This is a genomic window from Terrabacter sp. 05T424 (assembly GCF_056396225.1).
In genome coordinates this window covers 113,669-170,788 of the sequence record NZ_JBFTLB010000006.1, presented here as the reverse complement: position 1 = coordinate 170,788, position 57,120 = coordinate 113,669, and the positions used below count along the sequence as shown (strand labels likewise).

At 71.7% G+C, this 57,120-nt stretch carries 54 protein-coding genes, 1 tRNA gene and 1 riboswitch (2 of these 56 only partly in view); of the genes, 48 read left to right on the top strand and 7 right to left on the bottom strand.

The features are described from left to right. From pyrF to AC1DE0_RS14265, 13 genes are all read left to right on the top strand, one after another. Positions 1-426, top strand: the 3' portion of a protein-coding gene (pyrF, locus tag AC1DE0_RS14325) for an orotidine-5'-phosphate decarboxylase (RefSeq protein ID WP_478101642.1). 417 nt of this gene lie to the left of the window's left edge; only the last 426 of its 843 coding nucleotides appear in the window; its start codon lies off the left edge, out of view; the stop codon is at positions 424-426. Between the two features lie 66 nt (positions 427-492). Beyond that, positions 493-945, top strand: coding sequence for a hypothetical protein (locus tag AC1DE0_RS14320; RefSeq protein ID WP_478101640.1), 453 nt, complete (start codon positions 493-495; stop codon positions 943-945). Positions 946-999: 54 nt separating this feature from the next. Beyond that, positions 1,000-1,386, top strand: coding sequence for a hypothetical protein (locus tag AC1DE0_RS14315; RefSeq protein WP_478101638.1), 387 nt, complete (start codon positions 1,000-1,002; stop codon positions 1,384-1,386). 135 nt (positions 1,387-1,521) lie between these two features. Further along, a complete protein-coding gene (mihF, locus tag AC1DE0_RS14310) occupies positions 1,522-1,839 on the top strand; it encodes an integration host factor, actinobacterial type (RefSeq protein WP_386052696.1) in 318 nt (105 codons plus the stop codon). Continuing rightward, a complete protein-coding gene (gene gmk, locus AC1DE0_RS14305) occupies positions 1,839-2,483 on the top strand; it encodes a guanylate kinase (RefSeq protein WP_478101635.1) in 645 nt (214 codons plus the stop codon). The genes mihF and gmk overlap by 1 nt, the downstream gene beginning before the upstream one ends. Before the next feature lie 100 nt (positions 2,484-2,583). Further along, positions 2,584-2,847 (top strand): DNA-directed RNA polymerase subunit omega, encoded by a 264-nt coding sequence (rpoZ, locus tag AC1DE0_RS14300; protein ID WP_478101633.1) that lies wholly within the window; start codon positions 2,584-2,586, stop codon positions 2,845-2,847. Positions 2,848-2,873: 26 nt separating this feature from the next. After that, positions 2,874-4,142 (top strand): bifunctional phosphopantothenoylcysteine decarboxylase/phosphopantothenate--cysteine ligase CoaBC, encoded by a 1,269-nt coding sequence (gene coaBC / locus AC1DE0_RS14295; protein ID WP_478101767.1) that lies wholly within the window; start codon positions 2,874-2,876, stop codon positions 4,140-4,142. Between the two features lie 81 nt (positions 4,143-4,223). After that, positions 4,224-5,447 (top strand): methionine adenosyltransferase, encoded by a 1,224-nt coding sequence (gene metK / locus AC1DE0_RS14290; RefSeq protein ID WP_478101631.1) that lies wholly within the window; start codon positions 4,224-4,226, stop codon positions 5,445-5,447. Positions 5,448-5,463: 16 nt separating this feature from the next. Beyond that, positions 5,464-7,497: a primosomal protein N' gene (locus AC1DE0_RS14285; protein WP_478101629.1), complete on the top strand. Its 2,034-nt coding sequence runs from the start codon at positions 5,464-5,466 to the stop codon at positions 7,495-7,497. A 63-nt stretch (positions 7,498-7,560) separates the two neighbouring features. Continuing rightward, entirely contained in the window at positions 7,561-8,868 is a 1,308-nt protein-coding gene (locus AC1DE0_RS14280) for a saccharopine dehydrogenase family protein (RefSeq protein ID WP_478101627.1), read from the top strand. Between the two features lie 239 nt (positions 8,869-9,107). After that, positions 9,108-9,413: a dihydrofolate reductase family protein gene (locus tag AC1DE0_RS14275; RefSeq protein WP_478101625.1), complete on the top strand. Its 306-nt coding sequence runs from the start codon at positions 9,108-9,110 to the stop codon at positions 9,411-9,413. A gap of 61 nt (positions 9,414-9,474) precedes the next feature. Next, a complete protein-coding gene (locus tag AC1DE0_RS14270; RefSeq protein ID WP_478101623.1) occupies positions 9,475-10,032 on the top strand; it encodes an ArsR/SmtB family transcription factor in 558 nt (185 codons plus the stop codon). Further along, positions 10,029-11,375 (top strand): MFS transporter, encoded by a 1,347-nt coding sequence (locus tag AC1DE0_RS14265; RefSeq protein ID WP_478101621.1) that lies wholly within the window; start codon positions 10,029-10,031, stop codon positions 11,373-11,375. The genes AC1DE0_RS14270 and AC1DE0_RS14265 overlap by 4 nt, the downstream gene beginning before the upstream one ends. Before the next feature lie 12 nt (positions 11,376-11,387). On the opposite strand, the gene AC1DE0_RS14260 is transcribed toward AC1DE0_RS14265, so the two are convergent. Further along, entirely contained in the window at positions 11,388-12,257 is an 870-nt protein-coding gene (locus AC1DE0_RS14260) for a hypothetical protein (protein ID WP_478101619.1), read from the bottom strand. A 255-nt stretch (positions 12,258-12,512) separates the two neighbouring features. Between AC1DE0_RS14260 and def the strand changes: the two genes are divergently transcribed. From def to rpe, 6 genes are all read left to right on the top strand, one after another. Further along, entirely contained in the window at positions 12,513-13,058 is a 546-nt protein-coding gene (def, locus tag AC1DE0_RS14255; protein ID WP_478101617.1) for a peptide deformylase, read from the top strand. 1 nt (position 13,059) lies between these two features. Continuing rightward, the gene (gene fmt, locus AC1DE0_RS14250; protein WP_478101615.1) at positions 13,060-14,007 is read left to right on the top strand and encodes a methionyl-tRNA formyltransferase; all 948 of its coding nucleotides are present in this window, start codon (positions 13,060-13,062) and stop codon (positions 14,005-14,007) included. Then, positions 14,000-15,580 carry an RsmB/NOP family class I SAM-dependent RNA methyltransferase gene (locus AC1DE0_RS14245; RefSeq protein WP_478101613.1) on the top strand — a complete coding sequence of 527 codons (1,581 nt, stop codon included), beginning with the start codon at positions 14,000-14,002 and terminating at the stop codon, positions 15,578-15,580. The genes fmt and AC1DE0_RS14245 overlap by 8 nt, the downstream gene beginning before the upstream one ends. A gap of 233 nt (positions 15,581-15,813) precedes the next feature. Then, the gene (locus tag AC1DE0_RS14240; protein ID WP_478101765.1) at positions 15,814-16,575 is read left to right on the top strand and encodes a class I SAM-dependent DNA methyltransferase; all 762 of its coding nucleotides are present in this window, start codon (positions 15,814-15,816) and stop codon (positions 16,573-16,575) included. A 161-nt stretch (positions 16,576-16,736) separates the two neighbouring features. Continuing rightward, entirely contained in the window at positions 16,737-17,324 is a 588-nt protein-coding gene (locus tag AC1DE0_RS14235) for a DoxX family membrane protein (protein WP_478101611.1), read from the top strand. Positions 17,325-17,359: 35 nt separating this feature from the next. After that, positions 17,360-18,016, top strand: coding sequence for a ribulose-phosphate 3-epimerase (gene rpe / locus AC1DE0_RS14230; protein WP_478101609.1), 657 nt, complete (start codon positions 17,360-17,362; stop codon positions 18,014-18,016). Positions 18,017-18,036: 20 nt separating this feature from the next. Here the strand turns inward: rpe and AC1DE0_RS14225 are convergent, their stop codons facing one another. After that, positions 18,037-18,729: a hypothetical protein gene (locus AC1DE0_RS14225; protein ID WP_478101607.1), complete on the bottom strand. Its 693-nt coding sequence runs from the start codon at positions 18,727-18,729 to the stop codon at positions 18,037-18,039. A gap of 88 nt (positions 18,730-18,817) precedes the next feature. Then, a riboswitch (FMN riboswitch) is annotated at positions 18,818-18,946 on the top strand. A 117-nt stretch (positions 18,947-19,063) separates the two neighbouring features. Here AC1DE0_RS14225 and pnuC point away from each other — a divergent pair. From pnuC to AC1DE0_RS14175, 10 genes are all read left to right on the top strand, one after another. After that, positions 19,064-19,819, top strand: coding sequence for a nicotinamide riboside transporter PnuC (pnuC, locus tag AC1DE0_RS14220; RefSeq protein ID WP_478101605.1), 756 nt, complete (start codon positions 19,064-19,066; stop codon positions 19,817-19,819). Positions 19,820-19,821: 2 nt separating this feature from the next. Then, positions 19,822-20,922: a bifunctional diaminohydroxyphosphoribosylaminopyrimidine deaminase/5-amino-6-(5-phosphoribosylamino)uracil reductase RibD gene (gene ribD, locus AC1DE0_RS14215; RefSeq protein ID WP_478101603.1), complete on the top strand. Its 1,101-nt coding sequence runs from the start codon at positions 19,822-19,824 to the stop codon at positions 20,920-20,922. A 32-nt stretch (positions 20,923-20,954) separates the two neighbouring features. Then, a complete protein-coding gene (locus AC1DE0_RS14210; protein ID WP_478101601.1) occupies positions 20,955-21,560 on the top strand; it encodes a riboflavin synthase in 606 nt (201 codons plus the stop codon). After that, positions 21,557-22,798 carry a 3,4-dihydroxy-2-butanone-4-phosphate synthase gene (ribB, locus tag AC1DE0_RS14205; RefSeq protein WP_478101599.1) on the top strand — a complete coding sequence of 414 codons (1,242 nt, stop codon included), beginning with the start codon at positions 21,557-21,559 and terminating at the stop codon, positions 22,796-22,798. Before AC1DE0_RS14210 ends, ribB begins: the two co-directional genes overlap by 4 nt. Continuing rightward, positions 22,795-23,280: a 6,7-dimethyl-8-ribityllumazine synthase gene (gene ribH / locus AC1DE0_RS14200; protein ID WP_478101597.1), complete on the top strand. Its 486-nt coding sequence runs from the start codon at positions 22,795-22,797 to the stop codon at positions 23,278-23,280. The genes ribB and ribH overlap by 4 nt, the downstream gene beginning before the upstream one ends. Before the next feature lie 44 nt (positions 23,281-23,324). Continuing rightward, positions 23,325-23,588 (top strand): phosphoribosyl-ATP diphosphatase, encoded by a 264-nt coding sequence (locus AC1DE0_RS14195; protein WP_478101595.1) that lies wholly within the window; start codon positions 23,325-23,327, stop codon positions 23,586-23,588. 14 nt (positions 23,589-23,602) lie between these two features. Then, a complete protein-coding gene (gene hisG, locus AC1DE0_RS14190) occupies positions 23,603-24,448 on the top strand; it encodes an ATP phosphoribosyltransferase (protein WP_478101593.1) in 846 nt (281 codons plus the stop codon). Between the two features lie 23 nt (positions 24,449-24,471). After that, positions 24,472-24,972, top strand: a complete 501-nt coding sequence (locus AC1DE0_RS14185) for a PH domain-containing protein (RefSeq protein ID WP_478101591.1) — start codon at positions 24,472-24,474, stop codon at positions 24,970-24,972. After that, positions 24,969-25,508, top strand: a complete 540-nt coding sequence (locus AC1DE0_RS14180) for a flavin reductase family protein (protein ID WP_478101589.1) — start codon at positions 24,969-24,971, stop codon at positions 25,506-25,508. The genes AC1DE0_RS14185 and AC1DE0_RS14180 overlap by 4 nt, the downstream gene beginning before the upstream one ends. Positions 25,509-25,650: 142 nt before the next feature. Beyond that, positions 25,651-26,289, top strand: a complete 639-nt coding sequence (locus AC1DE0_RS14175) for an NAD(P)-dependent oxidoreductase (protein WP_478101587.1) — start codon at positions 25,651-25,653, stop codon at positions 26,287-26,289. A 75-nt stretch (positions 26,290-26,364) separates the two neighbouring features. Here the strand turns inward: AC1DE0_RS14175 and AC1DE0_RS14170 are convergent, their stop codons facing one another. The 4 genes from AC1DE0_RS14170 to AC1DE0_RS14155 form a co-directional block, all read right to left on the bottom strand. After that, positions 26,365-26,847, bottom strand: a complete 483-nt coding sequence (locus tag AC1DE0_RS14170) for a group II truncated hemoglobin (RefSeq protein ID WP_478101584.1) — start codon at positions 26,845-26,847, stop codon at positions 26,365-26,367. A 77-nt stretch (positions 26,848-26,924) separates the two neighbouring features. After that, on the bottom strand, positions 26,925-30,725 hold the full coding sequence (locus tag AC1DE0_RS14165; protein ID WP_478101581.1) for an IPT/TIG domain-containing protein: 3,801 nt from the start codon (positions 30,723-30,725) through the stop codon (positions 26,925-26,927). Between the two features lie 234 nt (positions 30,726-30,959). Then, positions 30,960-32,156 carry an MFS transporter gene (locus tag AC1DE0_RS14160; protein ID WP_478101577.1) on the bottom strand — a complete coding sequence of 399 codons (1,197 nt, stop codon included), beginning with the start codon at positions 32,154-32,156 and terminating at the stop codon, positions 30,960-30,962. A gap of 2 nt (positions 32,157-32,158) precedes the next feature. After that, positions 32,159-32,746, bottom strand: a complete 588-nt coding sequence (locus AC1DE0_RS14155; protein ID WP_478101575.1) for a nucleoside/nucleotide kinase family protein — start codon at positions 32,744-32,746, stop codon at positions 32,159-32,161. A 44-nt stretch (positions 32,747-32,790) separates the two neighbouring features. Here AC1DE0_RS14155 and hisF point away from each other — a divergent pair, with 44 nt between their 5' ends. Further along, a complete protein-coding gene (gene hisF / locus AC1DE0_RS14150) occupies positions 32,791-33,564 on the top strand; it encodes an imidazole glycerol phosphate synthase subunit HisF (RefSeq protein ID WP_478101573.1) in 774 nt (257 codons plus the stop codon). A gap of 27 nt (positions 33,565-33,591) precedes the next feature. Here the strand turns inward: hisF and AC1DE0_RS14145 are convergent, their stop codons facing one another. Beyond that, positions 33,592-34,233, bottom strand: a complete 642-nt coding sequence (locus AC1DE0_RS14145; protein ID WP_478101570.1) for a TIGR03085 family metal-binding protein — start codon at positions 34,231-34,233, stop codon at positions 33,592-33,594. A gap of 82 nt (positions 34,234-34,315) precedes the next feature. Here AC1DE0_RS14145 and AC1DE0_RS14140 point away from each other — a divergent pair, with 82 nt between their 5' ends. From AC1DE0_RS14140 to AC1DE0_RS14055, 18 genes are all read left to right on the top strand, one after another. Further along, positions 34,316-35,326: a GNAT family N-acetyltransferase gene (locus tag AC1DE0_RS14140; RefSeq protein ID WP_478101568.1), complete on the top strand. Its 1,011-nt coding sequence runs from the start codon at positions 34,316-34,318 to the stop codon at positions 35,324-35,326. Positions 35,327-35,403: 77 nt separating this feature from the next. Next, positions 35,404-37,284: an ABC transporter ATP-binding protein gene (locus tag AC1DE0_RS14135; RefSeq protein ID WP_478101566.1), complete on the top strand. Its 1,881-nt coding sequence runs from the start codon at positions 35,404-35,406 to the stop codon at positions 37,282-37,284. Then, positions 37,281-39,092 (top strand): ABC transporter ATP-binding protein, encoded by a 1,812-nt coding sequence (locus AC1DE0_RS14130; protein WP_478101564.1) that lies wholly within the window; start codon positions 37,281-37,283, stop codon positions 39,090-39,092. The genes AC1DE0_RS14135 and AC1DE0_RS14130 overlap by 4 nt, the downstream gene beginning before the upstream one ends. 225 nt (positions 39,093-39,317) lie before the next feature. Further along, on the top strand, positions 39,318-39,695 hold the full coding sequence (gene hisI / locus AC1DE0_RS14125) for a phosphoribosyl-AMP cyclohydrolase (RefSeq protein ID WP_478101763.1): 378 nt from the start codon (positions 39,318-39,320) through the stop codon (positions 39,693-39,695). Positions 39,696-39,952: 257 nt separating this feature from the next. Next, on the top strand, positions 39,953-41,530 hold the full coding sequence (locus AC1DE0_RS14120; RefSeq protein WP_478101562.1) for an anthranilate synthase component I: 1,578 nt from the start codon (positions 39,953-39,955) through the stop codon (positions 41,528-41,530). Then, entirely contained in the window at positions 41,527-42,120 is a 594-nt protein-coding gene (locus tag AC1DE0_RS14115) for a Trp biosynthesis-associated membrane protein (protein ID WP_478101560.1), read from the top strand. Before AC1DE0_RS14120 ends, AC1DE0_RS14115 begins: the two co-directional genes overlap by 4 nt. A 58-nt stretch (positions 42,121-42,178) precedes the next feature. Then, entirely contained in the window at positions 42,179-42,448 is a 270-nt protein-coding gene (locus tag AC1DE0_RS14110; RefSeq protein WP_478101558.1) for an HGxxPAAW family protein, read from the top strand. A 5-nt stretch (positions 42,449-42,453) separates the two neighbouring features. Continuing rightward, complete coding sequence (gene trpC / locus AC1DE0_RS14105) at positions 42,454-43,269, top strand: indole-3-glycerol phosphate synthase TrpC (RefSeq protein ID WP_478101556.1); 816 nt, start codon at positions 42,454-42,456, stop codon at positions 43,267-43,269. A 2-nt stretch (positions 43,270-43,271) separates the two neighbouring features. Next, a complete protein-coding gene (gene trpB / locus AC1DE0_RS14100) occupies positions 43,272-44,528 on the top strand; it encodes a tryptophan synthase subunit beta (RefSeq protein ID WP_478101554.1) in 1,257 nt (418 codons plus the stop codon). Further along, entirely contained in the window at positions 44,525-45,325 is an 801-nt protein-coding gene (trpA, locus tag AC1DE0_RS14095; protein ID WP_478101552.1) for a tryptophan synthase subunit alpha, read from the top strand. The genes trpB and trpA overlap by 4 nt, the downstream gene beginning before the upstream one ends. Beyond that, positions 45,322-46,365 (top strand): prolipoprotein diacylglyceryl transferase, encoded by a 1,044-nt coding sequence (gene lgt, locus AC1DE0_RS14090; protein WP_478101550.1) that lies wholly within the window; start codon positions 45,322-45,324, stop codon positions 46,363-46,365. The genes trpA and lgt overlap by 4 nt, the downstream gene beginning before the upstream one ends. A gap of 198 nt (positions 46,366-46,563) precedes the next feature. After that, positions 46,564-51,129, top strand: a complete 4,566-nt coding sequence (gltB, locus tag AC1DE0_RS14085) for a glutamate synthase large subunit (RefSeq protein ID WP_478101548.1) — start codon at positions 46,564-46,566, stop codon at positions 51,127-51,129. Beyond that, on the top strand, positions 51,122-52,579 hold the full coding sequence (locus tag AC1DE0_RS14080; RefSeq protein ID WP_478101546.1) for a glutamate synthase subunit beta: 1,458 nt from the start codon (positions 51,122-51,124) through the stop codon (positions 52,577-52,579). Before gltB ends, AC1DE0_RS14080 begins: the two co-directional genes overlap by 8 nt. A 165-nt stretch (positions 52,580-52,744) precedes the next feature. After that, entirely contained in the window at positions 52,745-54,202 is a 1,458-nt protein-coding gene (gene pyk / locus AC1DE0_RS14075; protein ID WP_478101544.1) for a pyruvate kinase, read from the top strand. Positions 54,203-54,331: 129 nt separating this feature from the next. Beyond that, a tRNA-Leu gene (locus AC1DE0_RS14070) sits at positions 54,332-54,417 on the top strand. Between the two features lie 92 nt (positions 54,418-54,509). Continuing rightward, complete coding sequence (locus AC1DE0_RS14065; protein ID WP_478101542.1) at positions 54,510-55,190, top strand: ANTAR domain-containing response regulator; 681 nt, start codon at positions 54,510-54,512, stop codon at positions 55,188-55,190. 151 nt (positions 55,191-55,341) lie between these two features. Next, positions 55,342-56,484 carry a branched-chain amino acid ABC transporter substrate-binding protein gene (locus AC1DE0_RS14060; protein WP_478101540.1) on the top strand — a complete coding sequence of 381 codons (1,143 nt, stop codon included), beginning with the start codon at positions 55,342-55,344 and terminating at the stop codon, positions 56,482-56,484. Positions 56,485-56,592: 108 nt separating this feature from the next. After that, positions 56,593-57,120: the 5' portion of a branched-chain amino acid ABC transporter permease gene (locus tag AC1DE0_RS14055; protein WP_478101538.1), read on the top strand. 462 nt of this gene lie beyond the right edge of the window; the window shows 528 of its 990 coding nt (coding positions 1-528); it begins with the start codon at positions 56,593-56,595; its stop codon lies beyond the right edge, outside the window.

Sequence of the window (57,120 nt, the reverse complement as noted above, 5' to 3'; positions counted from 1 at the left end):
GACCTCGCCGACCGGACCGGCCGCGGGCTCTTCGTGCTCGCACTCACCTCGAACCCGGAGGGGGCGAGCGTGCAGCACGCCGTTCGGGACGGCGAGTCCGTCGCGGCGTCGATCGTGCACGGAGCGGGCCGTGACAACGCCCCCGMCCGCGCCCGTGGTGAGCTCGGGAGCGTCGGCCTCGTCATCGGGGCCACGGTGGGCACCGCGGTGCAGGACCTCGACCTCGACCTCGTCGGTGCGGCCACGCCCGTGCTGGCCCCGGGTTTCGGTGCCCAGGGTGGCACCGTCGCGTCGCTCGGCTCGACCTTCGGTGCTGCCCGCGGTCAGGTGCTCGCGGCCTCGAGCCGAGAGATCCTCGGCGCCGGCCCCGAGCCTCGCCACCTCGTGGCGCAGACCGAGCGGGTGGCCGACACGTTGCGGGGCTGACCCAGCCGGCTCAGGGCAGGACTCCGCCTCGGTCTGCTCGGGTATGAATCCAGTGTGACTCACACGATGTCCCTTCGCCGAACCCTCGCCGTCTCTGCCGTCGCGGCGGTGGTCCCGCTCGCCGGCGCCTGCGCCTCCGGCAGCGCTCCGCCGGCGACCACCGGCGGTGGGTCGTCGTCCAGCGCGACGGCGGCCACGTCGGTCACAGCAGCTACGTCGGCCTCGGGGGAGGCGGCGGCCTACTGCGACGCCCTCAGGAGCGGTCAGAAGGACCTCGAGTCGATGTCGGCGAAGATCACCGACAAGGCGGCCCTCGAGCAGGGGCTCGGTGTCCTGGAGAAGATCCGGGCCGCAGCGCCCGCCGAGGTGAAGTCGTCCTGGGGTGACTTCGTCGACTTCGTGAAGACGGCAGCCGCCGGCAACACGAGCGCCATGGCCGGAGCGCTGGAGAAGATGCAGGCCGCCAGCACGAAGATCGCGACGCACGCCAAGTCGACCTGCAACATCGACCTGTCCTGACCCGGCAGCCCTGACACCCCTTCGCCAGAAGCCGACAACCCCTACGGTGTGCCCATGCGAACGACCGGCAACAGGACCGCACGGCCGGTCGTGGCTGCCCTGCTCCTGGCGTCAACCGTCCTCGGGGCGTGCTCGTCGTCGTCCACCTGGCGCTACTGCGACGCCCTGGCCTCGGCCCAGACGGAGTGGAAGGACGCCGGCGCCTCGCTCGCCGACCCGGCTGCCGCCACCAGGTTCCTGCGCACCGTCACGAGCATCGAGCAGGAGGCACCCGACGAGGTTCGGCAGGACTGGCAGGCACTGCACACCCTCTTCGCGAAGTTCACGGTGGCGCACCCCGACCTCGGTGCGCTGACCAAGCAGCTGGAGGGGTTCGAGAGCTCCGCCAAACGCATCGAGACGCACGCTCGCGAGACGTGCGGCGTCGATCTCGGGAGCTAGCCCGCCCGGTCGCCCCGCCCCCGCGTTGCGGCACGCACCGGCAGATCGCTAGGTTCGGGCGGAGACAACACGCGAGACGTGATGAACGGCGGGGGCGCAAGGGCATCCCCGCAGGCAGCGAGGAGACCGAAGACCGTGGCGCTACCACCGCTCACCCCCGAGCAAAGGGCCGCAGCACTCGAGAAGGCTGCCGCCGCACGACGGGAGCGGGCCGCGGTCAAGAACCGGCTCAAGTACTCCAGCGGCTCGCTCGCCGAGGTGCTCGAGGACGGCAAGGCCGACGCGGTCATCGGCAAGATGAAGGTCACCGAGCTGCTCGAGTCCATGCCCGGCGTCGGCCGCGTGCGCGCGAGAGCGATCATGGCCGAGGTGGGCATCGCCGAGTCGCGCCGGGTGCGTGGCCTCGGGGCCAACCAGGTCGCTGCGCTGCTGCGCCGCTTCGAGAAGCCGTGATGTCGACTGAGCCGACCCCGGGGCCCACACGTCACGACGCGGCCGAACGCACCGAGCGGCCGGAGCAGACCGAGCGCCCGCGCGGCCGTCTGACCGTGCTGGCCGGCCCGACCGCCGTCGGCAAGGGCACCATCGCCGAGTACGTGCGCACGCACTTCCCCGGCGTCGCCTTCTCGGTGTCGATGACGACCCGCCGTCCGCGCCCCGGCGAGGTCGACGGCGTCCACTACCACTTCGTCGACGACCACGAGTTCGACCGGCTCGTCGAGGCGGGGCAGTTCCTCGAGCATGCCGTCGTGCACGGGGCCGCCAAGTACGGCACGCCGCGCGGACCCGTCGAGCGCGTCATCCGGGAGGGCCGCGACGCACTCCTCGAGATCGACCTGCAGGGTGCGCGGCAGGTGCGCGAGACCTGGCCCGACGCGCTCTTCGTCTTCCTCGCCCCGCCGAGCTGGGACGAGCTCGTCCGCCGGCTCGTCGGTCGAGGCACCGAGGACGAGGCCGAGCGGGAGCGCCGGCTCACCACCGCCACCGCCGAGATGGCCGCGCAGAGCGAGTTCGACGAGGTCGTCGTGAACGACGATGTTCGTCGTGCCAGCGAAGAACTCGTATCATTGATGAGATCGGGACGCGCCGAGAGGTGAGTCCCGACGTGATGTGTGCCGTGCGGCGGGTCGCCACCGCGCCCCGCCCGGCCGCGCAGCACGCACCAGAGACCGCTCAAACCAACGAAACGAGATCACTGTGTCCGGTACCCAGGCTGCTCCCATCGGCATCACCAACCCGCCGATCGACGACCTCCTGACCGCCGCCGACTCGAAGTACGCGCTCGTCATCTACTCCGCGAAGCGCGCCCGCCAGATCAACGCGTACTACTCGCAGCTGCAGGAGGGCCTGCTCGACTACGTCGGCCCGCTCGTCGAGACCGAGGTCCACGAGAAGCCGATGTCGATCGCGCTGCGCGAGATCAACGAGGGCCTGCTCACCTCCGAGCCGACCGAGGCCTGAGCCCCCAGGGCCGGCCGGTGCCGCAGATGCGTGTCGTCCTCGGGGTGAGCGGCGGGATCGCCGCCTACAAGGCAGCCTCCCTGCTGCGCCTGTTCACCGAGAACGGCCACGACGTCACCGTGGTGCCCACCGCGGCGGCGCTCCACTTCGTGGGAGCGCCGACGTGGTCCGCCCTGTCGGGCAAGCCGGTCAGCACCGAGGTCTGGACCTCGGTGCACGAGGTTCCGCACGTGCGTATCGGCCAGTCGGCTGACCTCGTCGTGGTGGCGCCGGCGACGGCCGACCTGCTGGCCAAGGCCGCGCACGGTCTCGCCGACGACCTCCTCACCAACACCCTGCTCACCGCGCGGTGCGCGGTCGCGTTCGCGCCGGCCATGCACACCGAGATGTGGGAGCACCCGGCGACCCAGGCCAACGTCGCCACCCTGCGGGCCCGTGGCGCCCACGTCATCGAGCCGGCTGTGGGCCGGCTGACCGGCAAGGACACCGGCTCGGGCCGCCTGCCCGAGCCCGAGCAGCTGTATGCCGCCTGCCTCGCCATCGTCGAGCGCGCGGGTGGCGTCGTGGTGAGCTCGCCGGGCGCTGACGCCGAGGCCGTCGGTTCGGCCGTGCAGGACCTCGAGGGGCGGCGGGTGGTCGTCTCGGCCGGTGGCACGCGCGAGCCCCTCGACCCGGTCCGCTACCTCGGCAACCGTTCGTCGGGCAAGCAGGGCATCGCCATCGCCCGCGCCGCTGCAGAGCGCGGGGCCAAGGTCACGCTCGTGGCCGCCAACGTCTCGCTGGCCGTGCCCGACGGCATCGACGTCGTGCCCGTCGAGACGACGCTCGAGCTGCAGCGGGCCGTCGACGCGGCGGCCGACGGGGCCGACGTCGTGGTCATGGCGGCAGCGCCCGCAGACTTCCGCCCCGCCACCGTGAGCGGCAGCAAGATCAAGAAGTCGTCCGACCCCGACACCGGTCTGCGGGTCGAGCTCGTGGAGAACCCCGACATCGTCAAGGGCCTGGTGGCCGCCCGCGCCGAGCGCGGCTCGCGGACGCCGTTCATCGTCTCGTTCGCTGCCGAGACCGGCGACGCCGACGGCTCCGTCATGGACCACGCTCGAGCCAAGTTCGCGCGCAAGGGCAGCGACCTGCAGGTCGTCAACGAGGTCGGACCCGACCTGACGTTCGGCAAGGACGTCACGACCGTCCACCTGCTGCGGCGCGGCAGCGACGAGGTCACGACGGTGGGTCCGGCCACCAAGGACGCCGTCGCCGACGCCCTCTGGGACGCCATCTCGACGTCACTGGGCTGAGCACTAGACTCTCACCCCAAATGCGGCTGCGCCACCAGCGCACGACGCCAACCACCCACGCACCCGAGCCAGGGAGAGCAAGTGTCCGCACGTCTGTTCACGTCCGAGTCCGTCACCGAGGGTCACCCCGACAAGATCTGTGACCAGATCAGCGACTCGATCCTCGATGCCCTGCTGACGGAGGACAGCCACGCGCGCGTCGCCGTGGAGACGCTCGTGACCACCGGCCTCGTGCACGTCGCGGGCGAGGTGTCGACGACGGGCTACGTCGAGATCCCCAAGCTGGTGCGCCAGACGATCCTCGACGTGGGCTACGACGGTTCGCAGAAGGGCTTCGACGGGCGTACGTGCGGGGTCTCCATCTCCATCGGTGCGCAGTCGCCCGACATCGCACAGGGCGTCGACACGGCCCACGAGCACCGCACCGGGGCCGACGAGGACCAGTTCGACAAGCAGGGCGCCGGCGACCAGGGCCTGATGTTCGGCTACGCGTGCGACGACACCGCCGAGCTCATGCCGCTGCCGATCTTCCTCGCGCATCGCCTGTCGGAGCGCCTGACGCAGGTGCGCAAGAGCGAGGAGCTCGCCTACCTGCGCCCCGACGGCAAGACCCAGGTCACGATCGCCTACGAGGGCGACCGCGCCGTCAAGCTCGACACGGTCGTGCTGTCCACGCAGCACGCGCCCGACGTGTCGCTCGACGGCATGCTCGAGCCCGACATCAAGGCGCACGTCATCGATCCCGTCCTGGCCGAGCTGCGCGAGAGCGGCACCGACCTCGACGTCAGCTCCTACCGTGCGCTGATCAACCCCACCGGTCGTTTCGAGATCGGCGGGCCCATGGGTGACGCCGGCCTCACCGGCCGCAAGATCATCGTCGACACCTACGGCGGCATGGCCCGCCACGGTGGTGGCGCGTTCTCCGGCAAGGACCCCAGCAAGGTCGACCGTTCGGCCGCGTACGCCATGCGCTGGGTCGCGAAGAACATCGTCGCCGCGGGCCTCGCCCGGCGTTGCGAGGTCCAGGTCGCGTACGCCATCGGCAAGGCGCAGCCGGTCGGCCTCTACGTCGAGACGTTCGGCACCGAGACCGTGCCGGTCGACTCGATCCAGGCGGCGATCACGTCGGTCTTCGACCTGCGCCCGGCCGCCATCGTCGAGGCCCTCGACCTGCTGCGCCCGATCTACAAGCCGACCGCCGCCTACGGCCACTTCGGCCGCACCAAGGCCGACGGCGTCGAGAACCCCTTCACGTGGGAGCGCACCGACCGCGTGGAGGCCCTGCGGGCCGCCGTCGCCGGCTGAGGCTAGGGTCGCCCCCGTGGGGGACGACGACGAGACGACCCAGCGACCGGCCCTGGGGCCGGTCGCTGCCGTCGTGGTGGAGACCCCGCTCGCCCACCTCGACCGTGTCTTCGAGTACTCCGTGCCCGCCGAGCTCGATGCCGATGCCGTGCCCGGAGCGCGGGTGCGCGTGCGCTTCTCCGGTCGCGAGCTCGACGGCTTCGTCGTCGAGCGCCGTGACGCGCCGCAGCACGACGGACGCCTCACGCCGCTGCGCCGCGTCGTCAGCCCCGAGGCGGTCCTGACCCCCGAGGTGCTGGCCCTCTCGCGCGCCGTCGCCGATCGCTATGCCGGCACGCTGAGCGACGTCCTGCGCCTGGCCGTGCCGAAGCGTCACGCCACGGCCGAGAAGGCGCTCGCCCTCGACTGTCCACCGCAGGAGCCGGTGCCGGCCCCCGACCCCGGCGCCTGGGTCGGCTATCCCGCCGGTCCCGCCTGGCTGCGCCGTCTCGCGGCTGGTGAGGGCCCTGCCGCGGCCTGGAGCGCCCTGCCCGGCCGGTCCGGTGACGCCGACTGGCCGGCCGCGCTCGCGGTCGCCGCCGCGACCGCCCTCTCGAGCGGGCGCGGTGCCCTCCTCGTCGTGCCCGACCATCGCGACGTCGACCGGCTCGATGCCGCGCTCACGACACTGCTCGGCAAGGGTCGGCATGTCCGGCTCACGGCCGACCAGGGGCCGCAGGCGCGCTACACCGCCTGGCTCAAGGTGCTCCGCGGCCACGTCAAGGTCGTCATCGGCACCAGGGCCGCGGCGTTCGCGCCGGTGCACGACCTCGGCCTCGTCGCCTGCTGGGACGACGGCGACGACCTGCTCGCCGAGCCGCGCGCGCCGTACCACCACGTCGGCGTCGTCCTCACGCTGCGGGCGCGGGCGACGGGCGCCGCACTGCTGACGGGTGGCTTCGGACGGAGCCTGCGCGTCCAGGTCGACGTCGAGGACGGCGCCCTGGTGCCTGTCGAGGCCGATGCGCCGACCCTGCGGTCGGCCGCGCCTCGCGTGACGATCGCCGGTGAGGGAGCCGACGAGGAACGCGACGGACCGTCGGCGCGTGCCCACATCCCGTCGCGTGCCTGGCGAGTGGCGAAGGACGCCCTCGTCGACGGACCCGTTCTCGTCCAGGTGCCCCGCCGCGGCTACCAGCCGTCGCTGAGCTGCGCCGAGTGCCGCACGCCGGTGCGGTGCACCCGGTGCCAGGGCCCGGTGGCGGTCGGGGCGTCGAGAGCCGCCCCCGCGTGTCGCTGGTGCGGGCTGGCCATCCCAGACCAGGGCTTCTCCTGCGGGCACTGCGGGTCGCGTCGCCTGCGGTCGTCGATCACCGGCGCCCGGCGAACGGCCGAGGAGATCGGCCGCGCCTTCCCCGGCTTCCCGGTGCACACCTCGGGTTCGGGCGAGGTCCTCTCGGCGGTCGGTCGCGAGTCGGCGCTCGTCATCGCGACTCCGGGGGCCGAGCCCGTGGCCGAGGGCGGCTACACGGCCGTCCTGCTCCTCGACGCCTGGGCGAGCCTGGACCTCCCGGTGCTCGACGCGCCGCTGGAGGCGCTGCGGCGCTGGATGGCCGCCGCGGCGTTGGCCCGCGAAGGTCGGGCCGTGGTGCTGTGCGGGGCACCCGAGGCCGTCGCCCTCCCCGCCGTCGAGGCCCTCGTGCGCTGGGACCCCGCCTGGCTCGCCTCCCGTGAGCTCGCCGAGCGCCGCGAGCTCGGTCTTCCACCCGCCGCTCGCGTCGCACAGCTGACCGGTGGGCGTCGCCCGCTCGAGGAGGCCCTCGAGCAGGCCGACCTCCCGAGCAGCGCGCAGGTGCTCGGGCCGGTGCCTCTCGTGGGCGCCGGGGGGCGTCGCGGGTCGGGTGACGGCGACGCCGACCGCGCCCCCGCCGACCACCACGTGCTCGTGCGGGTGCCGTCGGCCGAGACGGCAGCCCTCACGCGGGCGATGCTCGCGCTCAAGGCGTTCCGTTCGGCCCGCAAGGAGACCGACGTCGTCGCGGTGCGGGTCGACCCGCTCGACACCTTCTGACGCGAAGCGCGTCACGCTGCTGCTGTCGGCCACCGCCGTCCCTCGCGTGGCAGCATGGCGGCCATGGCTGCACGCGAGCTCGACATCGTCCTGTACGGCGCCACCGGCTTCGTCGGGGCCCTCACCGCCGAGCACCTGGCCCGCCGTGCCGGTCCCGAGATCCGGGTGGCCCTCGCCGGCCGGTCGCGGCCGAGGCTCGAGGCGCTGCGCGCTGAGCTCGGTGAACGCGCCGCGTCGTGGGAGGTCGTGGCGGTCGACGCCACCGACGCGCCCGGGCTGCGCGCCCTCGCGGCTCGCACCCGTGTGCTCGCCAGCACCGTGGGCCCCTACCTCACCTACGGCACCGAGGTCGTCCGTGCCTGCGCCGAGCAGGGCACCCACTACGCCGACCTCACGGGCGAGGTGCTCTTCGTGCGGTGGTCGCTCGACGAGGTTGACGTCCGGGCGCGCGAGACCGGGGCGGCCATCGTGCACGCGTGCGGTTTCGACTCGATCCCTTCGGACCTCGGCGTCCTCACGACGGCAGAGCAGGCGGCGGCCGACGGCCAGGGCACGCTAGCCGAGACGACGCTGCTCGTCCGGTCGATGAAGGGCGGCTTCTCGGGCGGAACCGTCGACTCGATGCGACAGCAGGCCATCACCGCCCGTGCCGACGCCTCGGCCCGTCGGGTGCTCGGTGACTCGTATGCCTTGAGCCCCCGCCGCCCAGAAGAGCCGTCGTCGGGGCGCCGGGCGCCGTCAGGGGTGCTGGGCAGGCTGCGCCGCCTGGTGCCGATCGACCGCGACCCCGGCACGGGCCGGTGGACGGGGCCCTTCGTCATGGCTTCCTTCAACACGCGCATCGTCCGGCTGTCCAACACGCTCAGCGACTGGTCCTACGGGCGCGAGCTGCGCTATCGCGAGGTGACCGACTTCGGGTCGGGCCCGATGTCGCCGCTCATGGCCGGCGGGATGGCCGTCGGTCTCGGCGGCGTCGTCGCCGGCCTGTCGTTCACACCCACACGAGCGGTCCTCGACCGGTTCCTGCCGAAGGCGGGGGAGGGGCCCGACTCCGCTGCGCGTGCCGCGGGCCGCTTCCAGATGGACATCCGTGCCACGACGACGACCGGTGCGCACTACCGCACGAGGGTCGGTGCCGACTACGACCCGGGCTACGGCGGCACGGCGATCATGTTCGGCGAGACGGCCCTGGCCCTGGCCACCGACGACGGCATCCCCCGTCGCACCGGGGTCGGCACGCCTGCGACCGCGCTCGGTGACGCCCTCACCGACAGGTTGCGCGCCCAGGGTTTCACCTTCGACGTGGCACGCGTCGACACCCACAGCAGCACCGATCCACGCACGAGTGGGCTCGTCCGAGAGGTGACATGACATGGGACGCATCGAGGTCCACGAGTTCATCTCGCTCGACGGGGTCTACGAGACCCCGAGCTGGACGGCGGAGTACCCCTTCGACCCGAAGATGGGCGAGGCCATCGGCCGCCTGACCGGGCCCGGCTCGGAGCTGCTGCTGGGGCGTCGGACGTACGAGATGTTCGGCCCCGGCGTGGTCGGCGCGCAGCGACGCCGACGACCCTGGGGCCTCCTTCTTCAACGGCGCCCGCAAGAACGTGGTCTCGACGACCCTGCGCGATCCCGACTGGAACAACTCGCGGGTCATCGGCGGCTACGACCCCGACGCGATCCGCTCGCTGCGCGACGAGGTCGAGGGGTCGCTCTACGTCAGTGGCAGCGGCACCCTCGTCCGGGCCATGCTGCGCGACGGACTCGTCGACGGGCTGCACCTGTTCGTGTTCCCCGTGGTGCTCGGGGTGGGCGAGCGACTCTTCACCGACGACGAACCGGTACGCCTGACACTCGCCGAGACGGAGGCTTATGACAGTGGCGTGGTGCATTTGGCGTACTCCCAGCCCTGAGCGGCACAACCCCCAAAGAGATGCTTGACGGTTGACGTGGCCAGGCGGCATACTCCCAAACATGTCTTTGGAGGAAGAGCGTATCAGCGAGCTGCGCGCCACCGCCCACCCGCTGCGGCTGCAGATGCTCTCGCTGCTGACCGGCGCCGAGCTGAGCGCGGCCGAGGTCGCCCGGGAGCTCGACGTCACGCAGGCCAACGCGAGCTACCACCTGCGTCTGCTCGAGGCAGCCGGGCTGCTCGAGATCGCCGGCGAGGAGACGGTGCGCGGGGGACGAGCCAAGAAGTACCGCCACCCGTGGGACGTCCCGGTCGTCCGCCCGCAGGCCGGGCACGACGACGACCGTCTTGCCTACGTGCGGGTGCTCGCCGACATGATCCCGCGTCGCTTCGCCGAGCGCGAGCAGGGCACGAGGAGCCGGTTCACCGATGCCGACCTCTGGGTCGAGCCGGACGTGTGGGAGCGGGTCACCGCCCTGGTTGACGAGGCCAGCGCGCTGCTGCACGCCTCCGCGCGACCGCCACGCACCGAGGGGACCGTGAGGGCAGCGCTGTCCATCGCCGCCTTCCGGCTCTCGGGTGAGCCGAAGTCGAAGAAGCAGCAGGAGGGGTCGCGATGAAGGTGCAGGACTCGGTCGGAGTCCTGGGCGACCGGCGGTTCGCGTGGTACTTCACCGCTCGCACCGTCTCGACCGCAGGGTCGGTCATGGTGCCGGTGGCGCTCGCGTTCGCCGTGCTGCACATCGACCAGTCGGCCGGGGCGCTCGCGCAGGTGCTCGGCGTGCGCACCCTCGCCCTCGTCGTGTTCCTCCTGGTCGGAGGCGTCGTCGCCGACCGGTTCTCGCGCATCGTCGTGCTCCAGGTGTCCCACGTGCTCACCTGCCTCACCCAGGCGCTCGCCGCGACCCTCATCATCAGCGGGCACGCCACGCTGACCCAGCTGACGGTCATCGAAGGCGTCAACGGTGCCGTGTCGGCGTTCACGATGCCGGCCATGATGGGTGTCGTCCCGCTCGTGGTCGACCGCTCGCGGCTGCAGCAGGCGAACGCGCTCCTCTCCTTCAGCCGCAGCGGGCTGTCGATCATCGGACCTGCCGTCGCCGGCCTCCTCGTCGTCGGCGTGGGGCCCGGTTGGGCTCTTGCCGCTGACGCCTTCACGTATGCCGTCGCCATCGTCTGCCTGGCCCGTGTCGGTCTCCAGCGGCGCTCGGAGGAAGGGCGTGCACGCCGGCACTCCATGGTCCGCGAGCTGCGTGAGGGCTGGGGGGAGTTCTCCAGTCGCGAGTGGCTGTGGGTCGTCGTGCTCGCCTTCGGTCTGACCAACGCCATCCACACCGGTGTCATCGGGGTGCTCGGCCCCCTCATCGCCAAGTCCAGCGAGGCGATCGGCGAGGCGGGCTGGGGTCTCGTGCTCAGCGCAGAGGCGGTGGGCACCGTGCTCATGACGGTCGTCATGCTGCGGCTACGGCTGCGCCACCCGCTCCGGGCCGGCATGATCGCGATCTGCGTGCTCGCCGTCCCGATGGTGCTCCTCGGGGTGGCCCCGGCGCTCGTGCCCGTCGCCGTCGGCTTCTTCCTCGCCGGCGCCGCGACGGAGATCTTCGGCGTGGGCTGGAACACCGCGCTGCACGAGCACGTGCCGGTCTCGGTGCTCTCGCGGGTCTCGAGCTACGACGCCCTCGGGTCGTTCGTCGCCATCCCGATCGGCACGTTCCTCTACGGCTGGCTCGCGACGACCGTCGACGTCGAGACGCTCATGGTCATCAGCGCCGTCGTCTACGTGGCGATCTCGCTCGCGGCGCTCCTGTCCGGGTCGGTCCGCGATCTCGCCCACAGCGACGCGACCGACGCGACCGGTGGCCCGGGCGCAACGGGTGGCACGGGTGGCATGGGTGGCACGGGTGGCCAGAACGTAGCGCCCGTCGCCGGCCCCGACGGTCAGGCCCTCGACGCGAGGGCCTGACCGGGCCGGGACCTATCGCGCGACCACCCCGTTGTGGGTGGCGAGCACCGTCTGGAGGGAGCGCGAGTCCGCCAGCGTGGGGTTGGAGGACGACTGGTGCGACCAGCCGTACGCGTAGTCCATCACCGGAGAGGGGACGAGACGGTCCCACTCGGCGAGCATCGCCCGCATCTGCGCGGCCGTTGGCAGCCGGTAGTATCCGCGGGCGATTTTCTGCTGTCCGAACGCCTGGTGGACGGGCACGATCGCGGCGAGGGGGATGCCCGCCCTGCGGGCGGCGGTGACCTTGTCGCGGATCTTCGTCACCGGGCAGCCCGGCGACGCGACCGAGCACGGGTAGGGGTCGATGCCGACGAGGTCGACGTGGGTCGCCGCCGGGCGGAAGGCGCTGTAGTCGGCGACGCGCGAGAGCACGATGAAGGACTTCTGGGCACCGCGGCTCTTGGCCCGGATGTAGTCCGCTCGGCTGGCGAGGGCCGCCGCAGCGCGCGGGCAGTCGGCGACGTGCGGCTCGTCCGACAGGTAGTAGCCGAACACCCTGCGGTCCGTGGCGAACCGGTCCACGGTCGCCCGGAAGGCTGCGTCAGCCGGTGTCGGGCACTTCTGGCCGAGCCACACCAGCGCCTGCACGCCGGACGGCAGGGCGGCGACGCCGGAGGCGCCGGTGTCGAAGACGTTGTAGCCGAGCGCCTTCGGGGCGGTGGCCCCGCGAAGGTTGCTGATGAAGTGTTTGGTCGTGCGGGAGACGGCCTGCCCGCTCGAGGGCGCGCCGAGCGGGACGAGCAGTGCGGTCGCGACCAGGGCGAGCAGGACGCGGCGCACCACGCTGGTGCGCGGAGCGTGGGGGAAAGGACGGGGCAGCTTCGGGCGGAGAGGGTGCATCGGGGTTCTCCGTGGTCTCTGAGGGGGTGGAGGCCGCCGGGGGGACTGCTCGGCGGCGCCACCCAGAGTGCACCCGTTCGTGTGTTTTGTGCAGTGGATGTGCCGGATTCGCCCCGTTACGTCCCGCCTGGCGCGTGGCTTGCGTCCACCATCTGGCCTACTGCGACGAGCGGGACGCCGGGGGTGGGCCGGCCAGGGCGGTGCGGGCCTAGAATCGGCGCTGCCCGCCCGACCCCGTGTGAAGGACCCGTCTCCGTGTCGATCAAGGACATCCGCCTCTTCGGTGACCCGGTGCTGCGCACCGCGGCCGCCGAGGTCGTCGACTTCGACAAGCAGCTGCGGGTGCTGGTCAAGGACCTCGAGGACACGATGCTCGATGCACCCGGCGCCGGGCTGGCAGCACCACAGATCGGCGTCGGGCTCCGCGTCTTCACCTACTGGGTCGACGGTGTGCTCGGTCATCTCGTGAACCCCGTGCTCGACCTCTCCGACGAGGAGCAGGACGGACCCGAGGGGTGCCTGTCGATCCCCGGGCTCGCGTTCGAGACGAAACGGGCCCTCACGGTCGTGGCCAAGGGGCAGAACGTGCACGGCGAGCCCGTCGTCCTCGAGGGCACCGAGCTGCTCGCGCGCTGCGTCCAGCACGAGACCGACCACCTCGACGGCATCCTCTTCGTCGACCGGCTCGACCCGGCTGCCCGCCGCGAGGCGATGCGGGCGATCCGCGAGGCCGAGTGGTTCGCCGACAACCCGCCCGAGGTGCGCATCAGCCCCCACTCCACCTTCGGCCGGGCGATGTGACATGAGAGTCGTCTTCGCAGGCACCCCCGACGCGGCGGTGCCGAGCCTCGATGCGGTCGCGGCCTCGAGCCACGAGCTCGTCGCCGTCGTCACCCGACCCGATGCGCCGTCCGGTCGCGGCCGGCGGCTCGAGCCCTCTCCTGTGCGCCTCCGGGCCGAGGGGCTCGGCGTGCCGGTGCTCACGCCGGCCCGGGTGAAGGACGCTGACTTCCTCGACACGCTGCGCGAGCTGGCCCCCGACGCCTGCCCGGTCGTGGCCTACGGCAACCTCATCCCCGCCGATGCGCTCACGATCCCCCGCCTCGGATGGGTGAACCTGCACTTCTCCCTGCTGCCGGCCTGGCGTGGTGCCGCACCCGTGCAGCGCGCGCTCATGGCCGGCGACGAGGTGACCGGTGCGTCGACGTTCGTCATCGAGCGGGGCCTCGACACCGGCCCGGTGCTCGGGGTGATGACCGAGACGATCCGACCCACGGACACCGCAGGCGACCTGCTCGGGCGGCTGTCGGTCGCCGGTGCCGGGCTGCTCGTCGCCACCCTCGACGGGCTCGAGGCGGGTGAGCTCGTGGCGCAGCCCCAGCCCTCCGATGGTGTGTCCCTCGCCCCGAAGATCGAGGTCGACGACGCCCACATCGCCTGGCAGCGCCCCGCTCTGGCGGTCGACAGGCTCGTTCGTGGCTGCACTCCCGCACCGGGGGCGTGGACGACCTTTCGCGGCGAACGTCTCAAGGTGTCTCCGGTGAGCGTGGCGTCTTCCGACGATCTACCGACGCACGAGTCCCTCTCGCCCGGTGTACTCCTCGTGACGAAGCAGGCTGTGTTCGTCGGCACCGGCACGGGGCCGGTGCGGCTGGGCCAGGTCCAGGCCCACGGCAAGAAGCTGATGGCGGCTGCCGACTGGGCCCGCGGCATGCGCATCGTCGCGGGCGAGCGAGTCGGCGATGAGTGACGACCGACTCGACGACGGCCGACCCGGCGCTCACAACGCAGGTCGTGGCGAGGGGCCAGGCCCCGGCCGAGGTGACGGCCGTCGCGGCGACCGCCAGCGACCGCAGGCCCGAGAGCGGTCGGCCGGCCACCGGTCCGAGCTGCGTCCGTCGGAACGAGCCCGGCGCACCGACCCGGCGCGGTTGGTCGCCTACACCGCGATGCGCGACGTGGCTGATGGTGGCTATGCCAACCTCGTTCTGCCGAAATTGCTGCGCGACAAGCAGATCCGCGGCCGTGACGCCGCCTTCGCAACCGAGCTCGTCTACGGAGCGACGCGACTCTCCGGGCTCTACGACTCGATCATCGCCTCGGCCGCGGGCCGGCCTGTGGCCAAGATCGACGGCAACGTGCTGGACACCCTGCGGCTCGGGGCCCACCAGCTGCTCGGCATGCGCGTCGCCACCCACGCGGCGGTCGACGAGACGGTGGCGCTCGCGCGCCAGGTCAACGGTGCCGGGGCCTCGGGCTTCGTCAACGCCGTCATGCGGCGCATCAGCGAGCGCGCGCCCGACGAGTGGGTCTCGCTCGTGACTGAGGAGATCGACGACCCCGTCGAGCGACTGGCCCTGCGCACCTCCCACCCGGTCTGGGTCGCCAAGGCGCTGCGCGCGGCGCTCATCGGGCACGGCACGGCCTCGGCTTCGACGGTCGACGTGTCGCTCACGGCGCTCCTCGAGTGCGACAACGAGCCGGCCAAGGTCTCGCTCGTCGCGCGACCCGGGCTCGCCTCGTTGGACGAGCTCGAGCACGACGGCGCACGGCGCTCCGGTCTCAGCCCCGTGGGCGCGACTCTGCCCGAGGGCGACCCGGGCGCGATCGCGGCCGTGCGCGACGGGCGGGCGGCCGTGCAGGACGAAGGCTCCCAACTGCTCGTGCTCGCCCTCGCAGCCGCAGAAGTGGAAGGTCAGGCGGCGACGCACGAGCGGTGGCTCGACCTGTGCGCCGGACCAGGCGGCAAGGCGGGACTGCTCGCCGCCCTTGCCATCGAGCGACGAGTTCCCTTCGTGGCCAACGAGATCAGCGAGCACCGGGCAGACCTTGTGTGGCAGACGCTGTCGGCTGCCAGGGCCGCCGCGCGCGACGCAGACGTCAGTCTCAAGGTGCGCGAGGGCGACGGCCGCGACCTCGGAGAGGTGGAGCCCGAGGGCTTCAGCCGGGTGCTCATCGACGCACCCTGCACCGGACTCGGTGCCCTGCGCCGCCGCCCGGAGGCGCGCTGGCGCCGCACGCCCGACGACGTCGCCGCCCTCGCCGGCCTCCAGCGAGAGCTGCTCACCTCCGGCATCGATGCCACGGCGCCCGGCGGTCTCGTCGCCTACGCGACGTGCAGCCCCCACCTCAACGAGACCCGTTTCGTCGTCGCCGACGCCGTCAAGAAGCGAGACGACATCGAGGTCATCGACGCCCGAGGCCTGTTCGTCACCGCCTCCGGGCGCCCGCTGGACGATCTCGGCGAGGGGCCGTACGTCCAGCTGTGGCCCCACCTGCACGGCACCGACGCGATGTTCTTCGCCCTGCTGCGCAAGCACTGACCGGCACAGGGCCCACTCGACGCTCGAGTGCGCATTTTCCGACGGGGTGTCGTGTCGGGAACTGGGCACTCGTGGGTCGAGTGCGCATTTTCCGACGGGGTGTCGTGTCGGGAACTGGGCACTCGTTGGTCGAGTGCCCAATGTCCAACGGGTGTCGTGTCGGTCGGCGCGTGGAAACTCCCTCGACCCGGGCACCCGTGGCTGGGCAGGGTGGGGGAGTGACGGCATACGCGATGGACGACCTCGCCCCCAGCCCCTTCGACGAGCGCGTGGCGCCGACCTACGACGCGGGGTCGGCGTACATGTTCGACCCGGCGATCCTCGGCCCCACGGTCGACGTGCTGCACGAGCTCGCCGGCGACGGACCGGCCCTCGAGCTCGCCGTGGGTACGGGGCGAGTCGCCCTGCCACTGCAGCAGCGCGGAGTCGAGGTGCATGGCATCGACTTCTCCGAGGCCATGGTCGCCGAGCTGCGGCGCAAGCCGGGCGGTGACCGCATGCCCGTGACGATCGGTGACATGGCGACCATGAGGGTCGGCAGCGGCTATCGCTTGGTCTATCTCGTCTACAACTCCATCACCAACCTGCTCTCGCAGGAGGAGCAGGTCGAATGCTTCCGCACCGCCGCTGAACAGCTCGCTCCCGGGGGCACGTTCGTCATCGAGGTGTTCGTGCCACAGTTGCGACGAATGCCCCCGGGGCAGTATGCCGTCCCCTTCCACGTGGGGGAGCGGCACGTCGGTCTGGACACCGTCGACGTCGTGACGCAGCACCTGGTCTCGCACCACTTCACGCAGGCGGGCCTGGACTCCGCCGGCCGCCGGTTCGCGACCTACGAGGCCTCGGCTCACCGCTACGTGTGGCCCTCCGAGCTCGACCTCATGGCCCGTCTCGCCGGGCTGACGTTGCGCGACCGGTGGGCCGACTGGACGCGAGCGCCGTTCACCTCCGAGTCGGACTCGCACGTGTCGGTGTGGGGCAAGCCAACCGTGTGACTAGTTTTCCTTCGGGGCGAAAGCGTCTGCCGCTCATAGGTTTTCGTTTGACTCCAGTTCCAGGAGGGTCTGGCTCGAGGTTAAGAATTGCTTGAGGTGGGGGGATCACCCTAGGGCTGTCACGCCTTGCCGGGAGGCGGCACCACCAAGGGGATGATCACGTGTTCTCGAAGCCAGCCACGTCCATGTTCCACACCGGCCTCGCGGGCCTGCGCCCGCACTCGACGGTCCGTCCCGTCGTCGCCGGCCCGGTCGGCGCGGAGAGGCGGATCGCTGCACTCGTGCACGGTTTCGAGGACCGCGCCATCGACACCCTGAAACCGCTCGTCGTCCCCCTGCTCCGTGGGGTCCTCGGCGTGCTCTTCGTCTGGTTCGGCCTGCTGAAGGTGACCAACCAGTCGCCCGTCGGTCGGCTGGTGGCTGCCACGCTGCCCTGGGCGCCGCCGTCGGTGGTCGTGCCCGTCCTCGGCGCAGCCGAGGTGCTGCTCGGGCTGGGACTCGTCGCCGGACTGCTGTTGCGCGTCGTGCTCCCGGTGATGGTCCTGCACCTCGGGGGGACCTTCCTGACGTTCGTGATGGCCCCGAATCTGCTGTTCCGTCAATCGGATCCGTTGCTGCTGACGCAGACGGGGGAGTTCGTCGTCAAGAACCTCGTGCTCATCAGCGCGGCGCTCGTGCTCATGGTGCACACCCGTCGCCGGCCCGCGGCAGCGTCACGCGCCGAGGCGGTCGGGCATTCCGGCGGTTGACGCGTGCGGCTGCACGCGGCCCCTAGGCTGTGCGCGTGCAGATCTCACCGAGCATCCTCTCCGCCGACTTCGCGAACCTCGAGGCCGAGCTGGGCCGCATCGCCAACGCAGACTGGGCGCACGTCGACGTCATGGACGCTCACTTCGTGCCCAACCTGACGCTCGGGCTGCCTGTCGTCGAGGCGCTGCTCAAGGTCAGCCCCATCCCGATCGACGCGCACCTCATGATCGAGGACCCCGACCGGTGGGCGCCGGAGTACGCCGAAGCCGGCTGCCAGTCGGTCACCTTCCACGTCGAGGCTGCCCGCGACCCCCGGGCCCTGGCCAGGACGCTGCGCTCGGCGGGTGCCCGAGCCTCCATGGCGCTCAAGCCGGGCACCGACTTCGCGCCCTACGCCGACCTGCTGCCCGACCTCGACATGGTGCTCGTCATGACCGTCGAACCCGGCTTCGGCGGCCAGTCGTTCATGGCCGACCAGATGCCGAAGGTCGCGCAGGTGCGCGAGGCCGTGCGCCGGCACGGCGGGGAGATCTGGATCCAGGTCGACGGCGGGGTCAGCGCCGACACGATCGAGCAGTGCGCCGACGCCGGTGCCGACGTGTTCGTCGCCGGGTCGGCCGTCTACGGCGCCGAGGACGCCGCGAACGCCGTCGACGAGCTGCGCGCGCTCGCCAGCGCGCACCGGCACTGAGCCTGCCGCTCCGTCACGTCTCAGCGGAGGCGAGCGAGCCAGGTGGGCGTGGGGTTGATGGTGTCGCCGGCCCAGCTGGGGTCGTCCTCGTAGCCGACCTCGTACGCCTCGAGCCTCTCGTCGCCCAGGATCGACTCCGTGACGGACCGGGGACCAGCCACGAGCGTGCTGTCGTAGTCGATCTCGGTCGCGATGCACCATGAACGTTCGGCCGGCCAGATGACGTTGGCCGACTGCTCCCACGAGGACTCCATGCCGGGCCAGTGGACGATCGGGGACTTCGGGGCCGCGAAGAGGAAACAGTCTCGGCCCACGCGTGCGGTGGGTGGCTCCTCGTCGAGTCGCCAGCTCCCGAAACCGCACCACACGGCATACGTGACGTCGCCGTCGGCGGGGCAGTGGTCGAGGATCGCGCCCAGGGTGGGCATCGGCACCGACCCCTCCTCCGGGTCGATGTCCGACGAACGGGAGGAGCCGGTGAACTGCGGGAAGATGCCGCACCACTGGGCGAGCAGATGCACCGTGCGACCCGTGGTGGCCGCCACGTCGGCCCAGGTGCGACCACCAGCAGGGTGCAGCACCCGCACCACGGATGCGAAGCCGGTGGGCACAACGGCACCGACGGGAACACCGGCCGGTATGCGCCACGGCAGCAGGCGCGAGGCGACCCAGTCGGCGCCGGACACGTCGGCGATCGGTCGAGGGGCGGTCATCGTCACATCTTGACGGACGGTCAGTGGCGTGGTCGCCGTCACGTGGGCACGGTGTGTGCACGTGGGGCCCGCAGGTGCATACTGGCCGTACGTGCTCCGGGGTCGGTGTAATTCCGAGCCGGCGGTTAAAGTCCGCGACCCGACCGCATCCAGCGGCCGGTTGACCTGGTGAAATTCCGGGACCGACGGTGAAAGTCCGGATGGGAGGCAGCGCGAGACAGGCCGTCGTGGTCTGGGGTTTTCGGCATGTGTTGTCGGCTCCGGTCCACGTGGGGCGTGTGGAGTACCCCGGAGTTCGTCCGTGCACCGACGAACGACCAAGGACGAACACCACATGCAGGCTCTAGCCGACCAGACGAAGAACATCTTCCAGCAGGCCATCGACGCCGCGATCCCGATCGGGCCCTACCAGCTGCACTGGCTGGAGCTGGTCGGCGTGCTCATCGGGCTCGCCTCCGCCTATCTCGGCATGCGCCGGTGGGTCTGGGCGTGGCCGGTCGGCATCGTCGCCAACGTCATGCTCTTCTTCGTGTACCTCGGGGCCGTGTTCGGCGCCGACGAGCGCATCCCGCTCTTCGGGCAGGCCGGCCGCCAAGTCTTCTTCATCATCACGAGCCTCTACGGCTGGTGGCGCTGGTCGCAGGTGCGCCGCCTCAACCACGCCCACGACGGGAGCGGCGTCGCCATCACGCCGCGCTGGGCGACACCGCGTGAGCGGGTTGCCGTCGTCGTCTTCTGGCTCGTCGGCACCGTCGTGGTGCACCAGGCGTTCGTCTGGCTCTGGAACCTCTCGCCGAACCCCTTCTTCACGCCCGAGTGGTGGTTCTACTGGTGCGACGCCTGGATCTTCGTCGGCTCGATCGTCGCGACCTACGCCATGGCGCGCGGCTGGAACGAGTTCTGGCTCGCGTGGATCGGCGTCGACCTCGTCGGCGTGCCCTTCGGCTTCGCCACCGGCTACGTGCCCACGGCGGTGCTCTACACGTTCTACGGCCTCTTCGTCGTCTACGGCTTCACGCAGTGGGTCAAGGCCTCTCGCGTCGAGACCAAGGACGTCGAGCCCCAGCTGGCCGGAACGACGACGGCCTGACGATGGGCGACTCCACGGCACCGGCCTGGATGCGACGGGCGCTGCAGCTCGCCGCGTCCGGGCCGTGGCCCGACCCGAACCCGCGCGTCGGCTGCGTCATCGTCGGCCCTGACGGCAGGGTCATGGGCGAGGGCCACCACCACGGGGCCGGGTCGCCGCACGCCGAGATCGAGGCGCTCGAGGCGGCCGCCGGCGCGGCGCGGGATGCCACGGCGTACGTGACGCTGGAACCCTGCTCACACACCGGCCGCACCGGCCCGTGCACCGAGGCGCTCATCGACGCCGGCGTGTCGCGCGTCGTCTTCGCCCAGTCGGACCCGAACCCGGACGCCGCGGGCGGTGCCGAGCGGCTGCACGCGGCCGGCGTCCATGTCATGGGAGGGGTGCTGGCCGAGGAGGCCGAGGCGCTCAATGCCCGGTGGGCGCGCACGGTGGTGCTGGGTCGGCCTCTCGTGACCTGGAAGCTGGCCACGACGCTCGACGGCCGCAGCGCGGCCGCCGACGGCACCAGCCAGTGGATCACCGGCGAGGCGGCCCGTGCCGACGTGCACGTGCTGCGCGGCACGCGGGACGCAGTGCTCGTGGGGACGGGCACCGTGCTCGCCGACGACCCACAACTCACGGTGCGTATGCCGGACGGCGGGCTCGCGCCCGACCAGCCCCTCCGCGTCGTGATGGGACTGCGGCCGGTGCCGCACGACGCCCGCGTGTGGGCGGCACCCGGCGAGGTGGTCCACCTGGAGACTCGCGACCCGCGCCAGGCACTGGAGTCACTGTGGCACAAGGGAGTTCGTGACGTCTGGCTGGAGGGTGGTCCGACGCTCGCCGCCGCGTTCCTACGCGCCGGTCTCGTCGACGACGTCTACGCCTATGTCGCCCCGGCCCTGCTCGGCGGGGGCCGCGCCGCCGTCGCCGACCTCGGCGTCGACTCCATCGGCGACATGCGTCGTCTCGACCTCGACGAGGTCGTCGTCGTCGGAGGCGACGTGCGCATCCACGCCCTGCCGCACGCCGAGGGGCAGGACCCGGCTGCAGCATCGGCCGGCACCACCGACTCCACCGACACCGCCGAGCTGCTTGCGCCGGCGGCCACCAACCACTGAACGCAGCGCGTAGAAAACCTGAGGAGACAGGCATGTTCACCGGAATCGTCGAGGAGCTCGGCACCGTTGCCGGCATCGAGCTCGGCGCGGAGTCCGCTGTCCTCCGCATCGAGGGCCCGCTCGTCGTCAGCGACGCCACCCACGGCGCGTCGATCGCGGTGAACGGCGTCTGCCTCACCGTCACGGAACACGACGGCACCGGCTTCACCGTCGACGTGATGGCCGAGACGCTCGACCGCAGCAGCCTCGGTGCGCTGCGGGAGGGCGACCGGGTGAACCTCGAACGTGCGATGCCCGCCGACGGCCGCTTCGGCGGACACGTCGTCCAGGGGCACGTCGACGGCACCGCGACCATCACGGGCCGCACCCCCGGCGACCGTTGGGAGACGGTCGACTTCACGCTCCCGGCCGACCTCGCGGCATACGTCGTCGAGAAGGGCTCGATCACCGTCGACGGGGTGTCGCTCACCGTGGCGCACGTCGGCGACGACGCGTTCGGCGTCTCGCTCATCCCGACGACACTCGGCCTGACCACCTTGGGGCACAAGGGAGTCGGCGACGTCGTCAACCTCGAGGTCGACGTCATCGCCAAGTACGTCGAGCGACTGCTCACCCACCGACAGGAGGTCGCATCATGACCGCTCTCTCGACCGTCGACGCCGCCCTCGAGGCCCTCCGTGCGGGTCGCCCGGTGCTCGTCCTCGACAGCGAGGACCGGGAGAACGAGGGCGACCTCGTTCTCGCCGCCGAGACGGCCACGGAGCACTGGATGGCGTGGACGATCCGCCACTCGTCCGGCTACCTCTGCGCGCCCGTGCCCGACGAGATCGCCGACAACCTCGAGCTGCCCCTGATGGTCGCCGAGAACCGCGACCCGTTGCGCACGGCTTACACCGTCTCGGTCGACGCCGCCACGGGCGTCACGACGGGCATCAGCGCCGCCGACCGGCTGCGCACGGTGCAGGTGCTGGCCGACCCGGAGTCGCAGCCGACCGACCTCATCCGACCCGGGCACATCCTGCCGCTGCGGGCCCGGCACGGCGGGGTGCTGACCCGGCCCGGCCACACCGAGGCGGCGGTCGACCTGGCGCGGCTTGCCGGCCTGGCCCCGGTCGCGGTCATCGGCGAGCTCGTGCACGACGACGGCCGGATGATGCGCTTCGACGCTGTCGTCGACCTGGGCCGCGAGTTCGGCCTGCCCGTCATCACGATCGAGCAGCTCATCGACCACCGGCAACGGCTCGACCGCGTGGAGCGTCTCGCGACGACCCGGATCCCGACCGTCCACGGCACGTTCACGGCATACGGCTACCGCGACACGCTCACCGGTGACGAGCACGTCGCCCTCGTGAGCCCGCGGGGGCTCCAGGGACTCAGCTCCTCGGGGCCCGTCGTCACCCGACTGCACTCCGAGTGCCTCACGGGCGATGCCTTCGGCTCCCTGCGCTGTGACTGCGGACCCCAGCTGCAGACCGCCCTGGCGCGCGTCGGCCGCGAGGGTGGTGTCGTCGTCTACCTCGGCGGCCACGAGGGGCGCGGCGTCGGACTCGTCGACAAGCTGCGCGCGTACGCCCAGCAGGACCGAGGCGCCGACACCGTCGACGCACAGACGGCGCTCGGGCTCCCGGTCGACGCCCGCGAGTACGCCGCCGGGGCCGCGATCCTGCACGACCTCGGCGCCACCGAGGTCGTGCTGCTGACCAACAACCCGGCCAAGGTGTCGGCCCTGCGCCACCTCGGGCTCGACGTCGTCGCAGTCGAACGTCTGCACGGACCGGTGAGCGAGGACAACGAGCGCTACCTCGGCACCAAGCGCGACCGGCTGGGCCACGACATCCCGGCCTCGAGCGAGCAGCACGGCAAGGAGACGGCATGAAGGACGGTGCCCCCACCATCAACACCGACGGCAGCGGGCTGCGCGTCGCGATCGTCGCGGCGAGCTGGCACGAGCAGGTGATGGGTGGCCTGCTCGACGGCGCCCGTCGCGGGCTCGCCGATGCCGGCGTGACCGAGGTCGACGTCGTCCGGGTGCCGGGCACGTTCGAGCTCTCGGTCGCCTGCGCCGCCCTCGCTGAGCGCTTCGACGCGCTCGTGGCGCTCGGCGTCGTGATCCGCGGGGGCACCCCGCACTTCGACTACGTGTGTCACGCCGCGACGTCGGGCATCACGGAGGTGTCGGTGCGCACGGCCACGCCGATCGGCTTCGGCGTGCTCACGTGCGACGACGAGCAGCAGGCGCTCGACCGCGCCGGGCTGCCGGGCTCGGCCGAGGACAAGGGTCACGAGGCCGCGACCGCCGCGGTGGCAACCGTGATCGCCCTCCGGGCGGTCTCGTCGACCGGCTCCGCCACGACGTGAGCACTGGTCAGGTCGACGTGCGGCGGCCCGTAGGCTGGGCGACCGTGAAGAGCTTTGAGCAGCTGTATGCCGAGCTGGCCGAGAAGGCGCAGACCCGACCCGAGGGCTCGGGCACCGTCGCGCAGCTCGACGCCGGCGTCCACGCGATCGGCAAGAAGATCGTCGAGGAGGCGGCCGAGGTGTGGATGGCCGCCGAGTTCCAGTCGAACGACGAGGCCGCCGAGGAGATCAGCCAGCTCCTCTACCATCTGCAGGTCCTCATGCTCGCCAAGGGCATCTCGCTCGACGACGTCTACTCCCACCTCTGAGGACTGTCCACGCCATGCTGCGAATCGCCGTGCCCAACAAGGGTTCCCTGTCCGACGCCACCGTCGAGCTGCTGCGCGAGGCGGGCTACCGCACGCGCCGTGACACCAAGGAGCTCGTCGTCACCGACGTCGAGAACGACGTCGAGTTCTTCTACCTGCGTCCCCGTGACATCGCCGTCTACGTGGGCTCCGGCACCGTCGACGCCGGCGTCACCGGGCGCGACCTGCTGCTCGACTCGGGCTCGTCCGCCGTCGAGGTCATGGCGCTCGGCTTCGGTGCGTCGACGTTCCGGTATGCCGGCAAGCCGGGCTACGTGGGCACCGTCGCCGACATCGCGGGCAAGCGCGTCGCCACGTCGTATGCCGGCCTCGTGCGTGCCGACCTCGCCGCCCGCGGGCTCTCGGCCGACGTCGTGCGCCTCGACGGAGCAGTCGAGACAGCCATCACGCTCGGGGTCGCCGACTGCATCGCCGACGTCGTCGAGACCGGCACCACCTTGCGTCAGCAGGGCCTCGAGGTGTTCGGCGAGCCGATCCTGCGCTCGGAAGCCGTCCTCATCCGAGGCGACCGGCCTGGTGAGGCTCAGGCCATCGAGGTGCTCCAGCGGCGCATCGCCGGCGTCATCACGGCCCGCACCTACGTGATGCTCGACTACGACTGCCCGAAGGACCTCGTCGACCGGGCGTGCGAGGTCACCCCGGGTCTCGAGTCGCCCACGGTCTCGTCCCTGCAGGACGAGGCCTGGGTCGCCGTCCGCGCCATGGTGCCGCGGCTCGGGCGCAACCGGCTGATGGACGAGCTCTACGACCTCGGTGCCCGCGCGATCCTCGTCACCGACATCGCCGCCTGCCGGCTGTGACGCGCGGCGACGGTGACGACCCGATGACCGATCAGCCGACGGCCCCCCGAAAGCCCGCGGCCGACCCGCTCGCTCCCTTCCGCCCGCACCGCGGGCGTGCCGTCGCCCTCGGCGTCGCGTGGACCTCGCTCGTCGTCTTCGGTGCCATCGCGATCGTCATGCCCGCGCAGGCTGACGGTCGGTGGGGCCTGGGCGACCGGCTGATGTTCTTCGGTCTCGGGGTGGCTCTCGCGTTCGCCGCCTGGCGCTACGCCTCGATCGTCGCGGTGCCCAGCCGCGAAGGGCTGGTGGTGCGCAACCTCGTGCTGACGCGCACCCTGGACTGGGCCGAGGTGGTGCGCGTGCAGTTCGGCGGCGGTGAACCGTGGGTCAGCCTCGACCTCGAGGACGGCGACACCGTGGCGGTCATGGCGATCCAGAAGGCCGACGGCGACGTGTCGGGGCTCGAGGCGTCACGGCTCGCCGCGCTCGTCCAGGCCTTCGGTGAGACGTCCGAACCGGACCACCCGGAGGACGACCTGTGACCGGCGAGCCGACTCCGGAGCGCATGCGGCACGCCCTCGGGCACTTCGCGACCGGCGTGACGGTCGTGACCGGGCTCGCTGCAGACGGCGAGCCGGTCGGGTTCGCCTGCCAGTCGTTCGCGTCGGTGTCGCTGCACCCGCCGCTCGTCCTCTTCTGCGCCGACCACCGGGGCCGGTCCTGGCCTCGCATGCGCGACCAGGGGCGCTTCACGGTCAACGTCCTGCGGCACGAGCAGCGCGAGCTCATCGGGCGCTTCGGCTCGACGGCGGGCGCGCGCTTCGAGGGGCTCGACTGGGAGCCGTCCGAGCGAGGCGGCCCCAGCCTCCCAGGCGTGCTGATGCGGGTCCACTGCTCCGTCGAGCAGGTGCACGTCGCCGGTGACCACGACGTCGTCGTCGGACGCGTGCTCGAGCTCGAGGACGGCGAGTCGGGCCGGCCGATGCTCTTCTACCGTGGGCGGTTCACCGTCACCGAGCGGCGTACGTCGTCGGGCGCCGACGAGGCGCCGTCCTCGATGGACGACTACTGGGGCTGACCCCGCTCGCTCCGCGCCAGGCCCGGTGGGGAGGACTCGATTGCGGAACGGGTCTCCGACGACCGGCGCTGTCCTGGCCCTCCGCCGGATGGACGAGTAACTTCACAGGTCAACCCACCTTCCACAGCGCCAGGAGGTCGAGATGGCCACGGTCGTCGTTTTCGGGGGCACCGGGTACACCGGCGGCAACGTCGTCCGCGAGGCGTCTGCCCGTGGTCACCAGGTCGTGTCGGTGAGCCGGTCCGAGCCGCGGGACCCGGTCGACGGCGTTCGATACGAGACCGGAAGCGTCGAGCAGGTCGCGGGACGGGTGATCCCGGGTGCGGACGCGGTCGTGGCGGCGCTGTCGCCGCGTGGCGACATGGCGGGACGTCTGGTGGAGACCTACCGTGACCTCGCCCGACAGTCGGCCGCTGCCGGCGCGCGCTACCTCCAGGTCGGCGGGTACAGCTCCCTGCGCCCGGCGCCGGGGGAGCCGCGCTTCGTGGAAGGAGACATCCCGGAGCAGTTCCGCGACGAGGCGCTGGAGGGGGAGGCGACCCGCGTCCTGCTCGCCGAAGAGGCCCCCGAGGCCCTGGACTGGGTCTTCGTCAGCCCGGCGGCGGCGTACGGGGCGTGGGCGGCCGGCGAGCGCACCGGCCGTTACAGGGTCGGCGAGGACGTGGCGCTCGTCGACGAGGAGGGTGGCTCCACCATCTCCGGAGGGGACTTCGCCGCCGCGATCGTCGACGAGATCGAGCGTCCGGCCCGCCACCGCGCGCACATGAGCGTCGCGTACTGAGAGATCGTGCCGGCCGTTCCCGAACGGCGCTTCGTACCGTCGTCGTAGGCGTGCACGGACCCGGTGCGGCCGCGGCTACTCGGTGGGCTGTGCGGAACGAGGGTCGGTGCCGTCGACGAGGCCGTCCCACGACCACTGCGGCACGGACAGGCCGTCCGGGACGTCGCCCGCCGAGTCGTGGTAGGTGCTCATGTATGCCGTCGCCCAGGTGAAGTAGGCGACGAGCGTGTCGCGTACGGCCGGATCGTCGCCCAGCCCGGCGTCGTCGACGGCGTCGGCGAAGCAGGCCACTGCCCTCTGGTCCATCTCGACGTGGGGGCCGTTGCCCGAGTGCATCCGCACCACCTCGCTCTCGCTCGCGACCTGAGCGGTGTAGGTGGGCGGACCTCCCAGCGCCTCGGCCCAGTACGCCGCCAGACGAGCGGTGTGGTCAGGGTGGTAGCCGTGTGAGAAAGCATGCGAGACAACGGGATCCGTCAGACAGCGCTCGTGCCAGGCGTGCGCGAGCGCGGTCAGTGCCCCCATGCCGCCGACGGTTTCGTAGATCGAGGTGGCCACCGACGCAGGTTCCCACTCGGAGCGGGATGCGACAAGGACCCGGGACCGGCGTCGTGCGCTCGGTCCGGGGCTTGCCGTCAGCGGAAGTGGATGAAGTTCGACGGCCAGGACGAGCTGGTGCGGGCGATGATGCGGCGCCCGCTCATCGACGTGTACGTCCTGCCGAGGATGGTGCCCCCGTAGCCGCTCTCGGAGATCGCGATCTGGTTGCCGTCGGCGCTCACCCAGTCCACGTACGCGACGTGGTTGGAGTTCCACTGGGCGATGTCACCGACCCGCGGCGCCTGGTCGACCGCGAAACCCTTGGCCCGTGCGTTGTTGTCCCAGCTCTCGGCGTTGCCGAGGTTGCCCGGGTTCTTGACGCCGTCGAGCGAGAGGCGGTACGCCGAGAAGTTCGTGCAGTTGTTGCCCCACGCGTCGACGGGGTAGTTCCAGGCTCGCTGCCCGTAGTAGCCGAAGCGCGTGATGCAGTTCTGGGTCGCCCGCGAGTAGCACGACCAGTCCGTGGGCGCAGGGCCGCCCACGACGGCCCACGTCACCGTCGTCGCGCGGTAGACGGCCGCGTTGCCGGTGCCGAGGACCCGCATGACCGAGCCGGCGCCGGACGTCTTCGTCGACCACTGGACGACGCCCGCGCTGTTCCGCACGACGAAGTTGCCATCGGTCTGCATCGCGGCGTAGCTGCCCGAGCCGGCTGTGAAGGAGGCCCACATGCGGGTGCCCGCCGCCGACGTGAGCACGAGGTTGCCGTCCGTTCGCATGGTCATCGACCAGGCCTTGCTCGTCGCGGTGATGGACTCACCGGACCGCAGCACCTGGTTGGGCAGGAGGCGGTCGTACCTGACGCCGCGGTGGTCCCAGACGGGCGTGCTGCCCTGACGGAGCTGCAGCAGGCCGTCGTTCGTGATCGTGACCGTGGCACCCGTCCAGCCGTTCGTGCCGGCCGTCCAGGCCAGGCTGCCGTCGGCCCTCATGATGGCGAGCTGACCGTCGGAGCGCACGAAGAGGCGGTTGCCGACACCGGTCGTGCCGCTGTTCCAGCGGGCCACACCGCCTGAGACGATGACGAGGTTGCCGTTGGTCTGCATCCCGGCCTTGTAGAGGCCGTTGGGGGACACGAGCGCGGATCCGCCGAGAAGCACCTGCCCGGTCTCCAGTGTCGAGCCGGCGATGTAGGTGTACCCGTTGGTCCTGGTGACCGTGCCGGCGCGCGTCGTCACCTTCACCGGGACGGAGCCCGTCGCGATGCGCATCGGCACCACGGCGGTGAGCTGCGTCGCCGAGACGCGGGTGACGCTCGTGGCCGGGGTTCCGTTGATCCAGACGCCGGTGACCACGGTGAACGACGTGCCGCGCAGGGTCACGACGTTCCCGCCATCGAGCAGTCCGGAGGGCGGGGACACGGACGTGATGACCGGGACGTCCTGGTAGGCGAAACGTCCGGCTGGGACGACCAGCGAGGTGCCGCCGGGGGTCGTGACCCGGACGTCGACGTCGGCCTCGGCGTGGGCGGGGATCGTCACCCGCAGCTGGGACGCGGAGAGTCGCGTGACCGTCGTGGCCGGCACGCCGCCGAAGGTGACGCGGTCGACGCGGTCGTAGCCGGTGCCGGTCAGGGTGACGACGCTGCCGCCCTTGGTCGGCGCGAGCGCCGGCGACAGGGCGCTGACGGTCGGGACGGGCTGGTAGGTGAACTTGCCCGCCGGGCCGACCGCGGAGATGCCGCCCGGTGTGGTGACCCGCACGTCGACCGTGCCGACGACGTGGCTCGGGACGGTGACCCGGATCGTGGTGGGAGAGACCCGGACGAGCCCGGTCGCCGGGCGGCCGCCGAAGTCGACCGCCGAGACGAGGGCCAGGCGGGTGCCCGTGATCGTCATGACGCCGCCTCCGGCCAGTGGACCGGCAGGCACGGACAGCGAGCTCACGCCCGGGATGCCGACGTACTCGAAGTTCGTGCGGGCGGTCTCCGGGCTGGTCCCGTTGGCGTTCGTGGCACGCACGGCGACGACGCCCTCGGCGTGGGCCGGCGCGGTCACCCGCAGGCTGGTGTCGGAGAGACGCACGAGTCCGGTGCCGAGCGTGGTGCCGAAGCGGACCTCACCGACCTCTGCCAGGTGGGCTCCGGTCAGGGTCACCACGGTGCCGCCCCGGAGGGGACCTGCAGACACGGAGAGGGCGCTGAGCACCGGAGGCGAGCCGTACGCGTACCGGGCGCCGGCGCCCGCGGGGGAGAGGCCGCCCGGGGTCGTGACGCGGACGTCGACCGGACCCGAGGCGTGCGGCGGGGTGGTGACGCGCAGTGTCGTCGCCGACACACGGACGATCTTCGTCGTCGTGGTGGTGCCGAAGCTGACGGCGGTGGCGCGGCCGAGGCCGGTGCCGGTCAGGGTGACCACGGTTCCACCGGCCGGCGGCCCGGTCACAGGCGTGAGGCCGGTGACCGTCGGGACGGCTTCGTACTCGTAGCTCGTGGCGGCCGTCGCGGCCGAGGTGCCGTTGGGGTTCGTGACGCGCACGCTCACGACGCCTGCCGCGTGGGCCGGCGCCGTGGCGCGGATCGAGGTCGGCGAGACGACCGTGAACCCGGCGACGGTGTCACCGAACACGAGGCGCGTCGATCCCGTGAACCGCGCGCCGGTGATCGAGACGACGGTGCCGCCCCGGACCGGGCCGGACGGCACCGACAGAGCCGAGACAGCGGGAGGCAGGTAGTACGTGTATCGAGTCGCGGACGTGAGGGCGGTGGTGCCTCCAGGAGTCGTCACGCGGACGTCGACGGCGCCGACGGCGTGGACCGGCGTCGTCACGCGCAGGGTCGTGGCCGAGACCCGGGTGAGCGACGTCGCGGGCGTGGTGCCGAACCGGACCGCCGACGCCCGGGCCAGGCCGATCCCGGTCAGGGTGACCGTCGCCCCACCGCCGGTCCCGCCCGAGGCGGGGGACACCCGCGTGAGGGTCGGCGGCGGGTCGTACGTGAACGTCGGGCTGCTACCGGACGTGCCGGCAGCGGTCGTGACGCGCACGTAGACCGCGCCGGCCGGGCGAGCCGGCGTGGTGACACGCAGCTGGGTGCTCGACAGGACCGACAGCTGCGTGCCCGGGTAGGTGCCGAAGGTCACCTTGGTGGTGCCGGAGAAGCGCGTTCCGGTCACGGTGAGCACCGTCCCACCGCGCGTCGGCCCTGCCGGGGCCGAGAGCCCGGTGACCGTCGGCGGCAGGACGACGGGCGGCGTCGTGTAGGTGAACCTGCCGACGACTGCGACAGGTGACGTGCCGCCGGGGGTGACGACGCGTACGTCGACGGAGCCGGCGGCGTGCGCCGGGACGGTGACGCGCACCTGGGTGGCGCCGAGCCGGGTCAGCGCCGTCCCCGGCGTGGTGCCGAAGAGGACGGCGCTCGCGCGAGTGAGGCCGGTTCCGGTGAGGGTGAGCACGGTGCCGCCGGGCGTCGTGGCGGTCCGCGCGGAGAGTGCCGTCACGGTGGGAACCCCGTCGAAGGCGAAGCTCGAACGTGTCGAGATCGGCGAGGTTCCGGCCGGGGTGGTGACTTGCACGCTGACGACGCCGGCAGCGTGCGCCGGGGTGACGACGCGGACCCGCGTCTCGGAGACCTTGGTGACGGACGTGACGGCGGAGGTCTCGAACAGGACCTTCGTCGCGGCACCCACTCCGGCTCCCGAGAGCTCGACGGAGGTGCCTCCACTCGCGGGGCCTGCCACCACCGAGAGGGCAGGCGCCGCTGGGGCAGTGGCGGTCGTGGTGACGGCGGCCGGCGACGCCACCGCGCCGGCGTTGGCCGGAGCCGCGCCGGCGGACGGCGCGGTCGCCAGGCCCGGAATGCCGCCGAGCACGGCCAGGGAGACCAGTGTTGCCACGGCCCGCCCTCCGACACGCTGGGAGCGGGTTCGGTGTCGGGCATTCGGCGTCTTCGGTGGCATCATTCGTCGGTTCTCCTTGCAGTCAGCACGTCCGCCGAGCAGTCTGCACGGGCATATGTCGCCTTGTACGCGGTTTGGCCCTAATTGGGGCGCCCCAACCGCAACACCAGCCCCAGATGTGGTGCTGGAGGCATCCGCGCGGAGGCTGGGAACGGCACCGCTGGGACCGGTTCAGTCGACCCGCGGGAGGTCCGGCCGCAGCCGGAGCACGACCAGCGCCTGCACGCTGCCGAAGACCGCCAGGACGAGCCAGACCAGCGAGAGACTGCCGCTGACGTCGCGCAGCAGGCCCATCGCGAGCGGGCCGACCGAGGCGATGCCGTAGGAGATGAGGAAGGCCATGCCGGTCAGGCGCCCGCTCGCCTCGGGGGTGCGGGCGTAGCGCACGAGCAGCACGAGGGCGAGCGAGAACGCGGCGCCCTGCCCGAGGCCCGCGACGACCGCCCAGACCCACGGTGCCGACAGTGGTGCGAGCAGGATGCCGAGGCAGCCCGCGACTCCGAGGGCCGCGGCCGGCATCAGCAGGCGCCGCATGTCGCGAGCCTTGTCGCTGAGCACCGGACCCAGCAGTCCGGAGACGATCTGGGCGCCGCTGAAGGCCGCCGCGAGATAGCCCGCCGCGCCGCGGAACCAGCCGTGCTCGACGTACGTCGGGGCCAGCCACGTGACGGCGGAGTAGAAGCACCAGGACTGGAGGGCCAGGTAGCCGGCGACGAGCCACGCCGTGCGGTGGCGCCACGGGAGGCGGCCGGGTCCCTCCTCGTCGGGCGTGTGGTGCGGGTTGGCCCGGACCGTGAACGGGGCCCAGGCGAGCACACCGACGACCGCGACGACGGTCCACGAGCCGAGCGAGGCCTGCCAGCTGCCGAGACGGTCGGCGAGCGGCACGGCGACGGCGGAGCTGACGGCAGCACCGCCCATCATCGCCAGCATGTAGAGCCCCGTCACGAGGCCGGTGCGCTCGGGTGGGAAGAACGTCTTGACCAGCCGCGGCAGCAGGGTGCCGGCCACGGCGATGCCGACGCCGCAGACGAAGGTGCCGACGTAGAGGACGACGACGTTGCCACCGCCGAAGCGGCTCGCCGTGCCGACGACGATGCTGAGCGCTGCGGCGAGCACCGCGCCGGCGGCGCCCATCCGGTGGGCGATGCGGCTCGCGACCGGAGCGAAGAGCCCCATGCAGAGCACCGGCAGGGTGGTCAGCGCCCCGGCCGCGGCGTGGCTCAGCCCGAGGTCGGCCGAGATCGCGTCGAGCAGGGGCGGGATGCTGGTGATGGCGACGCGCAGGTTCGCGGCCACGGCGACGAGCGCGACCGCCATGACCCAGACGGGTGGCAGTGGCCGGATGGCGGCGTCTCGTCGGGGCACCCTCAGAGACTAGATGTGTCGAGCACGAGGTCCGCGCGGGCCCTCGTCGAGTCTGCCTCGAAGAGCGTCGTCTCCTGGTCGGCCCAGCGCTGCCACTGCGGCCGGTAGGCCTCGCCGTCGCGCGCGATGCCCCGGCGCCGGCGCAGCCGGGGGTCCGCGTCGACGAAGACGGTCACGGCGGCATACGGCCGGGCAGGTCCCACGCTGGCACCGCATCCCTCGACGACGAGGAAGCGGCACGAGGGCACCTCCTGCGTGCCCGCCCAGCGCTCGCGGACCCAGCTCCAGAGCCGGTAGGCCGCGTGCTCGCGGCGCGAGAGGGGCTCGAGCACCTGTGTGGTGAGCAGGTCCGGGGCCTGGGCCAGCCCGTCCCAGCCGGGGTAGAGGTGGTCCATGTGGACGACGGCGACCGGACCTTCCGCGGCCAGTGCCAGCTCGACCCCCCGGGCCAGGGTCGTCTTGCCCGCCCCGCTCGGTCCGTCGAGCGCGACGACCACGACGTCACCGCAACGCGGCTCGGCAGCCACCGCGAGGGACACGACGGCGGCGGCATGTTCCTCGGTCGGCGGCCTCGTCACCTCGTCCCACATGGGCGCGACCCTAGCCGGTCGCGGCGCTGGCCTAGCCTTGTCGCATGCCCGTCGCCACGAGAGTCATCGCCTGCCTCGACGTCGACGCGGGCCGCGTCGTCAAGGGCGTCAACTTCGAGAACCTGCGCGACGCCGGTGACCCGGTCGAGCTCGCCAAGGTCTACGACGACCAGGGTGTCGACGAGCTGACCTTCCTCGACGTCACGGCGAGCAGCGGCAACCGTGAGACCACCTACGACGTGGTCCGTCGCACCGCCGAGCAGGTGTTCATCCCGCTGACCGTCGGCGGCGGGGTGCGCAGCGTCGACGACGTCGACCGGTTGTTGCGCGCCGGAGCCGACAAGGTCGGGGTCAACACGGCCGCCATCGCGCGTCCAGACCTCATCGCCGAGATCGCGAGCCGCTTCGGGGCGCAGGTGCTCGTCCTGTCCGCCGACGTGCGCCGACGCCTCGGCGGCGACGGCCGCCCGACCGACGACTTCGTCATGACCACGCACGGCGGGCGCACGCCCGTCGACCTCGACGCCGTCGAGTGGTGTGCCCGGGCCGCCGAGCTCGGCGCCGGCGAGATCCTGCTCAACTCGATGGATGCCGACGGCACCAAGGACGGCTTCGACATCGAGCTGATCCGGCGCGTACGGGCGGCGGTCTCGGTGCCGGTCATCGCGAGCGGCGGGGCGGGCCGGGTCGAGCACTTCGCCCCCGCGGTCGCGGCCGGCGCCGACGCGGTCCTCGCCGCCAGCGTCTTCCACTTCCGAGAGCTGACGGTCGGCGAGGTCAAGGACGCGCTCCGCGCTGCCGGGGTCACCGTCCGCTGAGCGCCGACCTGACGTCGGGGGCTGCGCTCAGCTGATGCCGAGCTCGGCGCCCTGGAGGGCGGCGATGTCGTCGGCGTCGCCCTCGAAGCCGACCCGGGCCACGCTCTTGCGGCCGTACGCGTAGAGGACGAGCTCACCGACCGGCCCGCGCATGACGACGGTGCCGTGGGCGTCGGGCAGCTTGGCGGCATACCGGCCCTGACCGTCGGCGATGAGCACGATGCCGGTCGGTGCCTTGCGGAACATCAGGCGCGAGGAGCGGCGCAGGGCCGACCAGAGCTTGCCCTCGAGCTGCGGCGCCAGCTGTCGTGGCTCCCACCCGGTCTGCGCCCGACGGACGTCCTCGTGGTGCACGAAGAACTCGACGAGGTTGGTGAGCTCGTCGACCTTGGCGTTGGACATGGGGTTCCAGGCCGGCGCTCCCCGACGCACCCGGTCGACGACGGCGGAGTAGTCGCCGCCCGCGATCTTGCCCTGCTCGCGGTCGAGGTGGCCCTCGAGGAAGGGCACGAAGCGGCCGACCGAGAGGTCGGGGCGGTGCTCGCGGACCAGCAGGTGGGCGGCGAGGTCGCGCGTCTGCCAGCCCTCGCAGAGAGTCGGGCGGTCGGGTCCGAGGCGGTCGAGCTCGTCGCAGAGCAGGCGGCGTTCGGACCTGGCGTGGCGCGTCATGTCCTCATCCTGTCAGGGTCCGCGGACGAGGCCGCGAACAACTCGTTGGATCCCGGCGCCGTCGCGTCCGTAGGGTCGGACGGTGATCGAGCTCGTGCGCCCCACCGTCGACCTCTCGGACGCATGGTGGGAGATGGTCGACGACTTCGGCGGTGCCACCATCCACGGGTCGGGCTACCACCCGAGGGACCGCGAGGTCCTCGCCGATGCGACGGTCTTCGCCGAGTGGGTCGACTGGCTCGGCCGGCAGGAGCACCCCGACGAGCCCCTGCCGCCCGAGCGCGTCGCGTCGTCCAACCGCTGGGTCCTCGAGGACGGCCGCCTGGTCGGCACCATCGCCGTGCGTCACGCACTCACCCCTTCCCTGGTCGCCGAGGGCGGTCACATCGGGTATGCCGTCCGGCCGGCAGCGCGTCGCAGGGGCGTCGCGACCGCGGCCCTCGCGCAGGCGCTGGTGCTCGCCGCCCGGCGGGGGATCGACCCCGTCCTCGTCACGTGCGACCTCACGAACGTGGCGTCGGCGCGCACGATCGCCGCCTGCGGCGGGGTCCTGGAGGACTCCCGTGACGGGGTGCTGCGCCACTGGGTGCGCACCGGGGCGGTTGCGGAGCCCATCGGCCCCGGGCCGATCGAGACGCAGCTCGCGCGCCTCGTCCCGGTCAGCTCGGACGAGGCGCACGCGATGCTGGCCGGCTCGCGACTTCGCGGCTGGGCGCCGGGCTACCCGCGCGAGGACGACCTGGACGCGGTGCGCTCGATGCCACCGAGCGGACCGAGCGCGTGGACGCCGCGGCACGTCGTCCGTCGCTCCGACGGGCTCGCGGTCGGCACCATCGGGTGCTTCGGGCCGCCCGTCGACGGTGTCGTCGAGATCGGTTACGGGCTCGTCGAGTCTGCGCGCGGGGCGGGCCTCATGACCGACGTCCTGTCGGGGATGGTCCGCGCCCTCGAGGCGGCTGGGCTGCGCGCCGTCGCCCACACCGTGCCCGACAACGTGCCGAGCCACCGAGTCCTCGCCCGGCTCGGCTTCGTGCGCGAGGACGAGGACGAGGCGCAGGCTGAGGAGCCGGAATGGCTCTGGGTGAGGGCCTAGCGGTGCAGGTGTTGTCGCCAGCGCGTGAGAGGCTGAGGGGTCGACCGGAGAGCAGAGCACCAGGGGAGCAGAACAGCGTGAACGTCCCGACCACCTCGACCCTGCGTGAGGGTCTCGCCGTCATCGGCCGAGGCATCAGGGGACAGCCCCGGTGGTTCGCCCTCGCCGTCCTCGGCAGCGTCGTCTACGGCGTCATGACGAGCCTCACCGCTGCGGCGATCGGTTACGTCGTCAGGCAGGCCGTCACCCCGGCCATCGAGGCCCGCCACGTCACCGCGTCGCAGCTGTGGTTCATCGGCGGTGTCATGGCAGCCGTCGTGCTGACGACCACCGTCGGCGTGATCGGGCGACGTCTCGCCGGTGGCGTCGCGATGTTCAACCTCGGGGCGATGTACCGCCGCCAGGTGACGCGCCAGTACCTCCGACTGCCGCTCAGCTGGCACCACAAGCACCCCTCGGGGCAGCTCCTGTCCAACGCCAACGCCGACGTCGAGGCGACGTGGAACATCTTCGCGCCGCTGCCGATGGCGCTCGGTGTCGTCGTCATGCTCGTCTTCGGCATCGTCCAGATGGTCGTCGTCGACCCCTGGCTCGCGCTCGTCGGCCTCACGGTGTTCCCCCTGCTCTTCCTCGCCAACGTCGCGTTCCAGCGTGCGATGTCGCCGCGGGTCACACGGGCGCAGCAGCTGCGGGCCGACGTCTCCGAGGTGGCCCACGAGAGCTTCGAGGCCGCGCTCATCGTCAAGTCCCTCGGGCGAGAGGACCACGAGGCCGAGCGTTTCCGCGTGGTCACCGACGAGCTGCGCGACGCCAACATCGAGGTCGGCCGCACCCGGGGCCGGTTCGACCCCGCCATCGAGGCCATCCCGACGATCGGCACGCTGGCCGTCCTGTTCGTCGGCACGCTGCGGGTGCGCAGCGGAGCCCTCTCCGCGGCCGAGGTCGTGCAGATCGCCTACCTCTTCTCGATCCTCGCCTTCCCGGTGCGCGCGCTCGGCTGGGTGCTGGCCGAGCTGCCTCGAGCGGTCGTCGGGTGGAACCGTGTCTCCGCCGTGCTCKACGCGACCGGCAGCATGCAGTTCGGCGACCGGTCGCTCCCGATCGGCACCGCGAGCCACCTCCAGGCCGAACGGCTCGCGTACGCCTACGAGATCGTCACCGAGGACGGCGCGGCCGACCTCAACCCGGCCATCGTCGACGTCACTCTCGACGTGTCGCCCGGTTCGACGGTCGCGGTCGTCGGCCCCACGGGCAGCGGCAAGTCGACCCTCACCAACCTCGTGATGCGCCTCGTCGACCCCGACAGCGGGGCGGTGCTGCTGGACGGGGTCGACCTGCGTGAGGTCCGACGTGGCGGCGTCAGCGACGCGGCAGCACTCGTGGCGCAGCAGACGTTCATGTTCGACGACAGCGTGCGCGGCAACATCACGCTGGGCGCCTCCCACGACGACGAGAGCGTCTGGCGCTCCCTCCACGTGGCGCAGGGGGCGACCTTCGTCGAGCGGCTGCCCGACGGCCTCGACACACACGTCGGCGAACGCGGGGCGAGCCTCTCCGGAGGGCAACGTCAGCGAATCGCCCTGGCCCGTGCGGTGATCCGCCGGCCGCAGCTGCTCATCCTCGACGACGCCACGTCGGCCGTCGACCCCAGCGTCGAGCAGGCGATCCTCGGTGGGCTGCGCGAGGCGAGCTCGGGCACCACGGTCCTCGTCGTCGCCTACCGCATGGCCACCATCCTGCTCGCCGACGAGGTCGTCTACGTCGAGGAGGGCCGCGTCGTCGACCACGGCTCGCACGCCCAGCTGCTCGGCCGGTGTGCCGGCTACGAGCGCCTCGTCACGGCCTACGCACGTGAGGCCGCCGAGCGCGAGGCCATCGCGGCCGACGAGGAGTTCGACGGCGCCCTCCGCCTCGATGACGACCATGGGCGCGGCCCGGCCGAGGAGGTCTCGCGATGAGCATGCGTTCCCAGGTCCTCGTCGAGCACCACGGCGTCGCGACGGGCAAGGACATGTCGACGTGGCAGACCCTCAAGCGCGGCGTCGAGCTCTCACCCGAGCTGCGCAAGGGCATCTGGGTCACGGTCGCGCTCGCCGTGCTCTCGACGCTCGGGCGCGTGCTCGTCCCCTTCGTCGTGCAGCGCATCACCGACGAGGGACTGCTCGCCAAGGCCGGCCCCGACCCCGGGGTCGTCGCGGTCTACATCGGCATCGCGCTGGTCGGTGTCGCGGTGACCGCGCTGTCCGCGTACTTCGTCAACGTGCGTCTCTTCCGCTCGTCCGAGAGCGGGCTGGCGACGCTGCGGCTCAAGGCCTTCCGGCACATCCACGACCTCGCGATGCTCACCCAGAACACCGAGCGCCGGGGCTCTCTCGTCTCGCGCGTGACCTCCGACGTCGACACGATCTCGATGTTCGTGCAGTTCGGCGGGCTCATGCTCATGATCAACCTCGCGCAGATCACCCTCGCGACGGTGCTCATGCTCGTCTACAGCCCGCTGCTCGGCCTCGTCGTGTGGCTGTGCTTCGTGCCGCTCTTCATCATCATCCGCAAGTTCCAGGGCATCGTCGGGCGCGCCTACACCCGGGTGCGCGAGCGCGTCGGCGACATGCTCGGCGCCATCTCCGAGGCAGTCGTCGGAGCCCAGGCGATCCGCGCCTACGGCGTCGAGGACCGCACGGCAGAGCGCATCGACGCCGCGGTCGAGGCACACCGCAAGGCCGCCATCGGCGCCCAGGCCCGGTCGGTCATCGCCTTCACGTCGGGCCAGCTCGTCTCGGGACTGACCACGGGCGTCGTGCTCGTCGTCGGCACGGTCCTCGCCGCGCGCGGCAGCCTCACGCTCGGCGAGCTGCTCGCATTCCTCTTCCTCGTCAACCTCTTCACGATGCCGGTGCAGCAGGCCACCGAGATCCTCAACGAGATGCAGAACGCCGTCGCCGGCTGGCGCCGGGTCATCGGCATCATCGACACCCCGGCCGACGTCTCCGATCCCGGCGAGTCCGGGGTCACGCTGCCGCGCGGGCCGATCACCGTGCAGTTCGACGGCGTCGGGTTCGCCTACCCGGGCGGCGAGCCGGTGCTCCACGACATCGACCTGACCATCGCGCCGCGCAGCCGGGTCGCGATCGTCGGCGAGACCGGCTCGGGCAAGTCGACCCTCGCCAAGCTGTTGACGCGCCTGATGGATCCTTCGAGCGGGCGGGTGCTCCTCGACGGCGTCGACCTGCGCACGATCCGCTTCTCGTCGCTGCGCTCCCGGGTCGTGCTCGTGCCGCAGGAGGGTTTCCTCTTCGACGGCACGCTGCTCGACAACATCCGGTTCGGGCGGCCGCAGGCGAGCGCCGACGACGTCAGGCTCACGCTCACCGAGCTCGGCCTCGACGCGTGGGCGTCGACCCTACCGCTCGGGCTGGCCACCGACGTCGGCCAGCGCGGCGAGTCGCTGTCGGCGGGGGAGCGTCAGCTCGTCGCGCTCGCCCGCGCCTACCTCGCCGACCCCGACCTGCTCGTCCTCGACGAGGCCACCTCGGCCGTCGACCCCAGCACCGAGGTGCGCCTCCAGCGCGCGCTCGACTCGCTGACCCGCGGGCGCACGTCGATCGCGATCGCCCACCGGCTCTCGACGGCCCAGGCCGCCGACGAGGTGATCGTCGTCGACGCCGGCCGCATCGTCGAGCGCGGGCACCACACCGAGCTCGTCCGGCTCGGCGGGGTGTACTCGCGGCTGCACGCCTCCTGGGTCGCCCAGCAGCAGGCCGTCTGACCCACAGCCGGGCTGGTCGGCACCGAACGCGGCTGTCGGCACCGAACGCGGCTGTCGGCACCGAACGCGGCTGTCGGCACCGAACGCGGCTGTCGGCACCGAACGCGGCGTTCGGTGCCGAACTGCGTGTCCTGACACCGCTTTCGAGACCGAACGCGGCGTTCGGCGCGGCGACGGCACAATGGCTGCGTGACCGACTCCACCGATCTGTCCGGCCCGTCTGAGGTGTCCGACCCGACGCCCGACCCCACGTCGCTCGACCCGAGCGTCGCGGCGCTGCTCAAGCGCGACCCCCTGGGGCTCGTGGCAGCCGTCGTGCAGCAGCACGACAGCAGCGAGGTGCTCATGGTCGGCTGGATGGACGACGAGGCGCTCCGACGCACCCTCACCGAGGGCCGGGTCACCTTCTGGTCACGCAGCCGGCAGGAGTACTGGCGCAAGGGCGACACGAGCGGCCACGTCCAGTGGGTCAAGGGCGTTCGTCTCGACTGCGACGGGGACGCCTTGCTCGTCAGCGTCGACCAGGTCGGCGCGGCCTGCCACACGGGCGACCGCACCTGCTTCGACGCCCGGGTGCTGCCCGCCGTCGTCGGCGAGGGCTGAGCCTCAGGCCGGCACGAGCTCAGCGGGGACACTTGCCGTCTCCTTCGGGGTCCGGTCGGCGCCTGGGCGGGGCGCACGGTGAGCCGCGGCACTGGAATCGCCTGTGTCGCAATGAATTGCGGGGCCGGACTCGTGCTGCGCGGATGTCGGGGCGAGGCTACCGTCGGTCTCTGACGGCCGCGCCACGGGGTCGGCATCGCCGCCCGGCTGACGGAACCCTCGGAACCGGGCGTCCATGCGTGGGCCAGAATGGCCCCGTGCCCGATACGACGACCCCGCCCGCTCCCGCGCCGCACGCCGACCTCACCTGGGGTCGCACGTGGCCGAGCCTCGAGGTCTTCACCGAGCTCGCGCTCGAGCACCGCCGCGTCATCCCGGTCGTACGCCGGGTGCTCGCCGACGCGGAGACGCCGGTCGGCGTCTACCGCAAGCTCGCCAAGGACGCGCCCGGCACCTTCCTGCTCGAGTCGGCCGAGCACGGCGGCGTGTGGTCCCGCTACTCGATCGTCGGGGCCCGCAGTGCCGCCACGCTGACCGAGCGCGACGGCCAGGCCCACTGGATCGGCGAGCCGCCGGTCGGGTTGCCCGTCGACGGAGACCCGACGGCAGCGATCCGCGACACGGTCGCCGCGCTCGCCACACCGCGTACGCCGGGGCTTCCTCCGCTGACGGGCGGGCTCGTCGGCGCCATCACCTACGACGCCGTGCGCCACTGGGAGAAGGTGCCCGACCACGGCCGCGACGACCTGGGGCTGCCCGAGGTCGCGATGATGCTCGCCACCGACCTCGCCGTCTTCGACCACAGCGACGGCTCCCTGCTGCTCGTCGCCAACGCCGTGAACCACGACGCGACCGACGACCGCATCGAGGACGCCTGGGCCGACGCCGTCGCCAGGCTCGACCGGATGACCGACGAGCTGGCGGCACCTGCGGCCAGCACGGTGGCGACCATCGAGCCGGTGCCGAGCGACCCGACGAGCAGCCACAGCCAGGCCGGGTTCGAGGAGATGGTCGAGGAGGCGAAGGAGGCGATCCGCGCGGGCGAGGCCTTCCAGATCGTCGTCTCGCAGCGCTTCACCGTGCCGTGCGCTGCCGACTCGCTCGACGTCTACCGGGCGCTCCGGGTCAGCAACCCCAGCCCCTACATGTACCTGTTGCGCCTGCCCCACCCCGACGGCTCGTCGTACGACATCGTCGGCTCGAGCCCTGAGGCCCTCATCAAGGTCACCGGCCGACAGGCGATCACCCACCCCATCGCCGGCTCGCGTCCGCGCGGCAAGAGCCCCGACCACGACGCGCACCTCGCCGAGGAGCTGCTCGGCGACGCCAAGGAGCGCGCCGAGCACCTGATGCTCGTCGACCTCGCCCGCAACGACCTCCAGCGCATCTGCCGGGCCGGCACCGTCGACACCGTCGACTTCATGTCGATCCGGCGCTACAGCCACATCATGCACATCGAGTCGACCGTCGTGGGTGACCTGCGTGACGGCCAGAGCGCCTACGACGCACTGGTTGCGACGTTCCCGGCGGGCACGCTGAGCGGAGCGCCGAAGCCGCGGGCGATGGCACTCATCGACGACTACGAGGGCCTGCGCCGCGGGCTCTACGGTGGCGTCGTGGGCTACCTGGACTTCGCCGGCGATCTGGACATGGCCATCGCCATCCGCACAGCCCTCATCAAGGACGGCCAGGCACACGTGCAGGCCGGCGCGGGGATCGTCGCGGACTCGGTGCCGCACCTGGAGTTCGAGGAGACGGTCAACAAGGCCGCCGCCGCGCTGCGGGCCGTCGCCGCCGCTGGTGGCCTGCGACCGCTGGGAAACCACCGCGCATGAGGGCACTCGTTCTCGACAAGAAGCGGGCCACCCTCGTGGTCCTCGTCCCCGCCGTGCTGCTGCTCGGCCTGACGACGCGCACGTGGACGAGCGGCGAGTCCCGCGACGTGCTCAGCCGCGCCGTCACCGAGGTGAGCGGTGGCGCGGCGGCGCCCGGCGTCGTGGGGCTCTGCGCCGTCTGTGTCATCGCCCTGCTCGGCCTGATGACCGGTGGTCGCGTGATCCGCGCGGTCTCGGCCGGCGTCATGGTGCTCTCGGCCGTCGGGGCCGCCCTCATGACGCTGTTCGTCGCCCTCCGCCCGGTCACCACGGTCGCCGACGCGGTGGCGCGGGAGCTGGCCCGCACCACGGCGCCGACCGCCACGGGGACCAGCACGGTCTGGGCCTGGCTCGCTGTCGCGGCGGCCGTCCTGCTGGCCGTCGGCGCCGCCCTGACGGCCATCTCGAGCCGCTCCTGGGCGGGCCTGTCGGGGCGCTACGAACGTGGAGCCAAGCCGGCCAGCGGGCCCCGCGGAGAGGTTCGGACGACGTGGGACGAGCTCAGCGAGGGTCACGACCCGACCCTGCGCGACGCCCCTGACGAGACCTGACAGAATGAGGAGCGTCGGCCCGCACGGGCGTGGAGCCGACCGGAACCGAGAGGACGCCATGGAAGAGCAGCACGAGGACCACGGTCACAGCACCGCCGCCTGGACGGGGGTCGGGGTCATCCTGCTCGGCACGGCCATCGCGTCGGTCGCGGTCGTCATCCCCAGCCTCGCCCTCGGCATCGTCGGGGCGGTCGTCATCGTGGCCGGCGTCGTCGCCGGAAAGGTCCTGTCGATGGCCGGCTACGGCGGCAACGGGCACCACGCCCAGGCCGGCTCGGTCATCGACGCGCCCGACGAGGCGGGTGTCGAGACCCTCGGCAAGAGCTGAGCGCAGTGCCGACCGTTCTCGACGAGATCATCAGCGGCGTCCGCGAGGATCTCGGGCGTCGTCGCGCCACCCTGCCGCTCCACGAGCTCGAGGCACGCCTCGGCTCCGTGGCCCCGGCGCTCGACCCGATGCCCGGCATCCGTTCCGCCGAGGGCGTCGCGGTCATCGCCGAGGTCAAGCGTTCGAGTCCCAGCAAGGGTGCCCTGGCCGACATCCCCGAGCCGGGGCGTCTCGCGATGGCGTATGCCGCCGGGGGAGCGAGCGCCATCAGCGTGCTCACCGAGCAGCGCCGGTTCTCGGGCAGCCTCGCCGACCTCGACGAGGTGCGTGCGGCTGTGCGAACTCCCTTGCTGCGCAAGGACTTCATGGTCGACCCCTACCAGGTCACCGAGGCCCGGGTGCACGGCGCCGACCTCGTGCTGCTCATCGTGGCCGGGCTCGACGACGCGCTCATGCACGACCTGCACCAGCAGGCCGGTGAGCTCGGCATGACCGCGCTCGTCGAGGTACACGATTCCGCCGAGCTCGATCGGGCACTCGCGCTCGACCCCGTGCTCGTCGGGGTCAACGCCCGCAACCTCAAGACCCTCGAGGTCGACCCCCGCACCGTCACCGACCTGCTGCCTCGCGTGCCCGACGGCGTCGTCGGCGTGGCCGAGAGCGGCGTGACCGGTCCCGACGACGTCGTGACCTACGTCCGCGCCGGGGCCGGCGCCGTGCTCGTCGGCGAGGCTCTCGTGCGCGACGGCGCGCCGGAGCACGCCGTGCGTGCGTTCATCGAGGCAGCGGCCGCCGCGCGCGCCGGTGCCGACCAGGAGTGAGCATGACGACGTCCAAGGCACCGGCTCAGGGCCGGTTCGGCGGTTTCGGTGGGCGCTACGTCCCCGAGGCCCTCATCCCAGCGCTCGAGCAGCTCGAGGAGGTGTGGCGCAAGGCCGTCGTCGACCCCGAGTTCGTCGGCGGGCTCGAGCGCCTCCAGCGCACCTACACCGGCCGGCCGAGCATCATCACCGAGGTGCCGCGCTTCGCCGAGCACTGCGGCGGCGCGCGGGTCATCCTCAAGCGCGAGGACCTCAACCACACCGGCTCGCACAAGATCAACAACGTCCTCGGCCAGGCGCTGCTCACGAAGCGCATGGGCAAGACCCGGGTCATCGCCGAGACCGGCGCCGGCCAGCACGGGGTGGCCACGGCCACGGCGGCCGCGCTCCTCGGGCTCGAGTGCGTCGTCTACATGGGCCGCAAGGACACCGAGCGCCAGGCGCTCAACGTCGCCCGCATGCGGCTGCTCGGCGCCACCGTGGTGCCGGTCGACAACGGCAGCAAGACGCTCAAGGACGCCGTCAACGAGGCCTTCCGCGACTGGGTGGCGAACGTCTCGACGACCCACTACGTGCTCGGCACGGTGACCGGCCCCCACCCCTTCCCCGAGATGGTCCGTGACTTCCACCGCGTCATCGGCGTCGAGGCCCGGCAGCAGGTGCTCGACCTCGTCGGCCGCCTGCCCGACGTGGTCTGCGCCTGTGTCGGCGGAGGGTCCAACGCGATGGGCATCTTCCACCGGTTCATCGACGACGCGTCCGTGCGCCTCGTCGGCTTCGAGGCGGGGGGAGAGGGCGTCGAGTCGGGCAAGCATGCGGCACGGTTCGCATCGGGCATCCCCGGCGTGCTGCACGGCGCCTACACCTACGTGCTGCAGGACGACGACGGCCAGACCATCGAGTCGCACAGCGTCTCGGCCGGACTCGACTACCCCAGCGTCGGACCCGAGCACGCGCACCTGCTCGAGACGGGTCGGGCCGAGTACCGCCCCATCACCGACGTCGAGGCCATGGAGGCGTTCTCGCTCCTCTCGCGCACCGAGGGCATCCTGCCGGCGATCGAGAGCGCGCACGCCCTTGCCGGCGCCGTGAAGCTCGGCCGTGAGCTCGGCCCCGAGGCCGTCATCCTGGTCAACCTCTCGGGTCGCGGCGACAAGGACGTCCACACGGCCGCCCAGTGGTTCGGCCTCATCGACGACGACGGCGGCACCCGCCTGCCCGACGATCCGGGCGCCAAGGGCGTGGGGGAGCAGCTGTGAGTGTCGGTCCCATCCTCGAGAAGTGCCGTGCGGAGGGTCGCGCGGCCCTCATCGGCTATCTGCCCGTCGGCTTCCCGACGGTTGAGGGCTCCATCGCCGCGATGCGGGTCCTCGTCGAGTCCGGTGTCGACATCGTCGAGATCGGCGTGCCCTACAGCGATCCGGTCATGGACGGCCCCGTCATCCAGGACGCCGCGGTGCGCGCGCTCGCCGGCGGGGTGCGCCTCTCCGACATCTTCATCGCCGCCCGGGCCGTCTCCGACGCGGGCGCCGGTGCGCTCGTGATGACCTACTGGAACCCGGTCCTGCGCTACGGGGTCGACCGGTTCGCCGGTGACCTCAAGGCGGCCGGCGGCGCCGGTCTGATCACCCCCGACCTCATCCCCGACGAGGCGGGTCCGTGGATCTCGGCCGCCGACGCGAACGACCTCGACAAGGTCTTCCTCGTCGCTCCCAGCTCCACACCCGAGCGTCTCGCCGCCGTCACGTCAGCGAGCCGTGGATTCGTCTACGCGACAGCCGTCATGGGCGTCACGGGGGCCCGGGCCAGCGTCGGCGAGGCCGCCGACGCGCTCGTGTCGCGCACCCGCGAGCACACCGACCTGCCCGTGTGCGTGGGGCTCGGCGTCTCGACCGGTGAGCAGGCCTCGCAGGTCGGGCGGTTCGCCGACGGCGTCATCGTCGGCTCGGCCCTCGTGCGCTGCCTCACCGAGGCCGACTCCGACGAGAAGGGCCTCGACGCGCTCGGCACCCTGGCCCGCGAGCTGGCTGACGGCGTACGCCGGGGTCGACCGTGAGCCTGCTCGGCGCGGTGCCGGCACTGGGGGTCGTGTTCCCCGCCGAGATCCCCTCACCCAGCGTCGGTGTGTGGCACCTCGGGCCGCTGCCGATCCGCGGCTACGCCATGTGCATCCTCGCGGGCATCGTCGTCGCGGTGTGGCTGACCCAGCGGCGTCTCGAGGCTCGCGGGCACCGCAAGAGCATCGCCATCGACATCTCGGCCTGGGCGGTCCCGTTCGGCATCCTCGGTGGGCGGCTCTACCACCTCATCACCACGCCCCAGCCGTACTTCGGTGAGGGGGGTGACCCGTGGAAGGCCTTCGCCATCTACGAGGGTGGCCTCGGCATCTGGGGCGCGGTCGCGCTCGGGGCCCTCGGTGCCATGATCGGCTGCCGCAAGAACGGCGTCGCCTTCCGCGACTTCGTCGACGCTGCCGCCCCGGGGCTCGCGATCGCCCAGGCGATGGGCCGGTTCGGCAACTGGTTCAACAACGAGATCTACGGCGCGCCCACCGACCTGCCCTGGAAGCTGCGCATCTACGAGTGGGACACCTCCGCCGGCCGCGCGGTGCTCGACGCGCAGGGCAACCCCGTCGTCAAGGGCTTCTTCCACCCGACCTTCCTCTACGAGGCCCTGTGGTGCCTCGTGCTCGCGGCGTTCCTCATCTGGCTCGGTCGCCGTCACACGCCACGGTCCGGCCAGGTCTTCGCCGCCTACGTCATGGGCTACCCCGTCGGGCGCATCGTCATCGAGAACATGCGCACCGACTCGGCCAACCTCATCCTCGGCCAGCGGGTCAACACCTGGGTCTCGATCCTCGTCTTCCTGCTCGGCGTCTACCTGTGGCGACACTTCGGCCGCATGGAGCAGCCGCCCGCGCCGACCCTCGCGAGTGCCGACGACCACGCCGACGAGGCCGGCGCCGCACCCGCCGACCCAGCCGACCATGAGAGCGCTGCCGGGGCCGCCGAAGATCCTTCGGTCGGCGACGGCGCCGACGCGTCAAACGGCACCGCTCCTGCCGCGTCCGAGGCGGACCGTTCGGCCCAGTCCTGAGGCGACCGCCGCCCGGGTGACCGCTCAGCGGTGAGCACGGCGTCTCACGATTCGGAATCCGCCGTATCAACAGGTAGGACGAGCGGCCTCTCCGATATCGTCGTCCAGCAAGCCTGTGGCCAGCGCCGTCCACATGCCCTGAGTCATGTCGTGTGGCCGGTCGCGGTCGCGGCCAGGTCCCAGCAGAAGGACGGTGAAATGTCGCCGCACACCCGCACCCGCGCCCTCTTCAGCGCGCACCCGGAGAGCTCCGGCCTCTACCGACGCGAGTTCGAGCACGACGCCTGCGGCGTCGCCCTCATCGCGACCATGCGGGGGACGGCGGGCCACGACATCGTCGACCACGCCCTGACGGCGCTGCGCAACCTCGACCACCGGGGCGCCACCGGCGCCGACCCGTCCGTCGGTGACGGCGCCGGCATCCTCACGCAGATCCCCGACGCCTTCTTCCGGGCCAACGTGCCCTTCACGCTGCCCAACAGCGGGGCGTATGCCGCCGGGCTCGCCTTCCTCCCACGCGACCCCGCCGAGCGGGCGGCCGCCAAGACGCGCATCGAGGAGCTCGCCGTCGCCGAGAACCTCAAGGTGCTCGGCTGGCGTGAGGTGCCCGTCGAGGCCGAGCTCGTGGGCGCCGTCGCCCGCGACTGCATGCCGGCCTTCGAGCAGCTCTTCGTCAGCAGCGCCATCGGCCGCCAGGTCGCCCTCGGGCTCGACCGGCTCGCGTTCTGCCTGCGCAAGCGGGCCGAGCACGAGGTCGACGTCTACTTCGCCTCGCTGAGCTCGCGCACCATCATCTACAAGGGCATGCTCACCACCGGCCAGCTCGAGCCGTTCTTCCCCGACCTGTCCGACCCGACGTTCGCCACCGAGCTGGCGCTCGTGCACTCGCGCTTCTCGACCAACACCTTCCCGTCGTGGCCGCTCGCGCACCCGTACCGCCTCATCGCGCACAACGGCGAGATCAACACCGTCAAGGGCAACCGCAACTGGATGCACGCCCGCGAGAGCCTGCTGACGTCCGACATCATCCCGGGCGACCTCGAGCGGCTCTTCCCGATCTGCACCCCCGACGCCTCCGACTCGGCGAGCTTCGACGAGGCGCTCGAGCTGCTCCACCTCGGCGGCCGCTCGCTGCCGCACGCCGTGCTCATGATGATCCCCGAGGCGTGGGAGAACCACGCCACGATGGATCCCGCCCGCAAGGCCTTCTACGAGTTCCACTCGACCTTCATGGAGCCGTGGGACGGCCCGGCCAACGTCTGCTTCAGCGACGGCACGCTGGTCGGCGCCGTGCTCGACCGCAACGGCCTTCGGCCCGGGCGCTACACCGTGACGAACGACGGGCTCGTCGTCCTGGCCTCCGAGTCCGGGGTGCTGGAGCTCGCGCCCGAGACGATCGTCCAGCGCGGTCGGCTGCAGCCCGGCAAGATGTTCCTCGTCGACACCGAGCACGGTCGCATCGTCAGCGACGAGGAGATCAAGAGCCAGCTCGCCGCCGCCAAGCCCTACGCCGAGTGGCTGCACGCCGGACTCATCCGGCTCGAGGACCTCCCCGAGCGCGAGCACATCGTGCACACGGCCGCGTCCGTCGCGCGGCGCCAGCAGACCTTCGGCTACACGGCCGAGGAGCTGCGCATCCTGCTCACCCCGATGGCCAGGTCCGGCGGAGAGGCCCTCGGCTCCATGGGAACCGACACTCCCATCGCCGTGCTGTCCTCGCGGCCGCGCCTGCTCTTCGACTACTTCACCCAGCTGTTCGCGCAGGTCACCAACCCGCCGCTCGACGCGATCCGTGAGGAGCTCGTCACCTCGCTCGGCACCTACATGGGGCCCGAGGGCAACGCGCTGTCGGCATCGCCGTCGCACGCCCGCCAGCTCGTGCTCGACTTCCCGGTCATCGACAACGACGAGCTCGCGAAGATCGTGCACATCAACGCCGACGGCGACCTGCCCGGCTACGCCACGCACGTCGTCCGCGGCCTCTACGACGTCACCGGCGGGGCGGCCGCCATGCGCGACCGGCTCGACGAGATCTTCGCGGAGGTCTCGCAGGCGATCCGTCGCGGGGCGCGCTTCGTCGTGCTCTCCGACCGGGACTCCGGACGCGACCTCGCGCCGATCCCGTCACTCCTGCTGACGGCCGCGGTGCACCACCACCTCATCCGCGAGAAGACGCGCACCCAGGTGGGCCTGCTCGTCGAGGCCGGCGACGTCCGCGAGGTGCACCACGTCGCGCTGCTCATCGGCTACGGCGCGGCCGCGGTCAACCCCTACCTCGCGATGGAGACGGTCGAGGACCTCGTCCGGGCCGGCGAGATCGAGGGCGTGACGGCCGAGAAGGCGGTCAAGAACCTCATCAAGGCGCTCGGCAAGGGCGTGCTCAAGGTCATGTCGAAGATGGGCATCTCGACCGTCGCCTCCTACCGCGGCGCCCAGGTGTTCGAGGCCATCGGCCTCTCGCAGGCCCTCGTCGACCGCTACTTCACCGGCACGGTGAGCCAGCTCGGCGGCGTCGGCCTCGACGTCATCGCCCGTGAGGCCGCCGAGCGCCACGCTCGCGCGTACCCCACCGACGGCGTCCAGCAGCCGCACCGGGTGCTCGAGGTCGGCGGGGAGTACCAGTGGCGCCGCGAGGGCGAGCCGCACCTCTTCGACCCCGAGACGGTCTTCCGGCTCCAGCACTCGACGCGCCAGCGCCGCTACGACATCTTCAAGCAGTACACCGGGCGCATCGACGACCAGACCTCGCGCCTGATGACGCTGCGCGGCCTGATGGGCTTCCGCCCCACCGGCGTCACGGGCCGGCTGCCCGTGCCGATCGACGAGGTCGAGCCGGTCAGTGAGATCGTCAAGCGCTTCAACACCGGGGCGATGAGCTACGGCTCCATCTCCAAGGAGGCGCACGAGACGCTCGCGGTCGCCATGAACCGCCTCGGTGGCCGGTCCAACACCGGCGAGGGCGGCGAGGACATCGACCGCCTGCTCGACCCCGAGCGCCGCTCGGCGGTCAAGCAGGTCGCCTCCGGCCGCTTCGGCGTGACGAGCCTCTACCTCACGCACTCCGACGACATCCAGATCAAGATGGCGCAGGGTGCCAAGCCCGGCGAGGGCGGCCAGCTACCCGGCCACAAGGTCTACCCGTGGGTGGCCAAGACGCGGCACTCGACGCCGGGTGTCGGCCTCATCTCGCCGCCGCCGCACCACGACATCTACTCGATCGAGGACCTGGCGCAGCTGATCCACGACCTCAAGAACGCCAACCCGTCCGCGCGCATCCACGTCAAGCTCGTCGCCGAGATCGGCGTCGGCACCGTCGCCGCCGGAGTGTCGAAGGCGCACGCCGACGTCGTGCTGATCTCCGGCCACGACGGCGGCACCGGCGCGAGCCCGCTCACCTCGCTCAAGCACGCCGGGGCGCCGTGGGAGCTCGGTCTCGCCGAGGCGCAGCAGACACTGGTGCTCAACGGGCTGCGCGACCGCATCGTCGTGCAGGTCGACGGCCAGCTCAAGACCGGACGCGACGTCGTCATCGCCGCCCTGCTGGGCGCCGAGGAGTTCGGTTTCGCCACCGCGCCCCTCGTCGTGTCGGGCTGCATCATGATGCGCGTCTGCCACCTCGACACCTGTCCCGTCGGCATCGCGACCCAGAACCCCGAGCTGCGCCAGCGCTTCTCGGGCAAGCCGGAGTTCGTCGAGACCTTCTTCGAGTACATCGCCGAGGAGGTCCGCGAGCACCTGGCCTCCCTCGGCTTCCGCTCCATCGAGGAGGCCGTCGGGCAGGTCGGCAGCCTCGACCTCGACAAGGCCATCGCGCACTGGAAGGCGTCTGGCCTCGACCTCAGCCCGATCCTCGCCGTGGCCGACAACCCGAGCGGCGGCACGCTCTACCAGTCCGCGACGCAGGACCACGCCCTCGACAAGGCGCTCGACAACGAGCTGCTGAGCCGGGCCCTGCCCGCCATCGAGAGCGGCGAGCAGGTGCGCACCGAGATCGCGGTCCGCAACGTCAACCGCACCGTCGGCACGATGCTGGGCCACCACGTGACCAAGGCACACCCGCACGGTCTGGCCGACAACACCATCGAGCTGACGATGACGGGCTCCGGCGGCCAGTCCTTCGGCGCGTTCCTGCCGGCAGGGGTGACGATGCAGCTCTTCGGCGACGCCAACGACTACGTCGGCAAGGGCCTGTCCGGCGGTCGCGTCGTCGTGCGCCCGCACCGCGACGCGGCGCTCGTCGCCGAACAGAACGTCATCGGCGGCAACGTGATCGCCTACGGCGCCACGACCGGCCAGCTCTTCCTGCGCGGCATCGTCGGCGAGCGCTTCTGCGTGCGCAACTCGGGCGCCCACGCCGTCGTCGAGGGCGTCGGCGACCACGGCTGCGAGTACATGACGGGCGGGGCGGCCGTCGTCCTGGGCCCGACCGGACGCAACTTCGCGGCCGGCATGTCGGGTGGCGTCGCGTACGTCCTCGACCTCGACCCGGCGCTCGTCAACCCCGAGATGGTCGACCTGATGCCCCTGCGCGACGAGGACGAGGCGCCGCTCAGGGAGCTGCTCGAGGGCCACGCGCGGTGGACCGAGTCGCCGGTCGCCCGCGGGCTGCTCGACGACTGGGCGACCGCCCGCGACCGCATCACGCTCGTGCTGCCTCGCGACTACCAACGTGTCCTCGACGTCCGTGCCGAGGCCGAGGCCCAGGGCCTCGACCTCGACGGACCCGACGTGTGGAACCGGATCATGGAGGCTTCCCGTGGCTGACCCCCAGGGCTTTCTCACCACCCGCGAGCGTGAGCTCCCGACCCGCCGCCCCGTCCCTGTCCGCATCCGGGACTGGAAGGAGGTCTACGAGGAGCAGCAGCTCGGGCAGCTGCAGCGCCAGGCCGGACGCTGCATGGACTGCGGCATCCCGTTCTGCCACTCGGGCTGCCCCCTCGGCAACCTCATCCCGGAGTGGAACAACTTCGCCTGGCGCGGCGACTGGTCCGACGCCATCGAGCGCCTGCACGCGACGAACAACTTCCCGGAGTTCACCGGCCGGCTCTGCCCGGCGCCGTGCGAGACGGCCTGCGTGCTCGGCATCAACCAGCCCGCCGTGACGATCAAGCAGGTCGAGGTCACGACGATCGAGCGCGCCTTCGACGAGGGCCTCGTCAAGCCGCTGCCGCCCGAGCGGCTCTCGGGCAAGACGGTCGCGGTCGTCGGCTCCGGCCCTGCCGGTCTCGCGGCAGCCCAGCAGCTGACCCGCGCCGGTCACACCGTCGCCGTCTTCGAGCGCGCCGACAAGCCCGGCGGCCTGCTGCGCTACGGCATCCCCGAGTTCAAGATGGAGAAGTCGGTCCTCGACCGACGTCTCGCGCAGATGCAGGCCGAGGGCACCCGGTTCCGCAACAGCATGGACATCGGCGTCGACATCACCGGCCGCCAGCTGCGCGACCGCTACGACGCCGTGGTCCTGGCGCTCGGTGCCACCGTGCCGCGCGACCTCGACGTGCCGGGCCGTGAGCTCGGGGGCATCCACCAGGCGATGGACTACCTGCCGCAGGGCAACCGGGCCGCGCTGGGAGAGCAGGTCGAGGGCCAGATCCTGGCCACCGACAAGCACGTCGTCGTCATCGGCGGTGGCGACACCGGCGCCGACTGCATCGGCACCGCGCACCGCCAGGGCGCAGCGTCGGTGACGAGCCTCGAGATCATGCCGCAGCCCGGCGACGACCGCCCCGCGGGCCAGCCGTGGCCGACCTACCCGATGCTCTACCGCGTCGCGAGCGCGCACGAGGAGGGCGGCGAGCGGGTGTACGCCGTCAGCACCACCGAGTTCGTCGGCGACGCCGACGGCAACGTCGCCGCGCTGCGCCTCACCGAGGTCGAGCTCGTCGACGGCAGGCTCACGCCGAAGCCGGGCACCGAGCGCGAGATCCCCGCGCAGCTGGTGCTCTTCGCGATGGGCTTCCTCGGCCCGCAGGGACCGGGGGTCGTCGAGCAGCTCGGCGTCGACCTCGACGAGCGCAGCAACGTCCGCCGCGACAAGAACTTCATGAGCTCCGTGCCGGGCGTCTTCGTGGCCGGCGACGCGGGCCGCGGCCAGTCGCTCATCGTGTGGGCCATCGCCGAGGGCCGGGCCGCCGCCGCCGGGGTCGACGCCTGGCTGACCGGCTCGAGCGCCCTGCCCCGGCCGGTGGCACCCACCGACCGTCCGCTCACCGTCTGATCGGACTGCAGCACCCGCCCGTATGCCGTGCCGTCACCCCGACGACACGGCATACGGGCACTGTTGTCTCACGATCTCCCACCGCCACAACGGAATCCGTACGTGGTCGTCCCACGGGTCGAACCCCCGTGGTGACCCACGTCACAGCACCCATAAGGTTGAACCATGCGTCGCGCCAAGATCGTCTGCACGATCGGACCCAAGACCTCTTCTCCCACCCAGCTGCGTGCCCTCGTCGACGCGGGCATGGACGTGGCCCGTCTCAACCTCTCGCACGGTGACCACTCGGTCCACGAGCAGGTCTACCGCGACGTCCGCGCGGCCAGCGACAGCTCCGGTCGCGCCGTCGGCATCCTCGTCGACCTGCAGGGCCCCAAGATCCGCACCGGCCGCTTCGCCGACGGCCCGGTCACGCTGACCCAGGGCCAGCGCTTCACCATCACGACCCGCGAGGTCGACGGCGACGACACGGTCGTCGGTACGACGTATGCCGGCCTGCCCGGTGACGTCAGCCCGGGAGACGTCCTGCTCATCGACGACGGCAAGGTCATGCTCCGCGCCATCTCCGTCGACGACTCCGACGTGCTCACCGAGACCGTCGTCGGCGGCGAGGTGAGCAACAACAAGGGCATCAACCTGCCCGGCGTCGCCGTCAGCGTGCCGGCGCTGTCCGACAAGGACCGCGAAGACCTCCGCTTCGCGATGCGGCTCGGCGTCGACATGATCGCCCTGTCGTTCGTGCGCTCCGCCGACGACATCACCGACGTGCACGCGATCATGGACGAGTTCGGCACGCGCGTTCCCGTCATCGCCAAGATCGAGAAGCCGCAGGCCGTCGACAACCTCGAGGGCATCGTCGCGGCGTTCGACGGCATCATGGTGGCCCGCGGTGATCTCGGCGTCGAGATGCCGCTCGAGGACGTCCCGCTGGTCCAGAAGCGCGCCATCGAGCTCGCCCGCCGCGAGGCCAAGCCCGTCATCGTGGCGACCCAGGTGCTCGAGTCGATGATCGAGAACCCCCGTCCGACGCGCGCCGAGGCCTCCGACGCCGCCAACGCCGTCCTCGACGGCGCCGACGCCCTCATGCTCTCGGGCGAGACGTCGGTGGGTGCCTGGCCGATCGACTCGGTGCGCACGATGGCGCGCATCATCGAGTCCACCGAGGAGCACGGCTTCGACAAGATCGTCCGCATGACGACCAACCCCAAGACCGTCGGGGGAGCGGTGAGCAAGGCCGCTGTCGAGATCGGCGACGTCGTGGGCGCGAAGTTCCTCATCACGTTCACCGAGACCGGTGGGTCGGCAACCCGCATGGCGCGGCTGCGCCCGCGGCTGCCGATGCTGGCCTTCACGTCCGAGCCGCGCGTCCGCTCGCAGCTCTCGCTCACCTGGGGTGTCGAGACCTACCTCGTGCCGCGCATGCACCACACCGACCAGTTCGCGATGCAGGTCGACCTCAAGCTCATCCCCGAGGGTCGCGTCACCGAGGGCGACCGCGTCCTCATCGTCGCCGGCTCGCCTCCCGGCATCCCCGGCTCCACCAACGCGCTGCGCGTGCACCGCATCGGCGACGCCGTCAACCGGGCCGCCCCTGCCTACCGGCCCGAAGAGGTCACGGGCTGAGCCGCCGCCCCGTCGGCCGCTCGAGGCCTGCGTGCTCGCCGGCCGTCCGTGCGGTCACGGCGCCACGGCCACCGCGGCCGTCGACTCGGGCGCGGTGTGCATCCGTGGGTATGCTGGCGCGGCACTACCGCCGGGGTGGTGGAATGGCAGACACGGGGCACTCAAAATGCTCTGGCCGCAAGGTCGTGCGGGTTCGAGTCCCGCCCTCGGCACCACACGATGACCCTGCGCCGACAGTGCGGCCGGCGCTGCGGCGCTTGACGGTCCCGAAACGCGCCCGAAACCTGGCCCCGGCTAGGCTTTGCCCGTGAGCACAGACGAGAGCACGACGCCGAAGCCCGCCCCCACCCCTGCCGCTCCCGAGGCTGTCTCCGACGACGCCACCACAGCGGCTCCGGCAGCACCGACCAGTGGCGCCACGCGCATCCTCGTCGCCGAGGACGAAGCGCTCATCCGTCTGGACCTCGTCGAGATGCTCGGCGAGCAGGGCTATGACGTCGTCGGCCAGGCGAGCAACGGCGAGCAGGCCGTCGAGCTGGCCAAGGAGGTCAAGCCCGACCTCGTCATCATGGACGTCAAGATGCCGGTGCTCGACGGCCTCTCCGCCGCTGAGCAGCTGCACGAGGCGAAGCTCTGCCCCGTCATCATGCTCACCGCGTTCTCCCAGACCGAGCTCGTCGAGCGGGCCCGCGACGCCGGCGTCATGGCCTACATCGTCAAGCCGTTCACGGCCGACGACCTGCGCCCCGCCATCGACATCGCGACGTCCCGGTGGCACGAGCTCAAGGCCCTCGAGGCCGAGATCGCCGACCTCGGTGAGCGCCTCGAGACCCGCAAGCTCGTCGACCGCGCCAAGGGGGTCCTGATGAACCAGCTGAAGCTCTCCGAGGCCGACGCGTTCCGCTGGATCCAGAAGACGGCCATGGACCGCCGGCTCGGGATGAAAGAGGTCGCCGAGGCCGTCATCAACGGCTTCCCGGCCTCCTGAGGCCCGACTCGCCGCAAATCGTCCGGCATGACCGCCGTGTAGGTCACGACACGGTCACCGATCGCGAGTTCCTGATGATTTCCGCACTGGGTTGGGCCTAGTCTCCGACTCAGCCCTCGACCGAGGGAAGTGTGACATCAGGAGGACACCCGTGCGTTCCACCCTCAAGTTCGCTGTGCCGCTCGCGGTCGCAGCTCTTGCCCTCGGTGCATGTGGCACCAAGGGCGGCGACACCCCGGCAGCCAGCGGCAACGGCGGCGCGGCGGCGTGCCAGGACTTCAAGATCGGCATGTTCGGTGCGCTCACCGGGCCGAACGCCAACCTGGGCATCTACATCCAGAACGGCGTGAACCTCGCGCTCGACGACTACAACAAGAAGCACGCCGACTGCAAGGTCACCCTCGAGAACTACGACTCGCAGGGCGACCCGACGCAGGCCCCGGCCCTCGCGAAGAAGGCCATCGACGACAAGAAGGTCGTCGGCATCGTCGGCCCCGCCTTCTCGGGTGAGTCCAAGGCCGCCGACCCGGCGTTCAACGAGGCCGGTCTCGTGACCATCACGCCGTCCGCGACCAACCCGAAGCTTGCCGACAACGGCTGGAAGACCTTCTTCCGCGCCCTCGGCAACGACAACACCCAGGGCCCTGCGGCCGCCAAGTACATCAAGGACACCGTCAAGTCGACGAAGACCTTCGTCATCGACGACGCGTCCGAGTACGGCAAGGGCCTGGCCGACATCGTGCGGTCCACGCTCGGCTCGCAGGTGGTCGGCAACGACACCATCCAGGTGAAGCAGACCGACTTCAGCGCCTCCGTCACCAAGGTGACGAGCTCGGGCGCCGACGCCCTCTTCTTCGGCGGGTACTCGCCCGAGGCCGCGCCGATGATCAAGCAGCTGCGCGACGCCGGCTGGAAGGGCACGTTCGTCGTCGCCGACGGCGTGAAGAGCGCCGACTACCCGCAGAACGCAGGCGCTGCCGCCGAGGGCACCATCATCACCTGCCCGTGCGTTCCCGCGGACGTCGACCCGACGTTCCTCAACGCGTACAAGGCCAAGTTCAACGAGGACCCCAACACCTACTCGGGTGAGGGCTACGACTCCGCCACGATCCTGCTCGACGGCATCGCCGCCGGCAAGGACCGCAAGAGCATGGTCGACTTCGTGAAGTCCTACGACAAGAAGGGCGTCACGAAGCAGCTGAAGTTCGACTCCAAGGGCGAGTCGGCCGACATCAAGGTCTACGCCTACAAGGTCGAGGGCGGCAAGATCGTCCCCGCCGGCGAGATCAAGTAACGCCGACATCATCGATGGGGGGCGGTCGGAGCAGTAGGCTCCGACCGCCCCTCTCGGTTGACGCCCGCGCCTGATCTGCCCTCCGCTCCCCGGCCCAGGAGGTCTTGGATGCAGTACCTGTTGGACAACTTCTTCAGCTTCACCATCACGGGTCTCACGATCGGCGCCGTCTACGCGCTCGTCGCCCTCGGCTACACGCTCGTCTACGGCGTGCTGCGCCTCATCAACTTCGCCCACTCCGAGGTGTTCATGTACGGCACCTTCGCCGCGCTGTGGGTGGTCGTCGCCCTCGGCGGCAAGCCCGGCGGCAGCGTCGGTCAGGTGGTCTTCTGGGTCGCCATGATGTTCGTCGCCGCCATGGCCTTCTCCGGTCTCATCGCGGTCCTCCTCGAGCGGGTGGCCTACCGTCCGCTCCGCAAGCGCAACGCACCGCCGCTCATCGCCCTCATCTCGGCCATCGGTGCGTCGTTCGTGCTCTCCGAGCTCATGGGCCTCCGCAGCCGGGTCGCTGCGTGGGTCGGCCTCGACGAGAGCCTGCGTGACTACGTGCGCAACTCGCGCAACAACACGGGTATGCCGTCGATCATCCAGCCCGTGCGCGTGTTCCCCATCGGTGACTACCACGTGACGAACGTC

Excerpts from the sequence above, each read along its gene's own strand:
- ribD (WP_478101603.1), top strand. The coding sequence starts at position 19,822 with ATGGGCGACTCCACGGCACCGGCCTGGATGCGACGGGCGCTGCAGCTC.
- AC1DE0_RS14155 (WP_478101575.1), bottom strand. The coding sequence starts at position 32,746 with ATGTGGGACGAGGTGACGAGGCCGCCGACCGAGGAACATGCCGCCGCC.
- trpB (WP_478101554.1), top strand. The coding sequence starts at position 43,272 with ATGACGACGTCCAAGGCACCGGCTCAGGGCCGGTTCGGCGGTTTCGGT.
- fmt (WP_478101615.1), top strand. The coding sequence starts at position 13,060 with ATGAGAGTCGTCTTCGCAGGCACCCCCGACGCGGCGGTGCCGAGCCTC.
- pyk (WP_478101544.1), top strand. The coding sequence starts at position 52,745 with ATGCGTCGCGCCAAGATCGTCTGCACGATCGGACCCAAGACCTCTTCT.
- gmk (WP_478101635.1), top strand. The coding sequence starts at position 1,839 with ATGTCGACTGAGCCGACCCCGGGGCCCACACGTCACGACGCGGCCGAA.
- AC1DE0_RS14110 (WP_478101558.1), top strand. The coding sequence starts at position 42,179 with ATGGAAGAGCAGCACGAGGACCACGGTCACAGCACCGCCGCCTGGACG.
- AC1DE0_RS14115 (WP_478101560.1), top strand. The coding sequence starts at position 41,527 with ATGAGGGCACTCGTTCTCGACAAGAAGCGGGCCACCCTCGTGGTCCTC.
- AC1DE0_RS14145 (WP_478101570.1), bottom strand. The coding sequence starts at position 34,233 with ATGACGCGCCACGCCAGGTCCGAACGCCGCCTGCTCTGCGACGAGCTC.
- coaBC (WP_478101767.1), top strand. The coding sequence starts at position 2,874 with ATGCGTGTCGTCCTCGGGGTGAGCGGCGGGATCGCCGCCTACAAGGCA.
- AC1DE0_RS14240 (WP_478101765.1), top strand. The coding sequence starts at position 15,814 with ATGGACGACCTCGCCCCCAGCCCCTTCGACGAGCGCGTGGCGCCGACC.
- AC1DE0_RS14260 (WP_478101619.1), bottom strand. The coding sequence starts at position 12,257 with ATGCACCCTCTCCGCCCGAAGCTGCCCCGTCCTTTCCCCCACGCTCCG.
- ribH (WP_478101597.1), top strand. The coding sequence starts at position 22,795 with ATGAAGGACGGTGCCCCCACCATCAACACCGACGGCAGCGGGCTGCGC.
- AC1DE0_RS14265 (WP_478101621.1), top strand. The coding sequence starts at position 10,029 with ATGAAGGTGCAGGACTCGGTCGGAGTCCTGGGCGACCGGCGGTTCGCG.
- AC1DE0_RS14225 (WP_478101607.1), bottom strand. The coding sequence starts at position 18,729 with ATGACCGCCCCTCGACCGATCGCCGACGTGTCCGGCGCCGACTGGGTC.
- AC1DE0_RS14185 (WP_478101591.1), top strand. The coding sequence starts at position 24,472 with ATGACCGATCAGCCGACGGCCCCCCGAAAGCCCGCGGCCGACCCGCTC.
- hisG (WP_478101593.1), top strand. The coding sequence starts at position 23,603 with ATGCTGCGAATCGCCGTGCCCAACAAGGGTTCCCTGTCCGACGCCACC.
- hisF (WP_478101573.1), top strand. The coding sequence starts at position 32,791 with ATGCCCGTCGCCACGAGAGTCATCGCCTGCCTCGACGTCGACGCGGGC.
- pnuC (WP_478101605.1), top strand. The coding sequence starts at position 19,064 with ATGCAGGCTCTAGCCGACCAGACGAAGAACATCTTCCAGCAGGCCATC.
- AC1DE0_RS14245 (WP_478101613.1), top strand. The coding sequence starts at position 14,000 with ATGAGTGACGACCGACTCGACGACGGCCGACCCGGCGCTCACAACGCA.
- AC1DE0_RS14320 (WP_478101640.1), top strand. The coding sequence starts at position 493 with ATGTCCCTTCGCCGAACCCTCGCCGTCTCTGCCGTCGCGGCGGTGGTC.
- gltB (WP_478101548.1), top strand. The coding sequence starts at position 46,564 with ATGTCGCCGCACACCCGCACCCGCGCCCTCTTCAGCGCGCACCCGGAG.
- AC1DE0_RS14315 (WP_478101638.1), top strand. The coding sequence starts at position 1,000 with ATGCGAACGACCGGCAACAGGACCGCACGGCCGGTCGTGGCTGCCCTG.
- AC1DE0_RS14210 (WP_478101601.1), top strand. The coding sequence starts at position 20,955 with ATGTTCACCGGAATCGTCGAGGAGCTCGGCACCGTTGCCGGCATCGAG.
- AC1DE0_RS14130 (WP_478101564.1), top strand. The coding sequence starts at position 37,281 with ATGAGCATGCGTTCCCAGGTCCTCGTCGAGCACCACGGCGTCGCGACG.
- AC1DE0_RS14270 (WP_478101623.1), top strand. The coding sequence starts at position 9,475 with ATGTCTTTGGAGGAAGAGCGTATCAGCGAGCTGCGCGCCACCGCCCAC.
- AC1DE0_RS14280 (WP_478101627.1), top strand. The coding sequence starts at position 7,561 with ATGGCTGCACGCGAGCTCGACATCGTCCTGTACGGCGCCACCGGCTTC.
- ribB (WP_478101599.1), top strand. The coding sequence starts at position 21,557 with ATGACCGCTCTCTCGACCGTCGACGCCGCCCTCGAGGCCCTCCGTGCG.
- AC1DE0_RS14175 (WP_478101587.1), top strand. The coding sequence starts at position 25,651 with ATGGCCACGGTCGTCGTTTTCGGGGGCACCGGGTACACCGGCGGCAAC.